The organism is Streptomyces sp. NPDC091972 (assembly GCF_044756385.1).
In the GTDB taxonomy this organism is placed as follows: domain Bacteria; phylum Actinomycetota; class Actinomycetes; order Streptomycetales; family Streptomycetaceae; genus Streptomyces.
On sequence record NZ_JBIVSV010000001.1, the window covers coordinates 283417 to 339457 of the forward strand.

50 protein-coding genes and 1 tRNA gene (2 of these 51 running past the window's edge) are annotated in these 56041 nt (G+C 72.5%); 35 read left to right on the top strand and 16 right to left on the bottom strand.

Annotated features, from left to right (window positions below):
- Positions 1 to 558, top strand: the 3' end of a protein-coding gene (locus tag ACIQJT_RS01330; RefSeq protein WP_402638865.1) for a glycoside hydrolase family 15 protein. The gene continues 1323 nt to the left of window position 1, outside the view; only the last 558 of its 1881 coding nucleotides appear in the window; the start codon falls outside the window, past its left edge; the stop codon is at positions 556 to 558.
- A gap of 19 nt (positions 559 to 577) precedes the next feature.
- Here ACIQJT_RS01330 and galE read toward each other — a convergent pair whose 3' ends face one another.
- The 4 genes from galE to ACIQJT_RS01350 form a co-directional block, all read right to left on the bottom strand.
- Complete coding sequence (gene galE / locus ACIQJT_RS01335; RefSeq protein ID WP_402638868.1) at positions 578 to 1645, bottom strand: UDP-glucose 4-epimerase GalE; 1068 nt, start codon at positions 1643 to 1645, stop codon at positions 578 to 580.
- Between the two features lie 96 nt (positions 1646 to 1741).
- On the bottom strand, positions 1742 to 2527 hold the full coding sequence (locus ACIQJT_RS01340) for a GntR family transcriptional regulator (RefSeq protein WP_402638870.1): 786 nt from the start codon (positions 2525 to 2527) through the stop codon (positions 1742 to 1744).
- A gap of 28 nt (positions 2528 to 2555) precedes the next feature.
- Positions 2556 to 4430, bottom strand: a complete 1875-nt coding sequence (gene iolD / locus ACIQJT_RS01345) for a 3D-(3,5/4)-trihydroxycyclohexane-1,2-dione acylhydrolase (decyclizing) (protein WP_402638872.1) — start codon at positions 4428 to 4430, stop codon at positions 2556 to 2558.
- A 76-nt stretch (positions 4431 to 4506) separates the two neighbouring features.
- The gene (locus tag ACIQJT_RS01350) at positions 4507 to 5427 is read right to left on the bottom strand and encodes a PfkB family carbohydrate kinase (RefSeq protein WP_402638875.1); all 921 of its coding nucleotides are present in this window, start codon (positions 5425 to 5427) and stop codon (positions 4507 to 4509) included.
- A 256-nt stretch (positions 5428 to 5683) separates the two neighbouring features.
- Here ACIQJT_RS01350 and ACIQJT_RS01355 point away from each other — a divergent pair, with 256 nt between their 5' ends.
- From ACIQJT_RS01355 to ACIQJT_RS01380, 6 genes are all read left to right on the top strand, one after another.
- The gene (locus tag ACIQJT_RS01355) at positions 5684 to 6703 is read left to right on the top strand and encodes a sugar ABC transporter substrate-binding protein (protein WP_365454497.1); all 1020 of its coding nucleotides are present in this window, start codon (positions 5684 to 5686) and stop codon (positions 6701 to 6703) included.
- Positions 6703 to 7782, top strand: coding sequence for an ABC transporter permease (locus ACIQJT_RS01360; RefSeq protein ID WP_365454500.1), 1080 nt, complete (start codon positions 6703 to 6705; stop codon positions 7780 to 7782). Before ACIQJT_RS01355 ends, ACIQJT_RS01360 begins: the two co-directional genes overlap by 1 nt.
- 7 nt (positions 7783 to 7789) lie before the next feature.
- Complete coding sequence (locus tag ACIQJT_RS01365) at positions 7790 to 8707, top strand: ATP-binding cassette domain-containing protein (RefSeq protein ID WP_365454503.1); 918 nt, start codon at positions 7790 to 7792, stop codon at positions 8705 to 8707.
- Between the two features lies 1 nt (position 8708).
- Entirely contained in the window at positions 8709 to 9611 is a 903-nt protein-coding gene (locus ACIQJT_RS01370; protein WP_402638879.1) for a sugar phosphate isomerase/epimerase family protein, read from the top strand.
- A 10-nt stretch (positions 9612 to 9621) separates the two neighbouring features.
- Complete coding sequence (locus tag ACIQJT_RS01375) at positions 9622 to 10641, top strand: Gfo/Idh/MocA family protein (RefSeq protein ID WP_402638882.1); 1020 nt, start codon at positions 9622 to 9624, stop codon at positions 10639 to 10641.
- A gap of 132 nt (positions 10642 to 10773) precedes the next feature.
- A complete protein-coding gene (locus ACIQJT_RS01380) occupies positions 10774 to 11730 on the top strand; it encodes a hypothetical protein (RefSeq protein WP_402638885.1) in 957 nt (318 codons plus the stop codon).
- Here ACIQJT_RS01380 and ACIQJT_RS01385 read toward each other — a convergent pair.
- The 5 genes from ACIQJT_RS01385 to ACIQJT_RS01405 all read right to left on the bottom strand — a co-directional run bounded on the left by ACIQJT_RS01385 (position 11727) and on the right by ACIQJT_RS01405 (position 17237).
- Positions 11727 to 12728: a Gfo/Idh/MocA family oxidoreductase gene (locus tag ACIQJT_RS01385; protein ID WP_365454515.1), complete on the bottom strand. Its 1002-nt coding sequence runs from the start codon at positions 12726 to 12728 to the stop codon at positions 11727 to 11729. The two genes, ACIQJT_RS01380 and ACIQJT_RS01385, sit on opposite strands and share 4 nt — an antisense overlap.
- Positions 12725 to 14047 (bottom strand): protoporphyrinogen/coproporphyrinogen oxidase, encoded by a 1323-nt coding sequence (locus ACIQJT_RS01390; protein ID WP_402638888.1) that lies wholly within the window; start codon positions 14045 to 14047, stop codon positions 12725 to 12727. Before ACIQJT_RS01390 ends, ACIQJT_RS01385 begins: the two co-directional genes overlap by 4 nt.
- A gap of 137 nt (positions 14048 to 14184) precedes the next feature.
- A complete protein-coding gene (locus tag ACIQJT_RS01395) occupies positions 14185 to 15189 on the bottom strand; it encodes a Gfo/Idh/MocA family oxidoreductase (RefSeq protein WP_365454521.1) in 1005 nt (334 codons plus the stop codon).
- Between the two features lie 74 nt (positions 15190 to 15263).
- Entirely contained in the window at positions 15264 to 16040 is a 777-nt protein-coding gene (locus tag ACIQJT_RS01400; protein ID WP_402638891.1) for an SDR family oxidoreductase, read from the bottom strand.
- A 30-nt stretch (positions 16041 to 16070) separates the two neighbouring features.
- Positions 16071 to 17237 carry a phytanoyl-CoA dioxygenase family protein gene (locus ACIQJT_RS01405; RefSeq protein WP_365454527.1) on the bottom strand — a complete coding sequence of 389 codons (1167 nt, stop codon included), beginning with the start codon at positions 17235 to 17237 and terminating at the stop codon, positions 16071 to 16073.
- Between the two features lie 107 nt (positions 17238 to 17344).
- On the opposite strand from ACIQJT_RS01405, the gene ACIQJT_RS01410 reads away from it, so the two are divergent.
- Positions 17345 to 18364, top strand: a complete 1020-nt coding sequence (locus tag ACIQJT_RS01410; protein WP_365454530.1) for a LacI family DNA-binding transcriptional regulator — start codon at positions 17345 to 17347, stop codon at positions 18362 to 18364.
- Between the two features lie 227 nt (positions 18365 to 18591).
- On the opposite strand, the gene ACIQJT_RS01415 is transcribed toward ACIQJT_RS01410, so the two are convergent.
- Complete coding sequence (locus tag ACIQJT_RS01415; protein ID WP_402638894.1) at positions 18592 to 19746, bottom strand: Gfo/Idh/MocA family protein; 1155 nt, start codon at positions 19744 to 19746, stop codon at positions 18592 to 18594.
- A 112-nt stretch (positions 19747 to 19858) separates the two neighbouring features.
- Between ACIQJT_RS01415 and ACIQJT_RS01420 the strand changes: the two genes are divergently transcribed.
- Complete coding sequence (locus ACIQJT_RS01420; protein ID WP_402640041.1) at positions 19859 to 20866, top strand: LacI family DNA-binding transcriptional regulator; 1008 nt, start codon at positions 19859 to 19861, stop codon at positions 20864 to 20866.
- Positions 20867 to 20877: 11 nt separating this feature from the next.
- Here ACIQJT_RS01420 and ACIQJT_RS01425 read toward each other — a convergent pair whose 3' ends face one another.
- Positions 20878 to 21222, bottom strand: coding sequence for a cupin domain-containing protein (locus tag ACIQJT_RS01425; RefSeq protein ID WP_053850838.1), 345 nt, complete (start codon positions 21220 to 21222; stop codon positions 20878 to 20880).
- A gap of 183 nt (positions 21223 to 21405) precedes the next feature.
- On the opposite strand from ACIQJT_RS01425, the gene ACIQJT_RS01430 reads away from it, so the two are divergent.
- The 6 genes from ACIQJT_RS01430 to ACIQJT_RS01455 all read left to right on the top strand — a co-directional run bounded on the left by ACIQJT_RS01430 (position 21406) and on the right by ACIQJT_RS01455 (position 27027).
- A complete protein-coding gene (locus ACIQJT_RS01430) occupies positions 21406 to 22056 on the top strand; it encodes a GntR family transcriptional regulator (RefSeq protein ID WP_053850837.1) in 651 nt (216 codons plus the stop codon).
- 48 nt (positions 22057 to 22104) lie between these two features.
- Positions 22105 to 22854 carry a PIG-L deacetylase family protein gene (locus tag ACIQJT_RS01435; protein ID WP_365454539.1) on the top strand — a complete coding sequence of 250 codons (750 nt, stop codon included), beginning with the start codon at positions 22105 to 22107 and terminating at the stop codon, positions 22852 to 22854.
- Entirely contained in the window at positions 22851 to 23555 is a 705-nt protein-coding gene (locus tag ACIQJT_RS01440) for a 4-carboxy-4-hydroxy-2-oxoadipate aldolase/oxaloacetate decarboxylase (protein WP_365454542.1), read from the top strand. The genes ACIQJT_RS01435 and ACIQJT_RS01440 overlap by 4 nt, the downstream gene beginning before the upstream one ends.
- 26 nt (positions 23556 to 23581) lie before the next feature.
- Positions 23582 to 24646 (top strand): 4-oxalomesaconate tautomerase, encoded by a 1065-nt coding sequence (locus ACIQJT_RS01445; protein ID WP_402640043.1) that lies wholly within the window; start codon positions 23582 to 23584, stop codon positions 24644 to 24646.
- Positions 24643 to 25593 carry a catechol 2,3-dioxygenase gene (locus ACIQJT_RS01450; protein ID WP_365454545.1) on the top strand — a complete coding sequence of 317 codons (951 nt, stop codon included), beginning with the start codon at positions 24643 to 24645 and terminating at the stop codon, positions 25591 to 25593. Before ACIQJT_RS01445 ends, ACIQJT_RS01450 begins: the two co-directional genes overlap by 4 nt.
- A 114-nt stretch (positions 25594 to 25707) precedes the next feature.
- Positions 25708 to 27027 (top strand): MFS transporter, encoded by a 1320-nt coding sequence (locus ACIQJT_RS01455; RefSeq protein WP_402638898.1) that lies wholly within the window; start codon positions 25708 to 25710, stop codon positions 27025 to 27027.
- Positions 27028 to 27139: 112 nt separating this feature from the next.
- On the opposite strand, the gene ACIQJT_RS01460 is transcribed toward ACIQJT_RS01455, so the two are convergent.
- Complete coding sequence (locus ACIQJT_RS01460; protein ID WP_402638900.1) at positions 27140 to 27718, bottom strand: TetR/AcrR family transcriptional regulator; 579 nt, start codon at positions 27716 to 27718, stop codon at positions 27140 to 27142.
- 176 nt (positions 27719 to 27894) lie between these two features.
- Between ACIQJT_RS01460 and ACIQJT_RS01465 the strand changes: the two genes are divergently transcribed.
- The 7 genes from ACIQJT_RS01465 (at position 27895) to ACIQJT_RS01495 (ending at position 36834) form a co-directional block, all read left to right on the top strand.
- Positions 27895 to 29322 (top strand): MFS transporter, encoded by a 1428-nt coding sequence (locus ACIQJT_RS01465; protein ID WP_365454554.1) that lies wholly within the window; start codon positions 27895 to 27897, stop codon positions 29320 to 29322.
- An 82-nt stretch (positions 29323 to 29404) separates the two neighbouring features.
- Positions 29405 to 29478: transfer RNA gene (locus tag ACIQJT_RS01470), tRNA-Pro, on the top strand.
- A 164-nt stretch (positions 29479 to 29642) separates the two neighbouring features.
- Complete coding sequence (locus ACIQJT_RS01475; protein ID WP_365454557.1) at positions 29643 to 31463, top strand: glycoside hydrolase family 15 protein; 1821 nt, start codon at positions 29643 to 29645, stop codon at positions 31461 to 31463.
- Between the two features lie 87 nt (positions 31464 to 31550).
- Positions 31551 to 34229 (top strand): LuxR C-terminal-related transcriptional regulator, encoded by a 2679-nt coding sequence (locus ACIQJT_RS01480; RefSeq protein WP_402638904.1) that lies wholly within the window; start codon positions 31551 to 31553, stop codon positions 34227 to 34229.
- Between the two features lie 113 nt (positions 34230 to 34342).
- Positions 34343 to 35974: an MFS transporter gene (locus ACIQJT_RS01485; protein WP_402638907.1), complete on the top strand. Its 1632-nt coding sequence runs from the start codon at positions 34343 to 34345 to the stop codon at positions 35972 to 35974.
- A 16-nt stretch (positions 35975 to 35990) separates the two neighbouring features.
- Positions 35991 to 36509, top strand: coding sequence for a hypothetical protein (locus ACIQJT_RS01490; protein WP_402638909.1), 519 nt, complete (start codon positions 35991 to 35993; stop codon positions 36507 to 36509).
- Positions 36510 to 36636: 127 nt separating this feature from the next.
- Positions 36637 to 36834 (top strand): hypothetical protein, encoded by a 198-nt coding sequence (locus ACIQJT_RS01495; protein WP_365454569.1) that lies wholly within the window; start codon positions 36637 to 36639, stop codon positions 36832 to 36834.
- A gap of 37 nt (positions 36835 to 36871) precedes the next feature.
- Here the strand turns inward: ACIQJT_RS01495 and ACIQJT_RS01500 are convergent, their stop codons facing one another.
- Positions 36872 to 38281 (bottom strand): DUF2252 domain-containing protein, encoded by a 1410-nt coding sequence (locus ACIQJT_RS01500; protein WP_402640045.1) that lies wholly within the window; start codon positions 38279 to 38281, stop codon positions 36872 to 36874.
- A gap of 246 nt (positions 38282 to 38527) precedes the next feature.
- Here ACIQJT_RS01500 and ACIQJT_RS01505 point away from each other — a divergent pair, with 246 nt between their 5' ends.
- The 7 genes from ACIQJT_RS01505 (at position 38528) to ACIQJT_RS01535 (ending at position 46145) form a co-directional block, all read left to right on the top strand.
- Positions 38528 to 39175 (top strand): DUF308 domain-containing protein, encoded by a 648-nt coding sequence (locus ACIQJT_RS01505; protein ID WP_365454572.1) that lies wholly within the window; start codon positions 38528 to 38530, stop codon positions 39173 to 39175.
- 46 nt (positions 39176 to 39221) lie between these two features.
- A complete protein-coding gene (locus tag ACIQJT_RS01510) occupies positions 39222 to 40574 on the top strand; it encodes a hypothetical protein (RefSeq protein WP_402638912.1) in 1353 nt (450 codons plus the stop codon).
- A gap of 20 nt (positions 40575 to 40594) precedes the next feature.
- Positions 40595 to 41566, top strand: coding sequence for a YhjD/YihY/BrkB family envelope integrity protein (locus tag ACIQJT_RS01515; RefSeq protein WP_402638914.1), 972 nt, complete (start codon positions 40595 to 40597; stop codon positions 41564 to 41566).
- Positions 41563 to 42024 (top strand): SHOCT domain-containing protein, encoded by a 462-nt coding sequence (locus tag ACIQJT_RS01520; protein ID WP_365454581.1) that lies wholly within the window; start codon positions 41563 to 41565, stop codon positions 42022 to 42024. Before ACIQJT_RS01515 ends, ACIQJT_RS01520 begins: the two co-directional genes overlap by 4 nt.
- 31 nt (positions 42025 to 42055) lie before the next feature.
- Complete coding sequence (locus ACIQJT_RS01525; RefSeq protein WP_365454584.1) at positions 42056 to 42505, top strand: hypothetical protein; 450 nt, start codon at positions 42056 to 42058, stop codon at positions 42503 to 42505.
- A gap of 57 nt (positions 42506 to 42562) precedes the next feature.
- Positions 42563 to 43921 carry a diacylglycerol/lipid kinase family protein gene (locus tag ACIQJT_RS01530; RefSeq protein ID WP_402638917.1) on the top strand — a complete coding sequence of 453 codons (1359 nt, stop codon included), beginning with the start codon at positions 42563 to 42565 and terminating at the stop codon, positions 43919 to 43921.
- A gap of 406 nt (positions 43922 to 44327) precedes the next feature.
- Positions 44328 to 46145, top strand: coding sequence for an ABC transporter ATP-binding protein (locus ACIQJT_RS01535; protein WP_402638919.1), 1818 nt, complete (start codon positions 44328 to 44330; stop codon positions 46143 to 46145).
- A 27-nt stretch (positions 46146 to 46172) separates the two neighbouring features.
- Here the strand turns inward: ACIQJT_RS01535 and ACIQJT_RS01540 are convergent, their stop codons facing one another.
- The 3 genes from ACIQJT_RS01540 to ACIQJT_RS01550 form a co-directional block, all read right to left on the bottom strand.
- The gene (locus tag ACIQJT_RS01540) at positions 46173 to 47225 is read right to left on the bottom strand and encodes a TolB-like translocation protein (protein WP_402638921.1); all 1053 of its coding nucleotides are present in this window, start codon (positions 47223 to 47225) and stop codon (positions 46173 to 46175) included.
- Between the two features lie 225 nt (positions 47226 to 47450).
- Positions 47451 to 48755: an MFS transporter gene (locus ACIQJT_RS01545; protein ID WP_402638923.1), complete on the bottom strand. Its 1305-nt coding sequence runs from the start codon at positions 48753 to 48755 to the stop codon at positions 47451 to 47453.
- A gap of 27 nt (positions 48756 to 48782) precedes the next feature.
- Complete coding sequence (locus ACIQJT_RS01550; protein ID WP_402638926.1) at positions 48783 to 49634, bottom strand: glycosyltransferase; 852 nt, start codon at positions 49632 to 49634, stop codon at positions 48783 to 48785.
- A gap of 247 nt (positions 49635 to 49881) precedes the next feature.
- On the opposite strand from ACIQJT_RS01550, the gene ACIQJT_RS01555 reads away from it, so the two are divergent.
- The 6 genes from ACIQJT_RS01555 to ACIQJT_RS01580 form a co-directional block, all read left to right on the top strand.
- A complete protein-coding gene (locus ACIQJT_RS01555) occupies positions 49882 to 51321 on the top strand; it encodes a sugar transferase (RefSeq protein WP_402638928.1) in 1440 nt (479 codons plus the stop codon).
- A 23-nt stretch (positions 51322 to 51344) separates the two neighbouring features.
- Entirely contained in the window at positions 51345 to 52400 is a 1056-nt protein-coding gene (locus tag ACIQJT_RS01560) for a Gfo/Idh/MocA family oxidoreductase (protein ID WP_365454599.1), read from the top strand.
- Positions 52401 to 52465: 65 nt separating this feature from the next.
- Positions 52466 to 53452: an SDR family NAD(P)-dependent oxidoreductase gene (locus tag ACIQJT_RS01565; RefSeq protein WP_365454602.1), complete on the top strand. Its 987-nt coding sequence runs from the start codon at positions 52466 to 52468 to the stop codon at positions 53450 to 53452.
- Positions 53449 to 54588, top strand: a complete 1140-nt coding sequence (locus ACIQJT_RS01570; protein ID WP_402638930.1) for a DegT/DnrJ/EryC1/StrS family aminotransferase — start codon at positions 53449 to 53451, stop codon at positions 54586 to 54588. Before ACIQJT_RS01565 ends, ACIQJT_RS01570 begins: the two co-directional genes overlap by 4 nt.
- Positions 54585 to 55274, top strand: coding sequence for an acetyltransferase (locus ACIQJT_RS01575; RefSeq protein ID WP_365454608.1), 690 nt, complete (start codon positions 54585 to 54587; stop codon positions 55272 to 55274). Before ACIQJT_RS01570 ends, ACIQJT_RS01575 begins: the two co-directional genes overlap by 4 nt.
- Positions 55271 to 56041, top strand: the 5' portion of a protein-coding gene (locus ACIQJT_RS01580; protein ID WP_402638932.1) for a DegT/DnrJ/EryC1/StrS family aminotransferase. 348 nt of this gene lie beyond the right edge of the window; the window shows 771 of its 1119 coding nt (coding positions 1–771); the start codon lies at positions 55271 to 55273; its stop codon lies off the right edge, out of view. The genes ACIQJT_RS01575 and ACIQJT_RS01580 overlap by 4 nt, the downstream gene beginning before the upstream one ends.

Consider the following 56041-nt stretch of genomic DNA (forward strand, 5'->3'; position numbering starts at 1 on the left):
GCCGACCGGGCGCTGCGCATGGGGGAGATGCTGGGCAGAAGAGCCGCCTCGACCCGGTGGCGGGCGATGCGCGACGAGGTGCACCGAGAGGTCTGCCGGCAAGGATGGGATCCACGGCAGCGATCCTTCGTGCAGTCCTACGGATCGTCGGCGCTCGACGCGTCGGCCCTGCTGATCCCACGGCTCGGCTTCCTGCCCGCCACGGACGGCCGGGTGCGGGACACCGTGCGGGCGATGAGGCGACTGGAGCACGGGGGATTCCTGCGGCGGTACGGCTACGGCCGGCCCGGAGAAGGCGGGCAGGACCTGGACGGCCTGGGCGGAACCGAGGGCACCTTCGTCGCGTGCTCCCTCTGGTACGCGGACGCCCTCGCCGCCACCGGGGAGCCGGAACGTGCCCGGGAGTTGTTCGAGCGCGTTCTCGCCGTGCGCAACGACGTCGGCCTGCTCGCCGAGCAGTGGGACCCGGAGGCGGGGCGCCAACTGGGGAACGCTCCGCAGGCGTCGAGCCACATCGCCCTGGTCGAGACGGCCTTCGCGCTGACACCCGCACCCTGATCCGGGGCCGGCGGTGTCGTCAGTCGTGCGAATCCGGCCGGCGGGCGGACTCCGCGTAGCCGTGCGGGTTGAGCTGCCTGAAGTGCCAGGCGTCCCGGCACATGTCGACGAGGGTCCTGGTGGCGCGCCAGCCCCAGTCGCGGGCCACTGCGCTCGGGTCCGCGACGAGTTCGGGCACTTCGTGCGGACGGCGTGGCGCGAAGTCGTAGGGCAGGGGGCTGCCACAGGTCCGTGAGAACACGGCGATCGTCTCCAGGGTCGAACTCCCCCTGCCCGTACCGAGGTTGTACACCCTCATGCCGGGCCGGCCGGTGAGGTGGTCGAGCGCGATGCGGTGTGCCTCGGCCGTGTCCATGACGTGGAGGTAGTCGCGCACCGATGTTCCGTCCGGGGTGGGGTGGTCGGCACCGAAGACCCGCAACCGGTCCGGCCGGCCCCCCGCCGCCTTGGCCAGCGCCTGCACGAGGCTGTCGGGAGCGGCGTCCGGGTCCTCGCCCAGCAGCCCGCTGGGGTGGGCCCCGGCCGGAGTGGCGTGGCGCAGGCACAGGACCGTGAAGTCGTCCCGGTACCGGCAGACGTCGGCGAGGATCTGCTCACAGAGCCACTTGGACCTCGCGTACAGGCTGACCGGGCGGGCCGGGGTGGCCTCGTCCAGCGGCCGGGGGCCGGCATCGCCGTAGACCGCGTAGGTGGAGGCGTAGACGAGGCGGCGCACGTCGTGTTCCTGCATGGTGTGCAGCAGCGCGGTCGTGCCGCCCACGTTGACGTCGTAGTACGGGACGGGCATCCGGGCCGACGCGCCCCCGGCGTTGTGCGCGGCGAAGTGCACGACGGCGTCCACGGAGTGTCGGTCGAAGACCGCCGAGAGGGCGTGCCGGTCGCGGATGTCCAGTTCGTACACGGCGCCGACGAAACGGCCGGCGATGCGTTCCACGCGGGTGAGGACCTGCGGGGTGCTGCGGGAGTAGTCGTCGACCACGACGACCTCGTAGCCGTGGTCGAGGAACTCCACACAGGCGTGGCTGCCGAGGAATCCCGCCCCGCCGGTGACGAGGACGGTGGCCGGAACAGACTCGCTGCGTGCCATGTCACCAGAACGCTCTCACGCGGACGTCTACGCCATATGTTTACGGCGTATATGTACGACTTTGCGCCCTTGTGTCCCCCGCGTCAAGCCGGCCCGTCAAGGCCGCACCAACAACCGGAAGTCGAACGCGTACCGCGAGGCCCGGTAGATGTGGCTGCCGAACTCGACCGGGCGGCCGGTGTCGTCGTAGGCCGTGCGCTGCATGGTCAGGACCGCCGCGCCCTGCTGCTCGTCGAGGCGGGCCGCCTCCTCGGCGGTGGCGGAGCGGGCGCCGATGGTCTGGCGGGCGCTGTGCAGGGTGATCCCGGCCGTGCGCAGCATGCGGTAGAGGCCGGTGGACTCCAGGCGGGCGCTGTCGAGGTCGAGGAGGTCGGTGGGCAGGTGGTTGCAGAGGAGGGCCACCGGCTGGCCGTGGGCCAGGCGCAGCCGTTCCAGGACCGTGACCGTGCTGCCCTCCGGGACGGACAGCGCGGCCGCCACGTCGGCGGACGCCGGCACGGTCTCGTTGCGCACGACCCGGGTCGCCGGGCCCTGCCCGGCCGCCTCCAGGTCGTCGTAGAGGCTGCTGAGCTCCAGGGGGCGCTTGACCTGGCTGTGCACCACCTGCGTCCCCACCCCGCGCCGGCGGACCAGCAGGCCCTTCTCCACCAGCGTCTGGATGGCCTGGCGGACGGTCGGGCGGGACAGGCCGAGGCGGATCGAGAGGTCGATCTCGTTGCCCAGGAGGTTGCCCGGCGCGAGCGCGCCGTGCTCGATCGCCTCCTCCAGCTGCCGGGCGAGCTGGTAGTACAGCGGCACCGGACTGCCCCGGTCCAGGGCGAAGTCCAGGGAGTCGAGCGCGGGGGTGGTCGCGGCACGTGACGTGCCGCCGGGCGTCGCCATGGGATACCTCCCTCGAAGGGCCGGGTGATCAGAGGTGGGTGCGTCGGGCGGCCGCCTGGCGGTCGTACTCCGTCCGCGCCTCCACCGCGGCCGTGCGGGACGCCGTCTCCGCCACCGGCACGTCCCACCAGGCCTCGGCCGGGGGAGCGGCCTCGGTGGCCGGGTCCGTCTCGACGTAGACGCAGGTCGGACGGTCCGAGGCGCGGGCCGCGGCCAGGGCCTCCCGCAGCTCCCGTACGGTCTTGGCGCGCAGCACGTCCATGCCGAGGCTCGCCGCGTTGGCCGCCAGGTCGACCGGGAGCGGGGCCCCGCTGAAGGTGCCGTCGGCGGCCCGGTAGCGGTACGCCGTGCCGAACCGTTCGCCGCCCACCGACTCCGACAGGCCGCCGATCGAGGCGTAGCCGTGGTTCTGGACGAGCACCAGGTTGATCGGCAGGCCCTCCTGGACCGCGGTGACCAGCTCCGTCGGCATCATCAGGTACGTGCCGTCGCCGACCAGCGCCCACACCGGGGTGTCCGGGGCCGCCTGCTGGACACCGATCGCGGCCGGGATCTCGTAGCCCATGCACGAGTAGCCGTACTCCAGGTGGTACTGGCGCGGGCCGCGGGCCCGCCACAGCTTGTGCAGGTCACCGGGGAGCGAGCCGGCCGCGTTGATCACCACGTCCTCGTCCCCGACGACCGCGTCCAGCGCCCCCAGCAACTGGGTCTGGGTCGGTACGGCGTTCTCGTCGGCGGCCTCGTAGGCACGCGTCACGACCTGCTCCCAGCGCTCCTTGCCGGTGCCGTACTCGGCCTCGTAGGCGGCGCTCACGCGGTGGCCCGCCAGTGCCGACGCGAGCGCCTCAAGACCCGCCCGCGCATCGCACACCACCGTCCGCGCGGCCAGCTTGTGGGCGTCGAAGGCGGTGATGTTGAGGTTGAGGAAGCGCACGTCCGGGTTCTGGAAGAGGGTGCCGGAGGCGGTGGTGAAGTCGGAGTAGCGCGTGCCCACGCCGATGACCAGGTCCGCGGTGCGCGCGAGGTCGTCGGCGACCGCCGTGCCGGTGTGACCGATGCCGCCCACGTCGGCGGGGTGGTCGTGGCGCAGGGAGCCCTTGCCCGCCTGGGTGGCGGCGACCGGGATGCCGGTGGCGTCCACGAGCGCCCGCAGCGCCTGCTCCGCCTCGCTGTGGTGGACCCCGCCGCCCGCCACGATCAGGGGGCGGCGGGCGGACCGGATCGCCTCGACCGCCGCTGCCAGCTCCGCCGGGTCCGGAGCGGGCCGCCGCACCCGCCACACCCGCTCCGCGAAGAACTCCTCCGGCCAGTCGTACGCCTCCGCCTGCACGTCCTGGGGGAGGGCGAGGGTGACCGCGCCGGTCTCGGCCGGGTCCGACAGGACGCGCATGGCCTGGAGGGCGGACGGGACGAGGGCCTCGGGGCGGTGGATGCGGTCGAAGTACCGGGAGACCGGGCGCAGGGTGTCGTTCACCGAGACGTCCGCCTCGGTGGGGTGCTCCAGCTGCTGGAGGAGCGGCTCGGCGGCGCGGGTGGCGAAGTAGTCGCCGGGCAGGAGCAGGACCGGGAGGCGGTTGATCGTCGCCAGGGCGGCGCCGGTCACCAGGTTCGTGGCGCCCGGGCCGATCGACGTGGTGACCGCCTGGGCCGACAGGCGGTTGAGCTGGCGGGCGTGGCCGACGGCGGCGTGGACCATCGCCTGCTCGTTGCGGCCCTGGTGGAAGGGCATCGCGTCCTCGCCCGCCTCCAGGAGGGCCTGTCCGACGCCCGCCACGTTGCCGTGGCCGAAGATGCCCCAGGTCCCGGCGATCAGCCGGTGCCGTACGCCGTCCCGCTCCGCGTACTGCACGGACAGGAACCGCACCAGCGCTTGGGCGACGGTCAGGCGGGTGGTGGTGCTCATCAGGGCTTCTCCGGTGGGGTGTGGAGGGAGATGGGGGCGAGGGAGGGCGTGACGACGGGGCGGCGTCGGCGGTCGGTCACGGTGAGACGCCGTTCAGGAGACCGCCGGCCGCCGCCTGTGCCGGCAGCGCGGGGGAACGGGCCGGGCGGGCGGCCTGCGGTGCGCCGCCCGCGTGGGCGTACCGGACCGTCCGCTCCGGTTCCCAGCCGGACAGCAGCCCGTGGCACAGCGAGCCGCCGAACGCGTCGCCCGCGCCGGGGCCGTCGGCCATGTCCTGCGGGACCGGCGGGACCTCGACCGTGGTGCCGTCGCGGTGCACGGCGAGGACGCCCGTCGGGCCCTGCCGCACCACGGCCAGTTCCACGCCCGCCGCCAGCAGGGCCTCGGCGCAGGCCCGGGGTCCCCGCGCTCCGGTGACGGTCTCGCACTCGTCGAGGTCGCCGACCGCCACGGTCGCGTGGCGCAGGGCCTCCGCGCGGTACGGCCGGGCTTCCTCCGGGTCGCCCCAGGCCGTGCCGGTCCACCGCGCGGGGCGCCGGTCCAGTTCGAGGACCGTGGTGCCCGTCCTGTCACGGCACTTCAGGGCGGCGAGCGTGGCGGAGCGGCTCGGCTCCGCGCCGAGGCCGGTGCCGGTGATCCAGAAGAGCCGGGCCGCTCGGATGGCGAAGCAGTCGAGCTCGTCGGTGTGTATCTCCAGGCCGGGTGGTTCGGCGCCGGGAGCGGGGCAGGCCGCCGGCGTCACCCAGCGGTCGTCGACCCCGCACTCCGTGAGGGTCTGATGGAGATACGCGCCGAGCCGGTCGGCTCCGGTACGGGCTATGACCGCGCTGGAGCGGCCGAGCCGGGCGGCGGTCACCGCGACATGGGCGGCCGAGCCCCGCAGGACCGGCCCGAGGGGCCGGTCCTGGGCCGTCGGGGCCCCCGGCCGGTGCGGGTAGAGATCAATTCCGATCCGGCCCATACTGATCACGTCGAACTGCTGCACTGGCTCGACCATGCGCGACGCTCCTCGGTCCGGACTGGGGATGCGAGGCCCTCGGGCCCGTTGCATCCCAGGTGTAGGACCCGAAGGGCGACGCTGTCAATAGTTTGTACTTACATTCGGACCTGATCGTGAAATGATGTCTTAACAAAGTATTGACAGCGGCAGCGCCTGGGAGTTGGATCGCGTCCCAACGCAAGTTGGCGCGTTTTCGTAGATCCCACTCCCTTTCCCGACGTTCTCCCCGTCGCACAGTGAGGTGCAAGGAAAGATGGACCGCTCTTCTCTCTCCCGTTCGCGGAGATTCGCTCCCGCCGTGGCCCTTGCCGCGGCCGCGGCCCTGACGCTCGCCGGTTGCTCCAGCAGCTCGGGCGGCAAGAAGTCCGAGGAGAGCGCGGACGGCGCCTCCGCGGGCAAGGCCTCCACCCCCCGGATGACCATCGCGCTGGTCACCCACCAGTCGCCCGGCGACACCTTCTGGGACATCGTCCGCAAGGGCGCCCAGGCCGCCGCCGCCAAGGACAACGTCAAGCTGGTCTACTCGGCCGACCCGAGCGCGGCCAACCAGGCCAACCTGGTCCAGAACGCCATCGACCAGAAGGTCGACGGCATCGCGATCACCCTCGCCAAGCCGGACGCCCTCAAGGACGTCGTCGCCAAGGCGAAGAAGGCCGGGATACCCGTCGTCGGCCTCAACTCCGGCGTCAGCGAGTGGCAGAAGCTCGGCCTGATGGAGTTCTTCGGCCAGGACGAGACCGTGGCCGGCGAGGCGCTCGGCAAGCGGCTGAACGAGGAGGGCGCCAAGAGCGCCGTCTGTGTCATCCAGGAGCAGGGCAACATCGGCCTCACCCAGCGCTGCGACGGCGTGAAGAAGACCTTCACCGGCAAGCTCCAGACGCTGAACGTCAACGGCACCGACATGCCGTCCGTGAAGTCGACGATCACCGCCAAGCTCTCCCAGGACAAGTCCATCGACTACGTCGTCGCCCTCGGCGCGCCCTTCGCGCTGACCGCGACCCAGTCGGTGTCCGACGCGGGCAGCAAGGCCAAGGTGGCCACGTTCGACCTCAACAAGGACCTGACGGGCGCCATCAGCAAGGGCACCATCCAGTTCGCCGTCGACCAGCAGCCCTACCTCCAGGGCTACCTGGCGATCGACTCGCTGTGGCTCTACAAGAACAACGGCAACTACATGGGCGGCGGCGAGCAGCCGGTGCTCACCGGCCCGGCCTTCGTCGACAAGTCCAACGTCGAGACCGTGGCCCAGTACGCCGCGAAGGGCACCAGGTGATGGGGATGACCCAGCACGCCGAGCCGGCGGTGACCGCACCGCCGGCCCCCGGCCCCAGCAAGGCCAAGGACGGCCGGACCGCCGAACGACCGCTCGCCCTGCGCCTGTTGGCGCGTCCTGACGTGGGTGTGTTCCTGGGCGCGGTGGCGGTGTGGGTGTTCTTCCTGATCGCCGCCCCGCCGGTGCGCGAGGGCAGTGCGATGGCGAACATCCTCTACCAGTCGTCGACGATCGGGATCATGGCGCTGCCGGTCGCGCTGCTGATGATCGGCGGGGAGTTCGACCTGTCGGCGGGTGTCGCGGTGATCACCTCGGCGCTGACCGCGAGCATGTTCGCCTTCCAGCTCACGCTGAACGTGTGGGCGGGCGTCTTCGTCGCCCTGCTGGTGTCGCTGGCGATCGGGTTCCTCAACGGCTGGCTGGTCGTCAAGACCGGTCTGCCCAGCTTCCTGATCACCCTGGGCACGTTCCTGATCCTCCAGGGCGTGAACCTGGCGGTGACCAAGCTGGTCACCGGCAACGTGGCCACCGACGACATCAGTGACATGGACGGCTTCGACCAGGCCAAGAAGGTCTTCGCGAACTCCTTCGAAGTGGCCGGCGTCCAGATCAAGATCACGATCGTGTACTGGCTGGTGTTCGCCGCGCTGGCGACCTGGGTGCTGCTGCGCACCAGGTACGGCAACTGGACCTTCGCGGTCGGCGGCAACAAGGACTCCGCCCGCGCGGTCGGCGTCCCGGTCAACTTCACGAAGATCAGCCTGTTCATGCTGGTCGGGTTCGCGGCCTGGTTCGTCGGCATGCACAACCTGTTCTCCTTCAACACCGTGCAGTCCGGCGAGGGCGTGGGCCAGGAGCTCATCTACATCTCGGCCGCGGTGATCGGCGGGTGCCTGCTGACCGGCGGGGCCGGCTCGGCCATCGGCCCGGTGTTCGGGGCGTTCATGTTCGGCATGGTCCAGCAGGGCATCGTCTACGCCAACTGGAACCCGGACTGGTTCAAGGCCTTCCTCGGCGTGATGCTGCTGGGCGCCGTCCTGATCAATCTGTGGGTCAGCCGCACCGCGACCCGGAGGTAACCCTGCAATGACCGACACCCACGAAACCCCCGGCACGCACGGCGCGATCCTCGCCGACGAACCGCAGAGCGACGACGGGGTGATCGTCGAGCTGCGCAACGCCGGCAAGTCCTACGGCAACATCCGCGCCCTGCACGGAGTGAGCCTCCAGGTCCGCCCGAGCCAGGTCACCTGCGTGCTCGGCGACAACGGCGCCGGCAAGTCCACCCTGATCAAGATCATCTCCGGTCTGCACCAGCACACCGAGGGCGAGTTCCTCGTCGACGGGCAGCCGGTGCGCTTCACCACCCCGCGCGAGGCGCTGGACAAGGGCATCGCGACCGTCTACCAGGACCTGGCCGTGGTCCCCCTGATGCCGGTGTGGCGCAACTTCTTCCTCGGTTCCGAGATGACCAAGGGCCCCTGGCCCCTGCGCCGTCTGGACATCGAGAGGATGAAGCGGACCGCCGACCACGAGCTGCGCGAGATGGGCATCGTCCTGGACGACCTCGAACAGCCCATCGGCACCCTGTCCGGCGGCCAGCGCCAGTGCGTGGCCATCGCCCGCGCCGTCTACTTCGGCGCCCGCGTCCTGATCCTCGACGAGCCCACCGCCGCCCTGGGCGTCAAGCAGTCCGGCGTGGTCCTCAAGTACGTGGCCGCCGCCCGCGACCGGGGGCTCGGGGTCATCTTCATCACCCACAACCCGCACCACGCCTACATGGTCGGCGACCACTTCAGCGTGCTGCGCCTGGGCACCATGGAGCTGTCCGCGTCCCGGGACCGGATCACCCTGGAAGAACTCACCAACCACATGGCCGGCGGTGCCGAACTCGCCGCGCTCAAGCACGAGTTGTCCCAGGTCCGCGGCGTCGACACCGAAGCACTCCCCGAGGAGCAGGACCTGACCGCGCCCGTGGCCGCCACCGGCGAGGGGAAGGCCTGAGATGGCGGCCCCGCTCGACCGTGTCCGCGTCGGCTCGGCCCCGGACTCGTGGGGCGTCTGGTTCCCCGACGACCCGGCCCAGGTGCCGTGGGAACGCTTCCTGGACGAGGTCGCCGAGGCGGGCTACTCCTGGATCGAGCTGGGGCCGTACGGCTACCTCCCGACCGATCCGGCCCGCCTGACCGACGAGGTCGCCCGGCGCGGCCTCAAGGTATCGGCGGGCACGGTCTTCACCGGCCTGCACCGCGGCCCCTCCGTCTGGGAGCCGACCTGGGCGCACGTCAGCCAGGTCGCCGCGCTCACCCAGGCCATGGGCGCCCGGCACCTCGTGGTCATCCCGTCCTTCTGGCGTGACGACAGAACCGCCGAGATGCTGGAGCCCCCCGAGCTGACCCACGAGCAGTGGGCCCACCTCACCAAGGGCATGGAGCGGCTCGGCCACGAGGTGAAGGAGGCGTACGGGCTCGACATCGTCGTCCACCCGCACGCCGACACCCACCTCGACACCGAGGACCACGTCGAGCACTTCCTGGACTCGACGGACTCCGAACTCGTCAACCTCTGCCTGGACACCGGGCACTACGCCTACTGCGGCGGCGACAGCGTCAAGCTCATCGAGACGTACGGCGAACGCATCGGCTATCTCCACCTCAAGCAGGTCGACCCGCAGGTCCTCGCGGAGGTCGTGCGCGACGGGGTCCCGTTCGGGTCGGCCGTGCAGCGCGGGGTGATGTGCGAACCGCCCTCCGGTGTACCGGAGCTGGAGCCGGTGCTGGTGGCCGCGCAGGGACTCGGCGTGGAGCTGTTCGCCATCGTCGAGCAGGACATGTACCCCTGCGAGCCGGACGAGCCGCTGCCGATCGCGATGCGTACCCGAAAGTTCCTGAGGTCCTGCGGCGCCTGAAGGGGGCACCATGACCGAGCGAGGCACCCTCGGTGTCGCCGTCATCGGCACCGGCAAGATGGGCGCCGACCACGTCCGCCGAATCCACGAGGTCGTCAGCGGCGCCCGGGTGAGCGCCGTGGTGGACCTCGACGCGGAACGCGCCAAGCAGATCGCCGCCCGCGTCGAGGGCTGCACCGCCTACACCGATCCGGCCTCCGCGATGGCGGCGGCCGACGTCGACGCCGTCCTGATCGCCTCGCCGGGCCCCGCCCACGAGGCGGCCCTGCTCCAGGCGTTCGAGCACGACCTGCCGGTGCTGTGCGAGAAGCCGCTCACCCCCGACGCGGCCTCCGCGCTGCGGGTCGTGGAGGCCGAGCAGCGACTGGGGCACCGGCGTGCCCAGGTGGGGTTCATGCGGCGCTACGACGCCGAGTACATGAAACTCAAGTCGCTTCTGGAGACGGGCCAGTTGGGGCGGCCGTTGCTGCTGCACAACCGGCACCGCAACGCCGCGAGCCCGCCCTTCTTCACCAGCTCCATGCTGATCAGCGACTCCGTGGCCCATGAGGCCGACGTGACGCGCTGGCTGCTCGGACACGAGATCACCGCGGTCACCGTGTGGCGGCCCACCCCGTCGGCGAACGCACCGGACGACCTCCAGGACCCCCAGTTCGTCGTCCTCGAGACGGACGGCGGCGCCCTCTCCGACGTGGAGATCTTCGTCAACTGCGGCTTCGGCTACCAGGTCCAGGCCGAGGCGGTCTGCGAACGCGGCACCGCGCGCATCGGCGACGGCCACGCCATGGTCACCAGCATGGCGGGACGCTGGGGCGGCACCATCGCCCAGGACTTCGTCGAACGCTTCGCCGACGCCTACGACCGCGAGGTGCAGGCCTGGGTCGACGCCACCCGCCGCGGCGAGGTCACCGGGCCCAGCGTGTGGGACGGCTACGCGGCGGCCGCGGTCTGCGAGGCGGGCGTGCGGTCGCTGACCGAGGGCGGCCGGGTACCGGTGGAACTCGCCGAGCGGCCCGCCCTGTACGGCTGACTGCGCGTCGTGCGGGGGGAGTTCGGCGAAGTTCCCCCGTGCTCGCTACGTACTCGGTGAATCGCGGCATCGGCGTGACCCCTTGTGCCACCATGGCGCGGCTGTCCTCGGCGGGGCGGCGAGGGGGTGGTCATGGGACTCGTACGGATATTCCTGCCGTTGCCGCGCGCGGCGGCCAAGCTGGCACCGGAGAGGGGCGCACCGCTGCTCGGGGCGGCCCTGTCGTACTGCGTCACGCCCTCCCGGGCGGGGCTGCGGTCGCCGTCGCCCGAGCGGCGGCTGGCCTGGGCCGAGGAGGCGGTCGCCGTCTACCGGGCGACGGCCGACGCGGACGGACTCAGTCGCGCCCTGGCGCTGCGCGCCCACGCGCTGCTGCTGTCCGGCCGGTTCGAGGAGGCGTGCGCGGCCGCGGACGCCGTGCCGGGCGAGGCGTCGGCGGCGCCGGCCGCCTTCGCCGCTGACGTGCGGGCACAGGCCCTCGCGGGCCTCGGCCGGGCCGAGGAGGCCCTGCCGGTGGCCCGGGCGGGCGTGGCGGCCTACCGCGGCCTGCCCGCCCCCGACCGCAGGGACCGGGCGCTCGGCAGCCTGCCCGGCGCGCTGCGGACCTACGGGATGCTGCTCGCCGCGGTCGGCCGCAGCGAGGAGTCCGTGGCCGTCTACGAGGAGTGCGCCGCGCTCCTGGCCGCCATGTCGCTCCGCGAGCTGGCGCACGTCGACCTGGTGCGCCCGCAGGTGCTCGCCGAACTGGTCGGTGTCCTGCGGGCGCTGGGGCGGTACGAGGACGCGCTGGGCGTGGGCCCCGAGGCCCGGGAGGCGCTGCGGGGCCCCCTCGCGTGGACCGCCCCCGAGATCGTGCTGCCCCTGCGGGTACGCCTCCTGATCGACCTGGCCCGCTGCCACACCGCCGTCGGCGACCCCGCCGAGGCCGGCGCCTGTGCCGCGGCGGCGGTGGCCGAGGCCCGCAAGCCGCACGGCGCCGGCGAGTTGGCCCCGGCGCTGGACTGCCTCGCCGACGTGCTCGGTGAACTGGGCCGGACCGACAAGGAGTCGGTGACCCGGCGCGAACTGGCCGAGCTGCGGGACCCCTAGGACATGCGCGGCCGCGGCTCGAAGCCCGCCGCCCGGTAGGCCTCGTCGATCAGCGTCATCGTCGACACCGCGTCGTCCGCGTCCAGCGGCAGCGGGGCACCCCCGCGGACCCGGTCCGCGAACGCCTCCAGCTGGTAGGTGTACGACGACCGGGTGCCGAGCCGCTCGGTGCGCTCGCCGTCCGCCGTGCGCACCACGATCCGGTCGTCCGTGTGCGGCAGCACGAAGTTCGGCGCGAGGACCTCGCCCCGCGAACCGACGACCCGGCAGCTCATCTCCAGCCGGTCGTACGCCATGTGGCAGCGCGCGGAGCCGGTCGCCCCGCCCGGGAAGGCCAGGTCGGCGTCCAGCCACTCGTCGACACCGGGAGCGCCGGCCCGCTCCCCGCCGCGCGCGGACACCAGCCGCGGCGCACCGCCCGCCCAGGGGGCCAGCACGCGCAGCGCGTGCAGGCTGTAGCAGCCGAGGTCCATCACCGCGCCGCCGGCCAGCGGCAGCGACCAGCGCGGGTCGGAGTCCGCCGGGGCCGGGATCGCCACCATGGCCTCGGCGTGCCGCAGCTCGCCGATCTCCCCGCTTTCGAGGATCTCGTGCAGGCGCCGGGTGACCGGGTGGAACAGGTAGTGGAAGGCCTCCATGAAGACCGTCCCGGCCTTCGCGGCGGCCTCCCGCACCTCCGCGGCCTCCTCGGCGTTGCTCGCCGACGGCTTCTCGCTCAGCACGTGCTTTCCGGCGGCGAGTGCCGCCAGGTTCCACGGCCCGTGCAGTCCGTTGGCGAGCGGGTTGTAGACGACCTCGACCTCGGGGTCGGCGATCAGCTCGGCGTACGATCCGGCCACCCGCTCCACACCGTGCTCGGCCGCGTAGGCCTCGGCGCGGGCCCGGTCGCGCGCGGCCACCGCCACGACCCGGTGGCCGGTCGCCCGGGCCGGTCCGATCAGCGAGGACGCGCTGATCCGCGCGGCTCCCAGCACTCCGATGCGCAGCGGTTCGCTCATGTCTGCCGTTCCTCCTCGTTCAGGGCGGGGCCGTGGGCCCGCCGGGTCAGTGTGCCCGGTGCGGGCGGGAAGTGGCGGCGCGCGAGGTCCTGGGCGTGCGCCACCGTGCACTCGACGAGCTCGAAGGCCGGCAGCCCGCCGACGAACCAGGTGCGGTCGCGCCCTTGCAGCGCGTCGAGCCGGTCCAGCGCGCCGTCCGCGAGGTCGGCGCTGCCGAAGTGCGGCATGAACGCCCACTCGCGCCGCACATGCACCTCCTCCAGGTGCCCGCCGAGGGCCGTGACGTCCTTGCGGAGCAGCGCGGTGACGTCGTCGGGGCGGCCGTAGGAGTAGAAGGTCCGCACCTCGCTGCCGGGGTAGCGGTGGTGGTACGAGACGCAGTGGCCGGCCGTCGCACGGCTCGTGGTGTGGGCGGCGAGGAAGTAGAACCCGTCCTCGGGGAGGCCGGACGCGGCGGCGAGGGTGGTGTGGTAGGCGTTGCTGCGGATCCGCGCGGCGAGATCGCGCTCCTCGTCGGTGGCGTCCAGCGCCGGCAGGAACCGGTCCGGCGCGACCGCGAGCACCACGTCGTCCGCCTCGACCGGGCCCGAGTCGGTGTGCACCCGCACTCCGTCGGCGCGGCGCCGCACCGCCGTCACCCGCACCCCGCACCGGACGTCCTTCAGCTCCGCCGCGACCCGCTCCCACAGCGTGGCGAACCCGCCCACCACGGTGAAGTCGCCCGGGTGGCCGAGGAGTTGGGGCCCGGGGTCCAGCAGACCGGTCATCTCCGCGTACTTCACGAAGTACAGGGCGGGTATGTCGTCGTCGAGGTGGCCGTACCCGGCGGCCGTGAACCCGGTGCCGAAGGACTCGGCCATGGAGTGCAGGCCGTGCTCGGCCATCCAGCGGCCGACGGGGGCGGCGAGGGCTCGCGCGGAGTGGGCGAGACCGGGTTCGGCTATGCGGGGGAACTCCCGTGCCCGCAGCGCGCGGTAGCGCTGGAGGGAGCCGTCGTGCAGGAACGCCATCGGCTGGCGGAGGGCACGTCCCGCGGCGTCGAGGACGCGGTAGCGGCTGGTGCGCTCCGTCTCCACGCCCAGTTCGGTGAGCAACCCGGCGATCCGTTCGTACCTGTTGCTGCAGATGTGACCGCCCAGGTCGAAGGCGCGCCCGTCGACCCGCACGCTCTGGCACTTCCCGGCCACCGTGTCCTGTTCCTCCAGCACGGTCACCCGGTGCCCGGCGCGTTCCAGTTCGCGGGCGACGGCCAGGCCGCTCGGGCCCGCGCCCACGACGGCCACGGTTCGGGGTCCTGCGGTGCCGCGTAACTCCTGCATGCTCGTGACTCCTGGGTCGGTCGGACGTGGAAGGCTCTCATGGTCGTACGGAGAGATCACGTGACCGAGAACGGGCGTCGCGGGCGAAACGTTCAGCCCCGGTGTCCCGGGCTCGGGGGCCCGGGACACGGCGGCGGTCAGGCGGCGCGGACCTCGGCGATGGTCACCGGGCGGTGCTCGTGCAGGGACAGCGTGCACGCCTCGGCGATCCAGCCCGCCTCCAGGGCGTCCGCGACGGTGCACGGCGAGGGCCGGGTGCCGGCCACGACCTCGGTGAACGCGGTGAGTTCGGCCCGGTAGGCCGCGGTGAAGCGGTCCATGAAGAAGTCGTGCGGGGTGCCCGCCGGGAAGGTCACCCCGGGCTCGACCGAGCGCAGCGGGAGCTTGTCCTCCAGGCCCACCGCGATGGAGTCCTGGAAGCCGTGGATCTCCATGCGGACGTCGTAACCCCGGGCGTTGTGGCGGGAGTTGGAGACCACCGCGATCGTGCCGTCGTCGAGGGTGAGGATCGCGCCGGTGGTGTCGGCGTCGCCCGCCTCCTTGATGTAGTCGGCGCCCCGGTTGCCGCCGACGGCGTACACCTCGACGACCTCGCGGCCGGTCACCCAGCGGATGATGTCGAAGTCGTGCACCGAGCAGTCCCGGAAGATGCCCCCGGAGGCGGCGATGTACGCGGCGGGCGGCGGGGCCGGGTCCAGGGTGGTCGAGCGCACGGTGTGCAGCTTGCCCAGCTCACCCGACCGGACGGCGGCCCGCGCGTTCACGAAACCGGTGTCGAAGCGGCGGTTGTAGCCGATCTGGATCGGCACCTCACTGCCCTGGACCGCCTTGAGGACCTCGACGCCCTCGCTCATGTGCTTGGCGACGGGCTTCTCGCAGAAGACGGGAATTCCCGCTTCGACCCCCGCCAGGATCAGACCCGGGTGGGCGTCGGTCGCCGCCGCGATCACGATGCCGTCCACCCCGGCGGCCAGCAGGGCCTCGGGCGAGTCCACGACCTCGCCGCCGAAGCGCTCGGCGGCGGACTTGGCGGCCTCGGCGAAGGGGTCGGTGAGGACGAGGGACTCGACCGCGTCGAGTCCGGAGAGGGTCTCGGCGTGGAAGGCGCCGATGCGGCCGAGGCCGAGGATTCCGATACGCATGGGGGTGCAGCTCCTTGAGGGTGTTTCCGGTGAGCGGTGCTTCTCAGGCGGCTTTTCCCGAGGGGGAGGGGAGGTCAGTCGAGGCCGCCCAGGACGTTCTGGTCCCAGTCGATCACCGATCCGGTGACCACGCCCGACCGGTCGGACAGCAGCAGGACCACGAAGTCGGCGATCTCGTCGGGCTGGCCGAGCTTGCCCATCGGGAGCCTGGCCGCGGCCTCCTCGCGCCAGTCGTCGCCGGCGCCGTGGAACGTCTTCTGGGTGGCGTCCTCGCCCTCGGTCGCCGTCCAGCCGATGTTCAGGCCGTTGATCCGCACCCGGTCCCAGCGGTGGGCGTGCGCCGCGTTGCGGGTGAGGCCGATGAGTCCGGCCTTCGCGGCCACGTAGGGCGCGAGGAAGGGCTGTCCGCCGTGCGCCGAGGACGTGATGATGTTGACGACGGTCCCGGGCGCCTTGCGGCCGACCATGTCCGCGACGGCTGCCTGCATGGCGAAGAACGGCGCCTTCAGGTTGATCGCGATGTGCTGGTCGAACAGCTCGGGCGTGGTGTCGAGGAGTGTGCCCCGCGAGGTCAGCCCGGCGGAGTTGACCAGGCAGTCGACCCGGCCGTACGCCTCGACGACCCGGGTGACGGAGGCCTTGGCCTGGTCGGCGTCGGCGAGGTCGGCGCGGACGAACAGCGCCTTGCCGCCGTCCGCCGTCAGCTCCGCCACCAGCGCCTCACCGGGCTCCGGCCTGCGGCCGGTGACGGCCACGACCGCCCCCTCCCGGACGGCGGCCCGGGCGATGGCGGCCCCGACGCCCTGGCTGCCGCCGTTGACGAGGACGACCTTGTCGTCGAGTAGTCCCATGGATGTGCCAGTGCCTTTCGGTTGTCGCGCTCAGCTCGTGCGCCGGTCGGCGCACGCCCGCAGCTCGTCCCGGAGGGTCCGCGGGGTCCAGCCCTCGGCCAGCGCCCGTCGTACGAGGTCCGCCTGCGAGGGCGGGGCCAGTCCGTCGACCGGCGGGTCGCTGTCGAGGTTGGTGGGGAAGGGGTAGCCCTCGGCGCTCGCGGCGATCACGTTGTCCAGCCACTGCGCGTCGGCGCCCTCCGCCTTGCGGCGCAGCAGCGCCGGGTAGACGGCGTTGGACACCGCCTCCCGGTCCACGGTCTCCATGGCCCGCCCGAAGGCCGAGGACACCTGGAGCAGGTTGGCCATGCGCCGCACGTCCGTCGTGCGGTTGGTGCCGGCCGCGTGGAACAGCGCCGGGTTGAAGAAGACGGCGTCGCCCTTGGAGAGCGGGAGCTGGACGTGGTGCTCCTTGAAGTACGCCTGGAACTCCGGCCGCCGCCACGCCAGGTAGCCGGGCTCGAACGTCTGCGAGTACGGCAGGTACAGCGTCGGCCCCGACTCCACGGGCATGTCGCAGTGCGCGACGGCGCCCTGGAGCGTGAGCACGGGGGACAGGCGGTGGACGTGCGCCGGGTAGGCCGCGGCGGCCTCGTCGGAGAGGAAGCCGAGGTGGTAGTCGCGGTGCACGGTCTGGGCGAGGCCGCCCGGGTTGACCACGTTGACCTGCGAGGTGACCTGGTAGCCGGGGCCGAGCCAGGCCTCGGACACCAGGGCGAGCACGGGGTTGGCGTAGTAGTCGGCGAACGCCGCCGGGTCGTACAGGGCGGCCTTCTCCAGCGCGTTCCACACCCGCTCGTTGGCGCCGGGCTTCGCGAAGTGGTCGCCCGCGGTCGTGCCCGCCGCGTACTGCTCGCGGATCAGGGAGTCGAAGACCTCGGTGAACCGGTCCACGACCGCGTGATCGGGGAACGCGCCCCGGAGGACCACGACCCCGGGCCCGTCGGTCAGGGCCCGGACCAGCTCCTCCTGCACGTGCCGGCGGTCCCCGGCCCCGAGGACGCGCTCGGCGTCGTACAGCAGGACGTTCCGCTCCACGGCGGTGGCGTGCGGATGGTCGGCGGGGTCGGTCGTGCGCTCGACGAGCGCACGGAACGAGTCGAGGTCGCAGTCCTGCTCGGACAGCCAGGCACGGCGGTGAACGGCGGTGAAGGACATCGGCGTCCTCTCGGTGACAGGGGCGACTCAGCGCTGTCATTCTTGTCATGACAAAGCCGTCGAACAACCAGCAGGCAGCCATCAAAAACCCCTCAAGGAGCAGACGCGTGGGCCACCCCTACCCGATCCGGGAGATCGCACGTCAGGCGGGGCTGAGCGAGGCCACCGTCGACCGGGTCCTGAACGGCAGGGGCGGGGTCAGGGAGAACACCGCCCGCGAGGTCCACCAGGCGATCACCGACCTGGACCGGCAGCGCACCCAGGTCCGGCTGGTCGGCCGCACCTTCATGATCGACATAGTGATGCAGACCCCGGAGCGCTTCTCGACGGCCGTGCGCGCCGCCCTGGAGGCCGAGCTGCCCGCGCTGCACCCCGCCGTCCTGCGCTCCCGCTTCCACTTCCGCGAGACCGGTCCGGTGGCGGAGCTGACGAAGACCCTCGACCGGATAGCCCGGCGCGGTTCCCAGGGGGTGATCCTCAAGGCGCCGGACGTCCCCGAGGTCACGGCGGCCGTCGGCCGGCTCGCGGAGGCGGGCATCCCCGTGGTCACCCTCGTCACCGACCTGCCCGCCACGGCCCGCCTCGCCTACGTCGGCATCGACAACCGCGCCGCGGGAGCGACCGCCGCCTACCTCATGGGCCAGTGGCTCGGCGACCGTCCCGGCAACGTCCTCACCAGCCTCAGCAGCGGGTTCTTCCGCAACGAGGAGGAGCGCGAGATGGGGTTCCGCAGCGCCATGCGCACCCGGCACCCGGAGCGGGCGGTGGTGGAGATCGCCGAGGGGCAGGGCCTGGACGCCACCCAGTACGACCTCGTCCGGGCCGCGCTGGAGCGGGACCCGGGGATCCGGGCGGTCTACTCGATCGGCGGCGGCAACATCGCCACCCTGCGCGCCTTCGAGGACCTCGGCAGGGAGTGCGCGGTGTTCGTGGCCCACGACCTCGACCACGACAACGACAGGCTGCTGCGGGAACACCGGCTGTCCGCCGTGCTCCACCACGATCTGCGCCAGGACATGCGGGAGGCGTGTCACATCGTGATGCGGGCGCACGGGGCGTTGCCGCCGGCGGGGCCGACGACGCCTTCGGCGATACAGGTGGTGACGCCGTACAACATGCCGTGGTGAGGGGGCGCGTCACTCACCCGGGAGGACGAGGGCGGCCGGCGTGTCACCGGACGGCGAGGCGTGCACGACGGTCTGCCGCCCCTCCGGTGACCGGCGCCGCACCCACCTGTCACCCGGGACCGCCGCAGCGGCCCGCACCGGGCGCGGCCCTCAGGGCGACGCCCGCCGGCCGCACAGCACCGGCTTTCCGGCGCGCACGCCGGACGCGGCGGCTCACGTCCCCGCGGTCACACCGTCACCTCGGTCCATGAACCGTTCGCCGCGGACCGGGACATGGCGTCCAGTACGGCGGCGCTGCGCACGGCGTCCTCCAGGGTGGCCCCGTACGAGGTGCCCTCGGCGACCGAACGCAGGAAGCGGTAGGCCTCCACGACCTTCAGGTCGTCGTAGCCCATGGCGTTGGCCGCGCCCGGCTGGAACGCCCCGAACTCGCCGTCGCCCGGGCCCACGTACACCGTGCTGACCGGCTGGTCCTGGTAGCGGGTGCCGCGGCTGACGCCCAGCTCGCCCATCCGGCGGAAGTCCCAGAACACCGCGCCCTCGGTGCCGTGCACCTCGAAGCCGTAGTTGTTCTGCTCGCCTACCGAGACCCGGCTGGCCTCCAGGACACCCCGGGCGCCCGAGGCGAAACGCAGCAGGCAGTTGACGTAGTCCTCGTTCTCGACCGGTCCGAGCTCGCCGGTGGCGAGGGTGTGCCCGGCCGTGGCGCCGGTGGGACGGGCGCGCTGCGGCACGAAGATCGCGGTGTCGGCCGTGAGGGAGACGATGTCGCCGAGCAGGAAGCGGGCGAGGTCGGCGCCGTGCGAGGCGAGGTCGCCGAGCACCCCGCTGCCGCCCCGCGCGCGTTCGAAGCGCCAGGTCAGGGCACCTTGCGGGTGGGCCGCGTAGTCGCTGAACAGCCGGATGCGGACATGGGTGACCGCGCCGATCTCCCCGGCGGCGATCAGCTCGCGGGCGGCCTCGACGGCGGGTGCGTTGCGGTAGTTGAAGCCGACGGTGCTGCGCACACCGGCCCGGGCGACCGCGTCGGCCACCGCCCGGGCGTCCTCGGCGGTGAGGCCGACCGGTTTCTCGATCCAGATGTGCTTGCCGGCCTCGGCCATCGCCACACCGATCTCGCGGTGCAGGAAGTTGGGCGCGGTGATGCTGACGGCCTGGACGCGCGGGTCGGCGGCGATCTCGCGCCAGTCGCGGGTCGTCGAGGCGAACCCGAACTGCGCGGCGGCCTCCTCGGCCCGCCCCGGCACGTCCTCGGCGACGGACACGAGCTCCGGACGCAGACCGAGCCGTGGGTAGTGGTGCGGGACACGGGCGTACGCCTGGGTGTGCACCCGGCCCATCCAGCCGAATCCGACGACGGCGACACCGAGCGTATCGACCATGGGAGCCCCTCTTTGGACCGTTCCATTCTCTGTCCAGGTCACCTTGGGTGCGGTATTCACTCGCTGTCAAGCCTTTGACAAGCGGCCCCGCTGCATGGAACGGTCCATGTCCATGAGAGCGCCGACGATCCGTGATGTGGCCGAGCGGGCCGGTGTCTCGAAGTCGTTGGTCTCGCTCGTGCTGCGGGGCTCCGACCAGGTCCGCCCGGAGCGACGGGAGGCGGTGCTGCGGGCCGTGCGCGAGCTCGGCTACCGCCCCAACGCCGCCGCCCGCAGCCTCAGCGAGCAGCGCACCCGCACGGTCGGCGTCCTCCTGAACGACCTGCGCAACCCCTGGTTCGTCGACCTGCTCGACGGCCTCAACTCACTGCTCCACGACAACGGCCTGCGCATGCTCCTGGCCGACGCCCGCCTCAACCGCCGCACCGGGCAGGACCCGGCGGGCCCTTTTCTGGACCTCGGGGTGGACGGCCTGGTCGTGGTCGGCACACTGCCCGAACCCGCCGCGCTCCGGGCGGTGGCCGAACGCCTCCCGGTCGTCGTGGCCGGCGCGCGCGAGCCCCGGCTGCCGGGGGTGGACGTGGTCGCCAACGACGACGAGTGCGGCGCCCGCCTGGTCACCGAGCACCTGATCGGCCTCGGCCACCGCCGGATCGCGCACATCGCCGGGTACGGGGCGGTCGGCGAACTGCGGCAGGCCGGCTACCAGGCGGCGATGCGGGCGCACGGCCTCGCCGAGGAGGCGGTCGTCGAGCCCAGCGACACGACCGAGGAGGGCGGATACCGCACCACCGTGCGGCTGCTGAGCCGCCCCGCCCGGCCGACGGCCGTCTTCGCCTTCAACGACATCGCCGCGATCGGCGTGGTGTCGGCCGCCGAGGAACTGGGCCTGGACGTCCCGCGCGACCTGTCCGTCGTCGGCTACGACAACACGAGCCTCGCCCGGCTGCGCCACGTCTGGCTCACCACCGTCGACAACGCCAGCCACGAGGTCGGGCGCCGTGCGGCACGCTGTCTGCTCGACCGGTTCGAGGGGCGCGGGGGAGAGGGCCGTACGGATCTGGCCTCGCCGGCGCTGGAGATCCGCGGCACGACAGCGGCTCCGCCGGACCTCGACTGACCTGCCCTTCCTCAGAGGTTGATCGCGTACGCCTTCCGCAGTGTCTCGTGCACCGTCCACGTCGTACGGTCGCCCTCGCGCAGTACGGCCATGTCGCCCGGCCCCACGTTCAGCGTCGGCCCGCCCTCGACCTCGATGGTCGCCGAGCCGCTGACGACGACGAACAGCTCGTCGGCCTCCGTGTCGGTGACGACGCCGGGGGTGATCTGCCAGATGCCCCGGATCTGCCGCCCGTCCTCCGACTCCCAGACCACCTTCCCGGTCACCTCGGGCGTCCCGGAGACGATCTGCTCCCGCGCGAGGGGCTCGGAGGTGAGCTCGGCGTCGGGGACGTGCAGTACGAAGCTGTGATCCATGGGGCGACCCTAGCGAGATCGTTCCCGGCCCGTCCGCCGACATGGTGTGGAGTGCCGGCGCCTGTGGACGGACACTTCGTCGGCCGCGGCGGCCGGTGGACGCAGGATACGGCGGACAAAATTGTTGACAATCTTGTCTGGCTAGATTTAGGTTCGACAGGCACTCACTCAGGGAGGGCAACGATGCCGAAGGAAGCCCGTCCGAGCACCGGGGAGCAGGCCAAGCAGCATGCGTTCGCGCAGTTGCGGCAGGCGATCCTGCACGGCGAGATGGCACCGGCGCAGCGGCTGGTGGAGAACGAGCTCGCCGAGCAGTTCGGTGTGACACGGGCCAGCATCCGGGCCGCGCTCATCGATCTGGAGGCCCAGGGCCTCGTCGAGCGGATCCGCAACCGGGGTTCCCGGGTGCGGGTGGTGACCGTCGAGGAGGCGGTCGCCATCACCGAGTGCCGCATGGTCCTCGAGGGACTGTGCGCGGCCAAGGCGGCGACCCTGGCCAGCGACGAGCAGCTCGCCGAGCTGACCGAACTGGGCACGGCGATGACCAAGGCCGTGGCCGACGGCGAGCCGGTGACCTACTCCGAGCTCAACCAGGAGCTGCACGCCAAGGTGCGGGAGTTCTCCGGCCAGCGGACCGCCGTGGACCTGCTGGAGCGGCTCAACGCCCAACTGGTGCGGCACCGCTTCCAGTTGGCGCTGCGTCCGGGGCGTCCGCAGCACTCCCTGAACGAGCACCTGGCGATGATCGAGACGATCAGGGCCAGGGACCCGCAGGCGGCCGAGAAGGCCGTCCGCGCCCACCTCACCAGCGTGATCGAGGCGCTGCGCGGCTGAGCCGCACGGGGCGGGCGCGACCCTGTCCACTCCAAGGAGATTTCAGCAATGACGCAGTCAGGCGCGCCCGCCCCTCCACGTTCGACACTGGTGATCACCGCCCATGCCGGGGACTTCGTGTGGCGGGCGGGCGGAGCCATCGCCCTGGCCGCCTCCCGGGGCGAGAAGGTCACCATCGCCTGTCTGACCTTCGGTGAGCGCGGGGAGTCCGCGAAAGCCTGGCGCGAGGGCAGGAAGCTCGACGAGATCAAGGCGATGCGCCGGGACGAGGCCGAGCGCGCCGCCGGCACCCTCGGCGCCGAGGTCCGCTTCTTCGACGCCGGCGACTACCCGCTGGTCGCCACCGCCGAGCTGACCGACCGGCTCGTCGAGGTCTACCGGGCCACCCAGCCCGACGTGGTGCTCACCCACCCGGTGGAGGACCCCTACAACGGCGACCACCCGGCCGCCAACCGCATGGCCCTGGAGGCCCGGGTCCTCGCGCAGGCCATCGGCTACCCGGGCGAGGGCGAGATCATCGGCGCCCCGCCGGTCTTCTACTTCGAACCCCACCAGCCCGAGATGAGCGGCTTCAAGCCCGAGGTCCTCCTCGACATCACCGAGGTCTGGGAGACCAAGCGCAAGGCCATGGAGTGCCTCGGCGCCCAGCAGCACCTGTGGGACTACTACACCGACCTCGCCGTGCGCCGGGGTGTCCAGCTCAAGCGCAACGCCGGCCCGAACCTGGGCCTGGCGCACCGGACCATGGCCGAGGCGTACATGCGCCCGTACCCGCAGATCGCGAAGGAGCTGGCATGAGCGGCGTGATCGTCACCGACCCGCCGAAGGCGGACCTGAAGGACGTCGACGCGCTCGCGCGGTACGGCGTGGCCACCGTCAGCGAGGCGATGGGCCGAACGGGCCTGCTGGGCCCGGCGATCCGCCCCGTCCAGCAGGGCGTACGGGTCGCGGGCACCGCGGTCACCGTGCTGAGCTGGCCCGGCGACAACCTCATGATCCACGCGGCCGTCGAGCAGTGCGGCGAGGGCGACATCCTGGTCGTCACCACCACCTCCCCGTGCACGGACGGCCTGTTCGGCGAGCTCTTCGCGACCGCCCTCAAGCAGCGCGGGGTGCGCGGGGTCGTCATGAACACCGGCATCCGCGACACCCAGGAGCTGCGGGACATGGGCTTCGCCGCCTGGTCCCGCGCGGTCTCCTCGCAGGGCACGGTCAAGGCCACCGGCGGCTCGGTCAACGTGCCGATCGCCATCGACGGCCAGGTGATCCACCCGGGCGACGTGATCCTCGCCGACGACGACGGTGTCGTGGTCGTCCCCCGCGAGCGGGTGGCCGCGACGGTGGAGAGGTCGCAGGCCCGCGAGGCGAAGGAGGCCGCCACCCGTGCCGCCTTCCTCGACGGCCAACTGGGCCTGGACCGCTACGGGTTGCGGGAGACGCTCAAGAACCTCGGTGTCGAGTACCGGTCCTACGAGGAGTACACGGGGGAGCGGTCGTGACCCCGCTGCCCGACGAGGTGCCCTGCATGCTGATGCGGGGCGGCACCTCCAAGGGCGCCTACTTCCTCGCCGGTGACCTGCCCGCCGAACCCGCCCTGCGGGACGACCTGTTGCTGCGGATCATGGGCAGCCCGGACGACCGGCAGATCGACGGCCTGGGCGGCGCGCACCCGCTCACCAGCAAGGTCGCCGTGATCTCGCCGTCCGCCGACCCGCAGGCCGACGTCGACTACCTCTTCCTCCAAGTCGCGGTCGAACGGCCGGAGGTGAGCGACCGTCAGAACTGCGGGAACATCCTCGCCGGCGTCGGCCCCTTCGCCGTCGAGCGCGGACTCGTCCCGGCGGGGGAGCAGGAGACCTCCGTCAGGATCCGCATGGTCAACACCGGTGACCACGCCACCGCGACCTTCCCGACCCCCGGTGGCCGCGTCGACTACACCGGGGACGCCGAGATCTCGGGCGTGCCGGGAACCGCAGCGGCCGTGGTGATCGAGTTCCCGCCGGGCGTGGGGGAGCTGCTTCCGACCGGCAACGCGGTCGACGTCATCGACGACGTCGAGGTCACCTGCGTGAACAACGGGATGCCCACCGTCCTCATCGCGGCGACCTCCCTCAAGGTCACCGGCTACGAGCCGCCCCGGGACCTGGAGGAGGACGTGGCCCTGGCCGACCGGCTGCGCACGATCCGCCTGGCCGCGGGCCGCCTGATGGGCCTCGGTGACGTCTCCGACACCACCGTCCCCAAGCTGACGCTGCTCGCCCCGCCCCGCGACGGCGGTGCGGTCACCACGCGCACCTTCATCCCCGTGCGCTGCCACACCTCCATCGGTGTCCTGGGCGCGGCCAGCGTGGCCGCGGGCCTGCGGATCGACGGGAGCGTGGGCGCCCGGCTCGCGGAGATCGATCCCGGGAGCGAGCGTGTACGCATAGAGCACCCCACGGGGTTCCTGGACATCGAGAGCAGCGTGGCCGCCGTCCCGGGCGGCCCGCCCTCGGCCCGCCGTACCGCCGTGGTCCGCACGGCCCGCAAGATCTTCGACGGCACCGTCTTCCCCCGGGCCGCCGACCGACCCACAGGAGGTCACCGATGACTCCGCCGCTCGGCGACATCGCCCACATCGGCCACACTCAGCTCTTCACGCCGGACCTGGACGCCAGCGTCGCCTTCTTCACCGACTTCCTCGGCCTCACGGTCAACGGACAGCACGGCGACACGGTCTACCTGCGGACCTTCGACGACTACGAGCACCACAGCCTGGTCCTCACCGCCCGCGAGCAGCCCGGCCTCGGCCGGCTGGCCCTGCGCACCTCCAGCGAGGAGGCGCTCGACCGCCGGGTGAAGGCGGTCGAGGACTCCGGCGGCACCGGCACCTGGGTCGAGGACGAGCCCGGTCTCGGCAAGCTCTACGTCACCACCGACCCGGACGGCCACGAGCATGCCCTGTACTGGGAGAGCGAGCACTACCGGGCCCCCGAGGAGCTCAGGCCCGCGCTGAAGAACCAGCCGCAGGCCAAGCCCAACAGGGGAGTCGGGGTACGGCGGTTGGACCACATCAACTTCCTCGCCGCCGACGTGCTCGCCAACGCCGAGTTCCAGCAAGATGTCCTCGGCGCCCGGCCCACCGAGCAGATCCGGCTGGACAGCGGGAAGATCGCGGCGCGCTGGCTGACGTACACGAACAAGTCGTACGACGTCGTCTACACCTCGGACTGGACCGGCAGCGAGGGGCGGCTGCACCACATCGCCTTCGCGACCGACACCCGGGAGGACGTCCTGCGCGCGGCCGATCTCGCCATCGACACCGGGGTGTTCATCGAGACGGGCCCGCACAAGCACGCCATCCAGCAGACGTTCTTCCTCTACGTCTACGAGCCGGGCGGCAACCGCATCGAGCTGTGCAACCCGCTCACCCGGCTGGTGCTCGCGCCCGACTGGCCGCTGGTGACCTGGACCGAACAGGAGCGGAAGAAGGGCCAGGCCTGGGGTCTGAAGACCATCGAGTCGTTCCACACCCACGGGACGCCACCGGTCGCCTGAGCTGCGCTTCTCCGAGCCACCCCCAAGTTGTCGATGAGATTGTTGACAAAAGCGTTGACACCTTGGGGGTGGCTCCTTAGCGTCTAGCGCACCAAGTACGAGAGGTAACCAACGATGTCTTCCTCCCCCTCCACGGCCGCTCGCGGCAGCAGACTTGCCCTCCTGGTCGTCGGTCTGTGCTGGCTGGCCGTGCTGTTCGACGGTCTCGACATGTTCATCTACGGCTCGGTGCTGCCGCACCTGCTGGAGACCAGGACCTTCGGCCTCACCCCCGACCAGGCCGGAGACCTCGGCAGCTACGCCACCTTCGGCATGCTGGTCGGCGCGCTCGTCGCCGGCACGATCGCCGACCGCGTCGGCCGCAAGAAGCTGATGGTCGCCTGCGTGACCCTCTTCTCGCTGGCCTCCGGCCTGTGCGCGGTCTCGGAGAGCGTCGCCGTCTTCGGCCTCGGCCGGACCCTGGCGGGCGTCGGCCTCGGCGGTCTGCTGCCGACCGCGATCAGCATGGTCTCCGACTACGCCCCGCGCGGCCGCGGAGCCATCGTCATCGGCCTGCTGATGACCGCCCACCACGCGGGCGGCATCCTCTCCGCCTACGTCGCCAAGTGGCTCATCGACCCGGTCGGCTGGCGTGCCGCGTTCTGGGTCTGCGTGCTCCCGCTGCTCTTCGCCCCGGTGCTGGCGAAGTTCCTGCCCGAGTCACTGAGCTTCCTGGTGGCCAAGGGCCGCGCGGAGGAGGCCGGGGTGCTGGCCGAGCGCTACGACGTCGAGGTGCCCGCCGCGAGGACCGGTGGCGCCGGGGACCGCTGGACCAACCTCGCGAACCTCTTCCGCGGCAAGGAGTGGATCCAGACCCTGCTCTACTGGGTGGCCTCCTTCGGCGGTCTGCTCCTCGTCTACGGCGTCGCCACCTGGCTGCCCACCCTGATGCGGGCCGAGGGCTACGAACTGGGCTCCGCCCTGTCCTTCGTGGTCGTCTTCAACCTGGGCGGCATCGTGGGCATGCTGGTCGCGGGCCGGGCCGCCGACCGCTTCGGCGCCCCGCGCATCTCCGCGCTCTGGTTCGCGCTCACCGCCGCGGGCGTCTTCCTGCTCAGCGTCCACATGCCGATGACCGTCACGATGCTCGTCGTCTTCCTCACCGGCGTCTTCCTCAACAGCGCCCAGACGATGATCTACGCCACCGTCTCCATCCGCTCCGACGCCGACAGCCGCGCCACCGCCGTCGGCTGGACCTCGGGCATGGGCCGCTTCGGCGCCGTCTTCGGGCCGTGGCTCGGCGGCCAGCTCCTCGCCTCGGGCCACGGCGACTGGGGCTTCACCGCCTTCGCCGTCGCGGGTCTGTCGTCCATGGTCTTCATCGGCATCGCCGCCCTGCGCAGCTCCCGGCGGGAACCCGCCGGCAGCGAGCGGGAACTGGTCGCCGCGCACTGAGCGGTACGCGAAACGCCGGCCACCGCGCGAGTGCGGGGCCGGCGTTCGGCGTTCCCGGGGGTGGCCCGGTCGCGGTACCGCGGCCGTACCGGGCTCCCGGGCGCCTGCCGGCTCAGCGCGACGCCCGCACCCCGTCCAGGGCGATCGACAGCACCCGGGCGCGCTGGGCGTCGTCGTCGAAGGCCGTGGCGGTGATCCCGGCGACCATGCGCAGCAGCTCCACGAAGTGCATGTCCGGCCGGGCCTGGCCCGCCTTCTGGGCCCGCTCGAACAGCGGCCCGCCCGCCGCGTACATCGACTCCCGGCAGGCGGCGAAGATCTCCGACTCGTCGTTGAGGGCCTCGCGCACCGCCCGCTTGGTCACCATGTAGCCCGCGAACCGGTCGAGCCAGGCGGTGAGCGCCTCCCAGGGCTCTCGGTCGGCGACCTCCTGGGCCGCCAGCACGAGCTGGTTCACCTCGTCCGCGTAGACGCTCTCGAAGAGGTGGCGGCGGGTGGGGAAGTTCCGGTACAGCGTGCCGATGCCCACGCCCGCGCGTCGCGCGATGTCCTCCAGCGAGGCGTCCGCGCCGTGCTCCGCGAACGCCTCGCGAGCGGCGGCCAGCAGGGCGTCGTAGTTGCGGGCGGCGTCCTTCCGGTGCGGCCGGCGGGATGCCACGATCTCGGTGACGGGGAACGACGGGGCGGTCACGGCTGCCTCCCGAGGCTTAAACGGAGGTGCACCTCCGGTACGGGTTGAAGCGGAGGGGTGCCTCCGCTAGAGTGGAGGCGTACCTCCACTTTAGCAGTCGAGGTGCGTCCACCGTCCTTTCCCGCGACCGCTTCCCACGAGGCTCCGGCCGCACTTCGTGTTCGGAGAGGCTCTCCATGCCCCGCACGTCCACCCGTCTCACCTTCGCCGTCCTCGCGGCCGGCGCCGGCGTGTTCTCCATGCTCCAGTCGCTGATCGCCCCGGCCCTGCCGACCGTCCAGCACGCGCTGCACACCTCGCAGTCCACCGTGACCTGGGTGATGACCGCCTATCTGCTGTCCGCCTCGATCTTCACGCCGATCCTCGGCCGGGTCGGCGACCTGGTCGGCAAGAAGCGCACGCTCGTCGCCGTGCTGGTGACCGTGACCGTCGGCTGTCTGCTCGCCGCGCTCGCGCCGACCATCGGCGTCCTGATCGTCGCCCGGGTCGTCCAGGGGGTCGGCGGCGCCCTGTTCCCGCTCTCCTTCGGCATCATCCGCGACGAGTTCGAGGCGTCCCGGGTCAGCGGCTCCATCAGCAACCTGTCCGCGGTGATCGCCGCAGGCGGCGGCGTCGGCATCGTCGCCGCCGGCCCCATCGTGAGCGCGCTCGACTACCGCTGGCTGTTCTGGATCCCGGTCGCCATCGTGATCGCCGCGACCCTGATCGCCGTACGGTACGTGCCCGAGTCGCCCACCAGGGCGCAGGGGAACGTCAATTGGTCCGGTGCCGTCCTGCTGTCCGCGTGGCTGGTCGCGCTGCTGCTGCCGCTCAGCCAGGCGGGCCGGTGGGGCTGGGGCTCGGGCCGGGTGCTCGGCCTGTTCGGCGCGGCCGTCGCGCTGTTCGCGCTGTGGCTGTACTCCGAGGCCCGTTCCCGCACCCCGCTGATCGACCTGAGGGTCATGCGCCTGCCCGCCGTGTGGACCACCAACACCGCCGCACTGCTCTTCGGCGCCGGGATGTACTCGATCTGGTCCTTCCTGCCGGGCTTCGTGCAGACACCGTCGTCGGCCGGGTACGGCTTCGGCGCGAGCGTCACCGCGGCCGGCCTGCTCATGCTGCCGATGCTGGTGGCGATGTTCCTCGCCGGCGTCCTGGGCGGCCGCCTGGAGCCGGTCCTCGGCGCCAAGACCCTGCTCACCACGGGTGCCGCGCTGGGCGCGGTGTCCTGCGGCTTCCTCGCCCTCTGGCACGACGAGCAGTGGCAGATCGCCGTGGTCGCGGGCCTGTTCGGTCTCGGTATCGGGCTCGCCTTCGCCTCCATGGCCAACCTGATCGTGGGCAGCGTCCCGGCCGACCAGACCGGCGCGGCGACCGGCATGAACGCCAACATCCGCACCATCGGCGGCTCCATCGGTGCCGCGGTCACCAGCGTCCTGGTCACCGGTCACCTCCAGTCCTCGGGGCTGCCCCGCGAGTCCGGCTACACGCACGGTTTCACGCTGCTGGCCGTGCTGTGCCTGGCGGCGGCGCTGGCCGCACTGCTGGTCCCGGTGGGGCGGGCCGTGCGCCGGGTCGTCCCCGGACCCACGGAGGTGCGGGAGACCGTCGCCACCCGGGGCTGACGTCCCGCCAGTCGGGCCGGCCGCGTGCCGTGCGGTAGGGTTTACCTGCGCGATCACACGGAACACCCGTGGACATCGCGGCCGGGACGTGGCGCAGCTTGGTAGCGCACTTGACTGGGGGTCAAGGGGTCGCAGGTTCAAATCCTGTCGTCCCGACGGCAGACGAAGGGCCTTCGCGGGCAACAGCCCGCGGGGCCCTTTTCCGCGTGCCCTCACCCGTGACGGGGGATGCCGCCCTCCTCCGGCGTTGACATGCTGGCGCGGTACGGGCCCGGGACATCCAGCGGTCCGGGAGTGCGCGGCCGGAAGGAGAGCTGCTCATGCGACGCTACGCTCCGATCGAGGACCACGGTCTGGTCGGCGATCTCCAGACGGCGGCACTGGTCTCCGCGGAGGGAACGGTCGACTGGTTCTGCGCGCCGAGGTTCGACTCCCCCAGCCTGTTCGCCTCCCTCCTCGACCACGGGAAGGGCGGGCACTTCGCCGTGTCCGTCGACACCCGACGGCCCCCGGTCCAGCTCTACCTCCAGGACACCGCGGTGCTCGTGACCCGCTTCCTCGCGGAGTCGGGGGTGGGGGAGGTCGTCGACTTCATGCCCGTGGAGCGCCCCGAGCACCCGGCGGACCACCACCGCCTGGTCAGGATCCTGCGCGTGACACGAGGACAGGTGCGCTTCGCGCTGGAGTGCCGGCCCCGCTTCGACTACGGACGCTCCGCGCACCAGGTGGTCACGCGCGAGGACACGGTCCGCTTCCACGGCGTCGGCGGGCAGGCCGCACTGCAAGCCGTCGGCCCCCTGCACTGGGACCGCGACGGCGACGACGTGCGCAGTGAACTGACCCTGGCACAGGGTGAGTTCGCCGCCGTCGTGCTGACCACCGGGGACCCGGACGACGCGCCCCCGGCACCGGTGACCCAGGCGGACGTCATGGCCCTGTTCGAGCGGACCCGCGACTTCTGGCACGCCTGGGTCCGCCGCAGCCGGTACCGCGGCCGCTGGCAGGACATGGTGAACCGGGCCGCCATCACCCTCAAACTTCTCACCTACGCGCCCACCGGTGCCCCGGTCGCCGCGGCCACCATGGGACTGCCCGAGCAGATCGGCGGCGGACGAAACTGGGACTACCGCTACACCTGGGTGCGCGACGGCTCCCTGTCGGTCGGTGCCCTGCTGGGCCTCGGGCACGTCGAGGAGGCCCAGGCGTTCCGCCGGTGGCTGGGCGACCGGCTGCGGGCGGGCCGTACGGTGAGCGGTGACCCCCTCCAGATCATGTACCGCGTGGACGGCGACCCGGACCTGACGGAGCAGGTGCTCGACCACTTCGAGGGCTACCGCGGGTCGGCACCGGTACGCGTCGGCAACGGAGCCGCCGACCAGCTCCAGCTCGACATCTACGGAGAGGCGTCGTTTGCCCTGGCGCAGGCGGCCGACCAGCTCGGGGACATCCCGCCCTACGACGGCTGGCAGGCCCTGTCCGGGGTGCTCGACTGGCTGGTGAAGGCGTGGGACCAGCCCGACGAGGGGATCTGGGAGACGCGCGGCGGCCGCAAGGACTTCACCTACAGCCGGCTGATGTGCTGGGCGGCCTTCGACCGGGGAGTCCGGATGGCCCAGGAGTTCGCCCGGCCCGCCGACCTGGCACAGTGGACCACGGCCCGGGACGACATCCTGCGCCAGGTGATGGAACGCGGCTGGAGCACGAGCCGCCGCGCCTTCGTCCAGCAGTACGACGACACCACCCTGGACGCCTCCCTGCTGCTCATGCCCACCGTCGGCTTCCTCTCGCCGACGGACCCGCGCTGGCTGTCCACCCTGGACGCCATGGAGGACGAGCTCGTGTCGGACAGCCTCGTCCACCGCTACGACCCGGCGGCCTCACCGGACGGCCTGCGCGGCAGCGAGGGCACGTTCTCCCTGTGCAGCTTCCTGTACGTCGAGGCGCTCGCCCGCTCGGGGCGGCTCGGACCGGCGCGGTACGCCTTCGACAAGATGCTGACGTACGCGAACCACGCGGGTCTCTTCGCGGAGGAGATCGGCCCGACCGGTGAACAGCTCGGCAACTTCCCGCAGGCCTTCACCCACCTCGCCCTGATCACCGCCGCGCTCTCCCTCGACCACGAGATGGACGCGGTCGCCTGAACCGTGGTGCGCCCTCTTCGTCGGGTGAATGTCCGGGCGGCGTGTAAAGCTGAGCGGAGGGCACCGCTGCCCAAGACCTGACGAGACATGGTGGTGAGCACCGTGGTCACCGGCGACAGGAACACCGCGGTCCCGGCCGCAGCCCGTGTCGATCCGCTCGGGGACCCGTTCTTGCGGATGCGCTTCGCCCCGCCGTCGCGCCCCGCCACCTTCCTCTCCCGGCCACGCCTGACCAGGCACCTGGCACAGGGCCTCGGGACACCGCTGACCATGGTCAACGGCTCGGCCGGGGCCGGGAAGACCCTGTTGGCCGCCGACTGGACCGCGCGCCTCGACCGCCCCGTCGGCTGGCTCACCGTCGAGACGGAGGAACAGCACCCCGGCATGTTCTGGGCGTACTTCCTCCATGCGCTCGGCACCGCCGGCACCCCGCTGTCCGACCGGATCCGCTGCCCTGCGGACCCCGTCCGGGTGGGCCGCAAGCTGCTGTCGGAGATCGCCGAGGACCTCGCCGGACGCGACCCGGCCCCGGTCGTCGTGATCGACGAGTTCGACCGGGTGAGCGCGTCCGAGGTGGCCGAGCAGCTGGAGTTCGTGCTCCAGCACGCCGGTTCCGGGCTGCGTCTCGTTCTCGTCACCCGCAACGAACCGCCGTTCTCCCTGCACCGCTACCGAGCGGCCGGAACCCTGACGGAGATCCGGGACGCCGAGCTCGCGCTGACCCCCGGGGAGGCCGCGGCCCTCCTGGAACTGCACGGGCTCAGCCTGCCCTCCGACGCCGTACGCGCCCTCGTGGAGCGCACCCGCGGCTGGGCCGCAGGACTGCGGCTGTGCGCCCTGGCCGCGCAGGAGAGCCCGGACCCGGAGAGGTACCTCAAGGAGTTCGAGGCCGACCACAGCGCCGTCGCCGACTTCCTGCTGGCGGAGGTGCTCACCCGTCAGCCGGCGGCGACGCAGGACCTGCTGCTGCGCGTGAGCGTCCTGGACCGCTTCTGCCCCGACCTGGTGAACCGGCTGACCCACCGGACCGACGCCGGACTCATCCTGGCCGAGCTGCACCGCGACAACGCCTTCGTCGAACACCTGGGACAGGGGTGGTACCGCCTGCACCCGTTGTTCGGGGAGATGCTCCAGACCCATCTGAGGGTTCGCCACCCGGGGCTGGAACCCGACCTGCACCGGGCGGCGGCCCAGTGGATGCGCAGCCGGGGCGCCCTCCCGGAGGCACTCGCCCACGGGGCCGCCGCAGCCGACTGGGACTTCACGGCCGCGGCCGTCGTCGACGACCTCGCGATCGGAGAGTTCTTCACCCGGCTGCGCTCCGACGACCTCAACGAGCTGTTCTCCCGGATGGGGCCCGGGTCCACGGGCCCCGCGACCGAACTCGTCCAGGCGGCCCGCGACCTCGCCCAGAGCGACCTCGACCGGGGCGTGGCCCATCTGCACCACGCCGAGGCACGGCTGGCGGCCGAGGACGGGGACCCGGCGGCCGCCCATCTGAGCTGGGCCTTCCTGGAGGCGGTGGCCGCCAGGCTGACCGGTTCTCCCGCACGGGCCGAACAGGCCGCCGAGACCGCCGACGGGATACGGCCGGAGATCCCCCCGCACCTCCTGGACAAGCACCCCGAACTGTCCGCCCTCCTGCTGACGCACCTGGGGTCCGCGCGTCTGTGGGCCGGACACTACGAGGACGCGCGGGCCGCCCTGTCCGAGGCGGTCGACAGTCCCGGCGGGATCCTCACGGTTCTGCCCCGGGAGGAGTCGATGGGCCATCTGGCACTGCTCGACTACCTGGACGGATGGCCCGGCGAGGCCGAGCACAAGGCCCTCGCGGCGATGACCGAGACGGAGCGGTTCAGTCTTCCGCAGCCCTCCGGGTCCGGCATCGAACGGCTCGTGCTGGCCGCCGTGGCGGTCGACCGCCACGAACTGGGCCGGGCCCAGGCCCTCCTCGACGAGGCAGACCGACTCGACCTCGACACCCAGGACCCGGTGACGGCCGCCGGGCGGGCGATCGCCACCGCCCGGCTCCACCTGGCCCGGGGCAACGCGCGAGCGGCCGTGGCGGCGGCGACCCCGGCCCTGTCCACCGCCGTCGCCTCACCGTGGGCGGACAGCCTGCAACGGCTGGTCACCTCCACCGTCCATCTGGCCGAAGGGCGGCCCGAGGCGGCCGCCGAAGTGCTCCGGCACCTTCCCGACGACCGGCCGACGTGGACGGTGGAAGCCGCCCGCCTGCACCTGGCCTCGGGCCGGCCGGACGCCGCGATCGACCTCCTCGACAGCGTGCCCGCCGAGAGCCGGCCGGGGCCCGCGGTGACCGTGCGGGCGGCGCTGGTGAGAGCGCAGGCCGCACAGGCGGCGGGGGACAGCGAAGCAGCCCGCCGGTTCGTCGCGCAGGCCCTCCTCCTCGCTCGGAACGAACGGCTGCGCCGCCCCTTCCTCGACGCCGGGCGCTGGATCAGGTCGTTCCTGGCCGCGGCCCCGCTGCGGTCGCTGGCCGCCGAATGGCTCGTGCCCGACCCCGCCCCCGGCCCTGCGGCGGCCGGACCGCGCCCCGGGCCGCTCGTCGTGCAGGAGCTGAGCGAGCGCGAGCACGACGTCCTGCAACGGCTGGCGCAGATGATGTCGACGGAGGAGATCGCCGCGGACCTGTACCTCTCCGTGAACACCGTGAAGACCCACCTCAAGAGCCTGTACCGCAAGCTGGCGGTGAACCGCCGCAGCGAGGCGGTGCACCGCGCACGGGACATGGGCCTGCTGTGAGGACCCGCCGGGTCGCCCGCGGCGGGTGATGCGCCGGGCCCCCCGCCGCGCTCACATGGGAGGAGCGGCCGCCTCCACCGCCGCTCCGAACCGACCCGGCGAGGTGGTTCACCGTGAGACGCTGGCGCGCCCTGATCGTCCTGGGAACAGCCCAGTTCCTGATGGTCCTGGACACCTCGGTCATGAACGTCTCGATCAGCCAGCTCGTCGAGGACTTCGACACCGAGGTCACCACCGTCCAGGCCGTCATCACCCTGTACGCGCTGGTCATGGCCGCCTTCATGATCATCGGAGGCAGGCTCGGCGACATCCTCGGGCGTCGCCGTCTCTTCTTCCTCGGACTGATCGTCTACGGCACCGGCTCGGCCCTGACCGCGCTGGCCCCCACCGTATGGGTCCTCGCCCTGGGCTGGTCGGTCGTCGAGGGAATCGGCGCCGCGATGGTGCTGCCGGCCATGGCGGCCCTCGTCGCGGAGTCCTACCGCGGGCCGGACCGGGCGGTCGCCTACGGCGTCATCGGCGGCCTCGCCGGCGCGGGCATCGCGGTGGGACCGCTCCTCGGCGGCTGGGTGACCACCTACCTCACCTGGCGGCTGGTGTTCGCCGGCGAGGTGGTGGTCGTCGCGGCCGTGCTGTGCTGCCGTCGGCTGATCACCGACTCCCCCCGCAGCGGGCATCGTCCCCGTCTCGACGGCGTCGGCGCGGTGCTGTCGGCCGCCGGGCTCGGACTGGGCGTGCTCGGCGTCCTCCAGAGCAGCACCTGGGGCTGGGTCGCGCCCCGCAACCCGCCCTTCACCGTCCTGGGGTTCGCCCCGACGCTCTTCGTCGTCGGTGCCGGAGTGGCCGTCCTGTCCCTCTTCGTCCACTGGGAGCGGCGGCGCGACGCCCGCGGCGCGGACCCACTCGTCCATCTGCCCCTCCTCGGCCGGCCGGCGCTGCGCTCCGGTCTGCTGACCCTGCTGAGCCAGAACCTCATCCTGCTGGGCCTGTTCTTCGTCATCCCGCTGTACCTGCAGGTCGTGCAGGGCTTCGACGCCTTCCAGACCGGACTGCGACTGCTGCCCGTCTCGGTCGCCATGCTCGCGGCCTCCCTGCTCGCCTCCTCGCTGGGGCGGGCCGTCGGACCGCGCCGGATGGTCCGGCTGGCCCTCGCCACCCTGGCGGTCGCCGTCGTGTGGCTGCTGGCGACCATCGACCCCGTCATCGACGACGCGCAGTTCGCCGGAGCCATGGCGCTGGTGGGCGTGGGCACCGGCCTGCTCGCCTCGCAGCTGGGCAACGTCGTCCAGTCCAGCGCCGGCGAGGAGGAGCGCAGCGAGGTGGGAGGACTTCAGTTCACGGCGCAGAACCTCGGCTCCGCGCTGGGCACGGCACTGATCGGGTCGATCCTCCTCGGTGCGCTGGCGCACGCCTTCACCACCCAGGTCGACGACGACCCCCGGCTCTCCGAGGCGGCCCGCACACAGACCGGCGTCGCCCTCGAATCCGGGATCTCCTTCGTCACCACCGACCAGGTGCGCGCGGCGGCGGCGGACGCCGGACTGCCGCCCCCGGAGGTCGACGCCGTCGCCGACTCCTACGCCTCCGCCCAGCTCGACGGTCTGAAGGCGGCGATCCTCGCCACCGGCGGCGTCACGCTGGCCAGTCTCCTCGTCACACCGAACCTCCCGGCCGGCCGGAGGAGCGGAACCGGGGCCCGCGGGACGACCTCGGCACCGGCCCCGTCCCCCGGACCGACACGCTGATCCACAGGGAGCCCCGATGTCCACGACCGACGACACGACGCGCCAGGGGACCGGCTCCGAGCACCGGTCCCGCGCCGACTACACCGGCGGCGTCTACGGGTCCATGCTCGCGGCCTCCGTGGTGATCGGCGCCGGCGCCCTGGGCTCGTTCCCCCGCCTGGAACTGGTGGTGCTGTTGCTGCTCACCGGTGTGGTCTTCTGGCTCGCCCATGTGCACGCCCAGCTGTTCGGGGCGCGTCTGGCGCGGGAACCGCTCGACCGGCGTGTCGTCCTCCACGCCTGTCGTGAGGAATGGCCGATCGTCAAGGCGGCCGTGCCACCGGCCGCGGCGGTGGCCGTCAGCCCGCTGCTGGGCCTGGACGTGCAGGGCTCCTTCTGGCTGGCGCTGTCCGTCGCGGTGGCCGGGCAGGTGGGGTGGTCGGCGGCCGCGGCCCGTCGTGCCCGCGCCACCTGGCCCCTGGTCGCGGCCACCGCCTCGGTCAACCTGCTGCTCGGCCTCCTGATCATCTCCTTCAAGTTCTTCCTGAAGCACTGACCCGAGCGGTCCGGGCCACCGGACCGCCAATCACCTGCTCAGGGTGAGGCCGCCGGGCACCGCCCGGGCGGACCATGGCGGAACAGGGCCCAGACAGCCTTCCCGGCAGCCCGCGGGAGTACAGCCCATGCGCTACGAGATCCGAGTCGACGGACACATGTCGGACACACTGGCCGAAGCCTTTCCCGAGCTGGACCGCGTGATCATGTCCGGGCAGACCGTCCTGTTCGGCTCCGTCATCGACGAGGCGCAGTTGTTCGGCCTGCTGGCCCGCTGCCAGTCGCTGGGCCTGCACGTGGTGGAGATGCGGCGGATGCCGGAGTGACGGGGCCGTCCGTGCTCGACGGTCCCCCCGGTGACGCTCAGAGGCTCCGCGCGGCGACCCGGCCGGAGCGCACGGCCGCGGCCAGGAGCCCGAAGTCCCGCTCGTTCCGGTCGGCGTAGGACTGGGCGAACGCGGTGAGGGCGTGGTCGAAGCGGCCACCGGCGCCCAGGTAGGCGGCGATGGCGATCGGATCGCCGGAACGGGCGTGGGCCCGGGCCAGCGAGGCACCGCACAGCCGGGCGAACAGCCCGAGCAGGCCGGGGTCCATGGTCTCCGGCCGGGCGATGCCCTTCCAGTCCCGCAACTGCCGTACGTAGAAGTCGCGTTCCCGCCCGTCGATGCCCACCACGCGGGTCCAGCCGAGGAAGATGTCGCTGGTCGTCTGGATCAGGCGCTGCCCGGTCACCACCCGGCGGCCCTGGTTGTCGAAGGGGTGGCTTCCGGTCGGGGCCGCCAGCACCGACTCCTGGGCCTCCTTGGCCTGGAGCAGCAGCGGGTCGTCGTCGTTCCTGCCGAGCAGGAGCAGGATCCAGCAGCGGGTGCCGACACTGCCGACGCCCACCACCTTGCGGGCCATGTCCACCAGCCGGAAGTGGTGCAGCAGGTGCCGGCGTTCGGACGGCAGGGTGAGCGCGTACTCCTCCACAACGGTCCGGAGCTCCTTCTCCTGCCGGTTGTCCGCCGCGTCGGCCAGCAGATCCCCGAGCGGGGTGACGAGCGGCGGGTCGGGCGCGATCCGGCGGCCCTCCGGGGTGGCGCGGGTGAGTTTCGCGAAGGCCTGCAGATGGGTGCGGGTACGGGCCTGCTCCGTGGCCCGGGCGGTGCGGCGCCTGGCCTTCTTGTCCATCGAGGACGCGAGCAGCGCGCGCAGACGGTCGGCGTCGTCCTGGGCGTACCAGATGTCCAGGGTGCGCATGCCCGCGAACTCACGCATCCGTTCCCGGTAGGCCCGGACGCACGTCCGCACGACGGCGTTCTGCTCCTGCGTCGAGAAGCCGTTCGCCCGACCCGCTATGGCGAAGCTGGTGGCCAGGCGCTTGACGTCCCATTCGAAGGGTCCGGGCAGTGTCTCGTCGAAGTCGTTGATGTCGAAGACCAGATGACGCTCCGGCGAGGCGAGCAGCCGGAAGTTCAGCAGGTGGGCGTCTCCGCACAGTTGCACCCGGAGTCCGGTGTCCGGGACGGCTCCCAGGTCCGCTGCCATGATCGCCGCCGCGCCGCGGTAGAAGCGGAAGGGCGACTCGAGCATCCGGCCGTAGCGGATGGGCACCAACTCCGTTACACGGGTGGCCGACTGACCCTCGAGCACCTCGACCGGGTCGAAGCGCCCCCGGCCGTTCTCGAAGCCGCCGTGGCCGGAACGGGGCGCACGGGCGCGGGCGTTCGTGCCGACCGCCGCCCGTTCGGCGGGCGACAGCAGAACGGTGGAGGAGTTCGGTACGGCCATGGCGGAACCTCCCGGATCGGTGACGAGGACCGGCATCACGACCTGCCGGCGCACCCGCGCGGCGCGCACGACGGCCCCTGGCCGGCGCCGTCTCGGTTCCCACCCCACCGGTACGGGCTTCCCCGCGGATCACCCGTGACGGGTGACCCGGCCGGGGACGATGCGCGGGACGCTGGCCGCGAGAGGACCCCCGTACCCGCCCCGGCCGGCACGGGGACGACCTGTCCGACGGGGCGAGGAGGAGTCATGACCGTGCCGCGTGGTCCGGCAGCGCCCAGCGCAGCCGAGCACAGCCCCGACGGTGCCGCCCCCGGCGGCACGGCCGACGGCGCGGAGATCCTGGGGCGGCTCGGCCGTTCCTGGACCTGGATCCTCGGGTCCGCGATCGCCACCCTCGTGCCGGGCGTCCTCGTCCTGGTCTGGCCGGACGAGACCCTGCACGTCCTCGCCGTCCTCATCGGCCTGTACCTGCTGGTGACCGGCGCTTTCCGGTTCGTCGCCGTCTTCGCCCGGGCCGGCGAACGGCTGCCCGGTCTGCTCATCGCCGTGCTGTACGTCCTCGCCGGGGTGCTGTGCCTGCGCGATCCGCTCCAGACCGTCTCCGTGCTCTCCCTGATCGTCGGAGCAGTCTGGCTCGTCTCCGGGATCCTCACCCTCTACACGGCGATCACCGCCGAGGACCTGCCGCACCGGGCCTTCGTGGTGGGCGCGGCGGTGATCGGCATCGTCGCCGGGATCGTGGTGCTGGCCCTGCCGGCCGAGTCGGCCCGCGCACTGACCCGGCTGCTCGGTCTGTGGCTCGTCCTGCTCGGCCTGTGCGAACTCGCCCTGGCCCTCGCCTGGCGGGCCGCGCTGCGCGGAGCGGGCATCACGGACCGCCGGGAGCCCCGCTGAACGTCTGAGACGCAGCCCGCCCCGTCGGACCAACGAGGGAGACACCATGAACCCCGCCTCGAGCTCCCGGGCGTCGGGCGCCGGCGCTCCCACCGTCGGCGGGCACGCCGTGACCGCCGAGGAGCACGCGGAGTACCAGCGGCTGCGCCGCGCCGCGACCGTGCGTCACCGGCGGGCGCGGCACGCGGGAGCCACCGTCCTGCTGGTGCTGACGCTGCTGCTCGCACCCCTCGCCCTCGTCGCGACCTGGGTGCACGACCAGGTCTCCGACACCGACCGGTACGTGCAGACCGTCGCGCCGCTCGCCTCGGACCCGGACGTGCAGAACGTCGTGATCGACCGGTTGACCGCCCGTGCGGTGGCCCAGGTGGACGTGGAGGCGATCACGGCGGCGCTCACCAAGACCCTGGCGGACAACGGGGCGCCGCCCCGGGTGGTCGAGGGGGCCGGGTCCCTCACCGGCCCGCTGCGCTCCGCGGTGCAGAGCGTCGTGCACCGCACCGTGAGCCGCGTGATCACCAGCGAGGCCTTCGCCCAGGCGTGGGAGGGCGCCAACCGGCGGGCCCACGCCACCGTGGTGAACATGCTCACCGGCGACCGCGACGGCGCGGTGCAGGCCGAAGGCGACACCGTTCGACTCGACATCGGCGCCGTGGTCGACCAGGTACGGCAGCGCCTCGTCGACGCCGGCTTCGACAAGGCCGCCGCCATCCCGGACACCGACCGCACCGTCTCGCTGTTCCGTACCGAACAACTGGGCAAGGCCCAGGACGGCATGCGGCTGCTGGACATCATCGGCACCTGGCTGCCCGTCCTCGTCCTCGTCCTCGCCGCCCTGGCCGTGTGGGTCGCCCCCGGACACCGGGTGATGGTGATGATCACCGCGCTCGGCGTCGGCCTCATGGCGGTGGTGCTGCTCGTCGCGCTGGTCGTCCTGCGGCGCGTCTACCTCGACTCCGTGCCCTCGGCGGCACTGCCTCCCGACGCCGCCGCGGCGGTCTTCGACACCTTCGTGCGCTTCCTGCGCGCAGCCGCCCGCACCCTGCTCGTCGTCAGCCTGCTCACCGCCCTGACCGCCTACCTGTACGGCCCGGGCAGGATCGCCCGCGGTGTACGCGCCGGGGCCCTGCGCTCGGCCTCGGCGGCCGGGCGCGCCCTGCGCCGGGCGGGCTTCACCACCGGTCTCACCGGACAGTGGCTGTCCGCCCACCGGCAGTGGACCACCGGCGTCACCATCGGCGCGGGCGCCCTCGCCCTCCTCCTGTGGAACCATCCCACCGCAGGCGCGGTGGCGCTGGTCCTGCTGCTGGTCCTGGTGGTGCTGGCGATCACGGCGGTGCTCGCCGCCGCACGCCCGGCACAGGACGCCACCGACCGACCGGAGCACGCGGCCGCGTGAGCCGGGACGACGCGTGAGCCATGACCAGGAACTCCGATCCGGCACGCCGGGCCCGGGCGGCGAGGGTCGTGGAGAGCGTGCGGTCCAACGCGCTCGTCCGGTTCCTTCCCCGGCTGTCGGCGCTCAACGTGGTGGAAGGCGCCATGAGGCTGGCCGCGCAGGCCTTCCTCGCCGCGCTCCCGCTGCTCATGACGGTGGCCGCGTTCGCGCCTCCCGCCGTCCAGGACCTGCTGGCCGACTCCCTGCGCACGGTGCTGGGAATGCGCGGCGACACGCTGGAGGAGGTGCGCAGGACCTTCTCCGCCACCGGCCCCACGCGCGACACCGTCGGCGTCCTGGGGGTGCTGGTGGCCCTGGCGTCCGCGACGGCGTTCAGCCGGGCCCTGCAAGCCGTGTGCGAACGCTGCTGGCGCCTGCCCCGGGCGCCGCTGCGGGCCGCGATCTGGCGCTGGCCCCTGTGGCTGGTGGTGTGGCTGGTGTTCCTCCTGGCCCAGGCGCCGCTGCGCGCGGGCTTCGGCGCCGGCCCGGCCGTGGGCCTGACGATGTCCCTGCTCTCGACGACGCTGCTGTGGTGGTGGACCCAGTACCTGCTGCTGAGCGGTCGCGTCGGCTGGGAGAGCCTGCTGCCGGGAGCCGTCCTCGCGGGGACCGGGACGGTCGCTCTGAGCGGGGCGGCCCGGCTGGTCCTGCCCGCCGCGATGGAGCGCAGCCTGGACGAGTTCGGCCCGCTGGGACCGGTCTTCACGTTCCTGTCCTGGCTGATCGGCGTCTTTCTCGTCGCCGTGTCGGGCCTGGCCGCGGGGGAGGGCGTCGCGTCCAGCGCCTGGTACCGCTCGGCCCGCCTCCTGCGGCGCCGCGCCCCCGTCGCCGGCCCGGCCGGGGCGCCCGCTCACCCGCGCCGGGTGAAGCCGCCCGCTCCTTGCCGCGGGCACGCTGAGGACGGCACAGACAGGCGGCCGGGCGAAGGCCCGGGACGGAGGAGAGTGACATGAGTGCGTCCACGTACCTCGCGTACGACTATCCGCTGCTGAGCGTCTTCTGGTCCATGTTGTGGTTCTTCCTGTGGATCATGTGGTTCGTCCTGCTCTTCCGGATCGTCGTCGACATCTTCCGTGACGACGCCCTGAGCGGCTGGGCCAAGGCCGGCTGGCTGGTGTTCACGATCGTGCTGCCCTTCCTGGGCGTCTTCGTCTACGTCATCGCCCGCGGCAGGAACATGGGCCGTCGTGAGGCCGCCCAGGCGCGGGCACAGCAACAGGCCTTCGACTCGTACATCCGTCAGACCGCCAAGGGCGGCGGCACCAACAGCGTCGACGAACTCGCCAGGCTCTCGGAGATCCGGGCCAAGGGCGACATCACGGACGCGGAGTTCGCCCGGGCGAAGGAACTGGTCCTCAGCGGCCACGGCTCGGGGACCTCCGACGGCGTCGCCGCCACCACCCGGCGCTGAGCCCGCCGGCCGATCGAAACGAGGGGTCAGGATGACCGCTACACACCACACCGCACACCGGTCCACGGCCAAGCAGGACTGGGCCGCCGGCACGATGGTCTTCGCCGCCGTCATGCTGATGCTCGCCGGACTGCTCGACATCTTCCGGGGCATCATGGCCATCGCCGAGGACGACGTGTTCGTCACGACGCGCAACTACGTCTTCGAGTTCGACCTGACGAGCTGGGGCTGGATCCACCTCTGCCTGGGCGTGGTCGGCGTGCTCGTGAGCCTCGGGCTCTTCCGCGCGGCCACCTGGGCACGGGTGTCCGGGGTGGCCATCGCCGGACTGATCATCATCGCCAACTTCCTCTCCCTGCCGTACTACCCGGTCTGGTCGCTCGTGATGATCGCGTTCTCGGCACTCGTCATCTGGGCACTGTGCGTGGTCCGGCGTGACGACTCCTTCGAGCCGTTCGAGCGTCCCGGGCGCGACATGTGACGACCGGTCACCGCGAGGTCCGCGGCAGGCGACGGCACCGGGAGGGAGGGCGAGGACATGGGGCGGCACCCGAGCGGCGCCGAGCGGTCCGGCAGCGTCCCTCGGGCCCGGCTCGCCCTCCTGGCCCTCCTGGGCAGCGTCCTGGTGCCCCTCCTCGCGGCCGGACTGCGCAGCGTGCTGTGGGCCCTCGTCGGCATCGCCGGCCTGGCGCTCGCCGCCGTCGGCGTGTGGTGGACGCTGGCCCGCACCGGCACGTCGCGTGTCCTCGGGCTGGTGCTGTCGGTGACCGCCCCGCTCACCGTGCTCTGCCTGTACGGCGCGTCGGGGATGCTGGGGCCGGCCGTGCTGTCCCTGGCCCTGTGGGTGCTGGCCGTCGCCTCGGCACGCCTTGCCCTGGCACGCCCGGGTGCCGCGGCCGAGCGTGTCGCGGCACCGCGCGCTGCCTGGATCGTGATGAACCCGCGTTCCGGCGGCGGCAAGGTGGCACGCTTCGGGCTGGTGGAGAAGGCCCGGGCCGCGGGCGCCCGCGTCGTGCTGCTGGACGGCCGTCAGAACGTGGCGGCCCTCGCCCGGCAGGCCGTGGCCGAGGGCGCCGACCTGCTGGCGGTGGCCGGCGGCGACGGTACCCAGGCCCTGGTGGCCGAGGTGGCGGCGCGGCACGACGTGCCCTTCGCCGTGATCCCCGCGGGCACCCGCAACCACTTCGCCCTCGATCTCGGCCTCGACCGTGACGACCCCGCCACGGCACTCCAGGTCCTCACCGACGGCGTGGAACTCCGCGTGGACCTCGGATTCGCCGCCGACCGCGTGTTCGTCAACAACGCCTCCTTCGGGACGTACGCGTCCGTGGTGGCCGATCCCGCCTACCGCGACGCCAAGCTGCACACGACCCTGCGGGCCCTGCCCGGTCTGCTCACCGGCGAGGCCGCACCGGTGCTGCGGATCCGGGCCGGGCCCACCCGGGTCGGCGCGCTCCAGGCGCTGCTCGTCAGCAACAACCCCTATCTGCGGGCGGTCGACTCGGCCCACCCGGGGCGTCGCGAACGGCTGGACTCGGGGCAGCTCGGCGTGCTGGGCGTGCGGGTGGCGAACGCGGCCCAGGCGGCTCGCCTGGTGCGCGGGGACCGCTCCGGGTCCGTCACGCGGCTGCGGGCCGACGAGGTCGTCGTGGACGCGGACAGCGCCGACATCCCCGTCGGGATCGACGGGGAACACGTGGTGCTGCCGACTCCCGTGGTGTGCCGGACCGCTCCCGGAGCGTTGCGGGTCCATGTGCCCCGCCATCGCCCCGGCCGGCCGTTGACCGGGGCGTCGGCCGACTGGCGCCGGGTGACACGGCTGGCCATGGGCGGGCTGTCCCGGCCCCGGCGCGGGGCGACGGTTGCCGACGGACCGGCTGGTGACAGGTCCGGCTGACTCCGGCGGCTGACGGCATCGGGCAGGATGCAGCGCGCCGCCCCGATGCCGTCACCGCCGTCCGGAAACCGCTCGCGTCGGTCAGGCCCCCTCGCGGACCAGCCCGTCGTAAGCGGCGCCGAGTCGTTTCAGCACCGGATCGTCCGCGGAGTGCGCGGCCGGTGCCGCGGTCACTCCTGCCGCCAGTGCCATGGCGGCCGCCGCGGCGAGCCAGGCCCCCGAGTCTTCGCTGCATACCCATTCGGGGGACCGTGGGCGGCAAGCGCTTTCTACGTCAATCCCCTTGCGTCACTTGAGATTTGACGGCCCTCGCCGGGCGTGACCTGCCGAAAAACGCGTGGACCCGGGCGTCCCCGTCGCGGGACACTGCCGAACTCGGACCGCAACCCTTCACACACACAGGGTTATGATGCAGACGCCTGAGGCACACAAGACCGCACCGCCCAAAGGCGCGGTGATCCTCGCACTTCGTTACTACGCACGGGAGTTGGCCCGTCTGCGGTGGCTGACGCTGCCCGCCATGCTGCTGTCGGCGCTCGGCAGCATCGGAATCAACTACATCGCGCCCCTGATCGTCGCCAAGCTCGCCGGCACCATCGCCGACGGCGGGGGCACGACCGCCGGCTCGGCGCTGCCGTACGTCCTGGGCTTCGCCGGGGTCCTGCTGCTCGCGGAAGCGCTGTGGCGGGTCGCCCTGCACTGCCTGAACCGTCTCGACGCCCTCGGCATCGAGCACCTGTACGTGATCGGGATGGACGAACTCTTCGCCAAGGACGCCTCGTTCTTCCACGACAACTTCGCCGGATCGCTCACCAAGCGCGTCCTGAGCTTCGCCACCCGTTTCGAGCCGTTCGTCGATACTCTCGCGTTCCAGATCGTGGGCAGCTTCGTCCCGCTGCTGTTCGGCTCCGTGGTGCTGTGGCACTACGAACCGCTGCTCGTCGTCGGCCTGTTGACGATGATCGCGGTGACGGCGCTGTGCGCGGCACCCCTCATCCGGCGCCGCCAGGCACTGGTCGCCGAGCGCGAGGCGGCCGTCGCCCGGGTGTCCGGGCACGTGGCCGACAGCCTGATGAACATGGACACCGTCCGGGCGTTCGGCGCCGAGGCCCGCGAGGCCGCCGAGCACCGCTCCCGGGTCGCGGTCTCACGCCGGCTCATGCTCCGGTCCTGGGACTACGGCAACCTGCGCATCGACACCTTCGTCGCACCGATGTCCGTGCTGACCAACGCGCTGGGGCTGCTGCTCGCGGTCGCCCTCGGCGGCAGCGGGCACAACGTCGAGGCGGTCGTGGTCGCCTTCACCTACTACTCCAACGCGACCCGGATCATGTTCGAGTTCAACCAGATCTACCGCCGGCTGGAGGGCTCGATGACGGAGGCCGCGCAGTTCACCGAACTGCTGCTGACCCCGCCCACCGTGCTCGACCCGCCGTCGCCCGAACCGCTGGTGCCCGGGGCCGCCGACGTCCGCTTCGAGCGGGTGCACTTCGCCCACGCGGGCGCCGAGCGGCTCTTCGAGGGGCTCGACCTGGTCGTGCCCGGCGGGACGAAGGTGGGCCTCGTGGGCCGGTCCGGCGGCGGCAAGACCACCCTCACCCGGCTGCTGCTGCGCATGCAGGACATCGACGGCGGCCGGATCCTGGTCGGCGGACAGGACATCAGCCGGCTGCGCCAGACTGACCTGCGCAGTCTGATGGCCTACGTCCCGCAGGACCCGGCGATGTTCCACCGGACCCTGCGCGACAACATCGCCTTCGCCCGGCCGGACGCCACCGACGCCGAGATCCGCCGAGCCGCCGAGGCGGCCCACGTCACGGAGTTCGCCGACGCGCTGCCGCAGGGGTTCGACACCCTCGTGGGGGAGCGCGGCGTCAAGCTGTCCGGCGGACAGCGCCAGCGTGTCGCCCTCGCCCGGGCGATCCTGCGCGACGCGCCGATCCTGCTGCTCGACGAGGCGACCAGCGCGCTGGACTCCGAGAGCGAGATCCTGGTCCAGGAGGCGCTGTGGCGGCTCATGGAGGGACGGACGGCGCTCGTGGTGGCCCACCGGCTGAGCACGGTCGCGGGCATGGACCAGCTCGTCGTCCTCGACCGCGGCCGGATCGTGGAGCAGGGCAGCCACCAGCAACTGCTCGCGCTGGACGGCCCCTACGCCAAGCTGTGGCGCCACCAGTCGGGCGGCTTCCTCGAAGAGGACCCCCTGGAGGCGGAGGTGCGCTGAACCGGGACGACCGCCCGGCTCCCGCTGCTACAGGGGGGCCGGGGAGGACGCGCCCGCGAGCAGCAGACGCGGCTTGCCCGAGCCGTTCGCCGGGACGCTCCACAGGTCGCTGGTGCCGACCTTGCCGTCGGCGGGCAGGGCGTAGGCGACCGTGCCGTTGTCGAGCCAGGTGGCCTGGTCGTCGACGCTGTGGCGTTCGGCGAGCGGGGTCTCCTTGAGGGTGCGCAGGTCGAGGACGTACTCGTGCCAGAGATCGGTGCGGGACAGCACCCGCTTCTTGAAGGCGACTCGGGTGCCGTCGGGGGAGAGCGAGGGGCACTCCACGTTCTCGGCCAGCGTGGTGACCTCGCGGCCGGAGAGCGAACCCCGCACCAGGTACGTCTTGTTGGCGGTGTTGAGGGTGGCGTAGAAGGTGTCGTCGTCCGAAGCGAAGGTGACACCCCAGAAGTTGACGTCCGCGGCCCGGTAGGACCTGCCGTCCAACGTGATGGAGAAGCTCTCCAGACTCGGCGTCAGTTTCATGGTGCGGGTGTCCAGGACCGAGGTGCGGGTGGAGAAGAAGGCCGAGGCGTACGACTCCCCGGAGACGAACACCGTCCAGGCGACGAAGCGTCCGCTGGGCGAGACCCGGGCCCGGCTGGGGGTGCCCGCGAGCGCGTAGGTGTGCCGGGTGCGCAGGTCGGCGTCCAGGAGCAGGGCGCGGTTGCTCTGCTTGAGGACGCCCGGGTTGGCCTGGAGGCAGATGCCGGTGCCGGCCGCCGCGTAGAAGCGCGCGCACTTGAGGTCCGAGGCGGTCCGGCCGGCCTTCGGGTCGGCGGCGGGGACGGAGGCGACCGCGGTGCGGTGCGGGCCCGGGGCGGCGTTGATGAACGCCAGGCGGTTCTTCTGGCCGAGCGTCATCCTGCCCGCGCTGACGGCGGGGCCGCCAGCCTGGGGCTTGTTCGCCCGGTCCGCCCGGTCGGCGGCGTGCAGCACCATGCCCGTCCCCACCCCCGCGAGCAGCAGAACCGCCGTGAGCAGGACGAGCAGGCGGCGGCGCAGCGGTGTCATGTGGTTCCTCGGTGTCGCGGTGGTCGTCATCGGGGCTCCGGGGCCCTGGTGGGTGCGGCGGTCATCGGGGGCCCCGGACGGTCGGGTCCGTGGTGGTCGTCGGGGGTGCGGTCGGCAAGGCGGTCCCCGGGCGTGCCCTCAGGATCGTGCCGGGCAGGCGGCCCGCGGGCCCCGGGAGCCGCGGCGGTCGACCGGGGCCCGGGGGCGGCCGACGTGACGGGCGTCCGGGAACGCGATGGGTCGGAGCGGCCGTGGTCACGCGTCGCTGCCCCTCGGGCGCAGCACCCTCGTCGCGACCGCCGCGCAGCACAGCAGGCCGAGTGCGGAGGCGGCCAGTGCCGGGCCGTCTCCCCAGACCGTCCAGGCCGCGCCGAAGGCCAGGGAGCAGCAGAAGCGGGCCAGCGCCTGGCTGGTGCCCACGATGGCGAGGCCGCTGGCGCGCAGCTGCTCGGGCACGACGTCCGCGAGGGCGGCCGGGAGCACGCCGTCGGTGGCCGCGTAGAACACGCCGTGCAGGGCGAGCACGAGGAACGGCAGGGCCGGGGTGTCCGGCGCCCACAGCAGGAGGGCGTAACCGGTCAGCAGCGCCGCATGTCCGGCGAGGAACACGGTGTGCCGCCCGACCCGGTCGGCCAGCGCGCCCACGGGCACGGCCAGCAGCAGGAACACCACCGCGGTGCCCAGCGGGAGCAGCGTGAACCACTGCTCGCCGATGCCCGCGCGGCGTTGCAGGAGCAGGTAGACGAAGGCGTCGCTGACGGTGGTCAGGCCGAGGAGCGCGGCGCAGCCGGCGAGGGCGCGCAGCCGGGGCAGCCGCAGGAGAGCGAGGGCTTCGCGGACGCGGACCGGGGGCCTGCCGGCGGCATCGGCTGCGGCGGTCCCGGCGGCCTGCCGTTCGCCCGGGGCCGGGCGGTCCGTGCCGCCCTGCCGCCGGCCCGGCACGAACAGCACCAGTACGACCACCCCGAGCACCGCCACGCACGCGCTCACGCCGAACACCGCGTCGTAGCCGTCCGCCGCCGCGCTCAGGATGAGGAACGCGGCGAGCGGTCCGAGCATCGCGCCGGTGGTGTCCATGGCCCGGTGCACGCCGAAGGCCCGGCCCTGCTTACCGGACGGGGTGGACAGGGAGATCATCGCGTCCCGCGGGGCGGTGCGCAGGCCCTTGCCGGTGCGGTCCAGGGCGAGGACCGTGCCGAGCGCGCCGATGCTGCTCACCAGCAGGAGCAGCGGCTTGCACAGCGCGGACAGGCCGTAGCCGAGACCGGCGAGGAGTTTGTGGTTGCGGATGCGGTCGGCGAGGTGGCCGCCGGTCAACTGCACCAGCGCGCTGACGCCGTTGTAGACGCCGTCGAGGGTGCCGAAGGCCAGCGGGCTGAACCCGAGCGTGCTGACGAGGTAGAGCGGCAGGACGGCGGTGACCATCTCCGAGGAGATGTCGGTGATCAGGCTGACCGTGCCCAGCACGAGCACGACCGGGGCAACTCCGGGCCGCAGACCGCGTCTTCGGGGCTGGTCGGTGCTCGCCCCCGCGGGCGCGGAGCGGTCGGTGAGGTACATCTTCGGGAGCTCCCGATCTGGTGCGCTTCAGTTCTGTCTGCTGCTCTCGTCCCGCAGCCAGGTGCCGAAGTCCTGGGCGCGGATGGCCTTCGCGGCCCCACGCCGGGCGACGACCGCCGCCGCGACGAAGACTACGACACCCATGACGAGCCTCGGTTCGGCGCGGACCAGGGCGATCAGATCCGCCTTGCTCGTGCGCGCCGAGGCCTCCTGCGGGCTCCGGTGGTGCTGTTCGACCTGTGCCGTGGACACCGCCGCCCGGACGCGGCGTTTGATCAGATCCGGCCATGTTCGCGGCGGCTGGACCACGACCGTGGCCGTGTCGACCACGAGCCGCTCCTCCGGCCCGAAGGCCAGCGAGGCGGCCAGGTCGTCGGCCATCAGCGGCGGCAGCGCGGCGATCCGGGCGTGCCCGACCTTGGAGACCGCGATGACGCCCCGGCCGAACAGCCCCTCGCGCACCGCGGGCAGCCGCTGCCACACGCGGTAGTAGGCACGCACCCGCCAGGCGCTGCCGGACAGCGGAATCCGCCGTTGCGGCGCGGTGGCGAGGACGCCCGAGCCGGGGTCCTCGAGGGGCTCGGCCAGGGCCCGTACGTCGGCGCTCCCGAGCACGACGTCGGCGTCCACGTAGAGCCGCGGGAAGCCGCGCGCGTGGTCGTCGCCCGCCCGCAGAGCGGCGTGTTTGGACGGTACGGGGATCTCGACCACGCGCACGCGTGGACCGCGGGCGGCCGCTGTGCGCGCGGTGTCGTCCGTGCAGCCATTGCACACGACCACGATGTCTGTCTCGTCCTCCACGGAATCGGCCAGAAGTGAATCGAGGAGCCGGCCGATGACTTGCGCCTCGTTGTGGGCCGGGATCACGATGCTCGTCACCTGGGCAGTATGCAGTCGATGTCACTATTGCGATGTGTGTTTCGTCCAACTGTTCCCGTGACTGCGTTCGGTGGTCTAGATTGAGGGCCGCCGAACCGATTTGGGTGGGGAACTTGAGGCGCTGGCCCTCATGTATGGGGACATGAGGCGGTTGGGGAACCGCTGAGGCTTCTTGGTTTTCAACTGCCGCTGTGTTGGGGGCACATCGGTGTTCGGTCAGGGGTAACCGTGCACGTGTGGGGGGCGCATGACCATTGAGGTCACGCATGAGCAACAGCTTGTGGAACACAGGACTCCACAAGGTCGCCGAAGACCTTGGGAGCAGAGGTACCGGATAGTCCTGCTGGTCGCGGACAGCCTCGCGGCTGTTGCCGCGGCCTTCGTGATCCACGCGGCGTACGGCCGCTGGGCGGTGGCCCTGGTGCTGCCCCCGACGTGGATCGTGGCGATGGTCGCCCATCGCTCCTACGACCGCAGCGCCTTGGGGCTGGGGACCGAGGAGTACCGACGGGTGCTCCGCGGCGCCGTCGCACTGCCGGCGCTCGCCGCGGTCGCGCACTGGTCGTTCACCCACGACTCGGACCTCCTGCATGACATGATCATGGCTGCGCTGCCGGCGGCCGCCATCGCCCTGCTGGTGCGGTACGCGCTCCGGCGCCGGCTGCACCGCAGGTGGGCGAGGGACCGGGGCCGCAGCGCCACGCTCCTGGTCGGTCCCGCGCACGGCATCGCCGAGCTGGTCGCGGTGCTGCGGCGCGGTGGCGGGCAGGAACTCCGTGCCGCCGGCGTGTGCCTGAGCGACCCCGGGAACGCCGCGGAGGTCCGCAAGCTGGGCATCCCCGTCCTCGGCGGCGTGGACACGATGGACGACGTCATCCGGACCATGGGCATCAGCACCATGGTGGTGCTGCCCGCGCCCGAGTTCGACGCCTCCGTCCTGCGCCGGATGTCGTGGACCGCGGCCGCGCGGGGCGTCGACTTCCTGCTGGCCCCCGTCCTCGCCGACGTGGCCGCCGCACGGCTCGCGGTACGGCCCACCAACGGGGTGCCGCTGGTGCGCGTCCAGGCGCCGAACCTCTCCCGGGCCTCCCGGCTGCCGAAGGAACTGCTGGATCGTTCCTTCGCGGCGGCGCTGCTGCTTCTGCTGGCCCTGCCCATGCTGCTGATCGCCCTGGTCGTCCGTCTGGACAGCTCCGGACCGGCACTGTTCAGGCAGCAGCGGGTGGGCCGGTACGGCGACCACTTCACCATGTTCAAGTTCCGCACCATGCGCCCCGATTCGGAGGCCCTGCGCGCGGAGCTGGAGCACCTCAACCAGAACAGCGACGGCCTGCTGTTCAAGGTGAAGGAGGACCCGCGGATCACCCGCGTCGGGTCCTTCCTGCGCCGCAGCTCCCTCGACGAACTGCCGCAACTGATCAACGTGGTCAGAGGCGACATGTCGCTCGTCGGACCGCGCCCGCCGCTGCCCGAGGAGGTCGACGAGTACCCGGCGGAGGTCAGACGCCGACTGCTCGTGAAGCCCGGCCTCACCGGACTGTGGCAGGTCAGCGGCCGCTCGGACCTGCCCTGGGAGGAAGCGGTCCGGCTCGATCTCGCATATGTGGACAACTGGTCGACCAGCCTCGACCTGTCCATCCTGGCGCGCACCACGACAGCGGTGGTGCGCGGAACGGGGGCCTACTGATGGACCGAAGGAAGAGGGACCAAGTGACGCAGACCAGCGAGCCGTTGGGGGTGGCGGTCGTCGGGGCCGGCTACTGGGGACCCAACCTCGTCCGCAACTTCCAGGCCAGCGAGCGGTTCCGGCTGCGCTCGCTCGTCGACCTCGACGTGGACCGGGCCCGGCGGGTCCTCGGCGGCTACTCGACCGTCGAGGCCACCTCCGACTACGCGGCCGTCCTCGCCGACCCCGACGTGGCCGCCGTCGCCGTGGCCACGCCCGCCGGAACCCACCTCGACATCGCCCTGGCCGCCCTGCGCGCCGGCAAGCACGTCCTCGTGGAGAAGCCGCTCGCGGCGACCTACGCCGACGGCATGCGCCTGGTCGCCGAGGCCGAGGAGCGCGGGCTCACCCTGATGTGCGACCACACCTACTGCTACACGCCCGCCGTGGGCCGGATCAGGGAACTGGTCCACTCCGGAGAGCTCGGTGAGATCCACTTCGTCGACTCGGTCCGCATCAACCTCGGCCTGGTCCAGAAGGACATCGACGTCCTGTGGGACCTCGCCCCGCACGACCTGTCGATCCTGGACTTCATCCTCCCGGCGGGCGTCGAACCGGTCGCCGTCGCCGCCCACGGGGCCGACCCGATCGGTGCCGGACAGGCCTGCGTCGCCTATCTGACGCTGACGCTCAGCACCGGCGCCATCGCCCACGTGCACGTCAACTGGCTCTCCCCGACGAAGGTGCGCACCACCATGGTCGGCGGCTCCAAGCGCACCCTGCTGTGGGACGACCTCAACCCCCTCCAGCGGGTGTCGGTCTACGACCGGGGCGTGGACATGGCCGCGCCGCAGGAGATCGGCGTGGACGAGCGCCGGGACATGCTCGTCTCGTACCGCTCCGGCGACATGGTCGCGCCCGCGATCGGCGAGAAGGAAGCGCTGCGGAGCATGGTCGACGAGTTCGCCGACGCGATCGGCACGGGCCGGGCGCCGCTGACCGACGGCCGGGCGGGCCTGAGGGTGCTGGACATCCTGGAGGCGGCCTCCCGGAGCCTGCAGTTCAAGGGCGCGGTCGTCGGCCTGCGCGCCGAGCGCTGAGTGCTGAGCGCCGAGCGCTGAGCGACATCCACCAAGCCATGCGATTCCCTGAGAGGGCACAGCAGTTGAGCAGCGTACGTGGCAAGAAGATCCTGGTCACCGGGGGAGCGGGCACCATCGGCTCCAACCTGGTCGACCTGCTGGCCGAGGGCGGCGCCCGCGAGATCGTCGTACTCGACAACTTCGTGCGCGGGCGCCGGGCCAACCTCGCGCAGGCCCTGCCCAGCGGCGTGGTCGAGGTCGTCGAGGGCGACGTCCGGGACGTCGACACCGTGAAGAAGGTGACCGAGGGCGCCGACCTGGTGTTCCACCTCGCCGCCATCCGCATCACCCAGTGCGCGGAGGAGCCGAGGCTCGCCAACGAGGTCCTCGTCGACGGCACCTTCAACGTGCTGGAGGCGGCGGCCGCGGCCGGCGTCGGCAAGGTGGTCGCCTCCTCGTCGGCGTCCGTCTACGGCATGGCCGAGGTCTTCCCGACGACCGAGCGCCACCACCCGTACAACAACGACACCTTCTACGGCGCGGCCAAGGCCTTCAACGAAGGCATGCTGCGCAGCTTCCACGCCATGTACGGGCTCGACTACGTGGCCCTGCGCTACTTCAACGTGTACGGCCCCCGGATGGACATCCACGGCCTGTACACCGAGGTGCTCATCCGCTGGATGGAGCGCATCGAGGCGGGCGAGCCGCCGCTGATCCTCGGCGACGGCACCCAGACCATGGACTTCGTCGACGTCCGTGACATCGCCAGGGCCAACGTGCTGGCCGCCGAGTCCGACGTCACCGACGAGGTGTTCAACATCGCGAGCGGCACCGAGACCTCGCTGCGCGAACTCGCCGACGGGCTGCTGGAGGCGATGGGCGCCGAGGGCCTGGAGCCGGTGCACGGACCCGCCCGTTCGGTGAACTCGGTGGTGCGCCGGCTCGCCGACACCACCCAGGCCGCCGAACGGCTCGGCTTCACCGCGGAGATCGACCTGCGCACGGGCCTGAAGGACCTGGTCCAGTGGTGGCGCGCCGAGCGTTCCGCCGCCGAGGAGGCCGCCCGGTGAGTACCGACCGCATCCCCGTCATGATCCCCTGGCTCGGCGAGGAGGAGGCCGAGGCCGCCTCCGATGCCGTGCTGTCCGGCTGGGTCGCCCAGGGCCCACGGGTCGCCGCCTTCGAGCGGGCCTTCGCCGAACGGGTGGGCGCCGAGCACGCCGTCGCGGTCAGCTCCTGCACCACCGCCCTGCACCTGTCGCTGGTCGCCCTCGGCATCGGGCCCGGCGACGAGGTCGTGGTGCCCTCGCTGTCGTTCATCGCCACCGCCAACGCCGTGCGGTACGTCGGCGCCGAGCCGGTGTTCGCCGACGTCGACCCGGTCACCGGCAACCTGACCCCGGCCACCGTGGAGCAGGTCCGCACCGCGCGCACCGAGGCCGTCCTCGCCGTCCACCAGGGCGGCGTACCGGCCGACGTGCACGCCCTGCGGGCCGCCTGCGCCGACTGGGACCTGCCGCTCGTCGAGGACGCGGCCTGCGCCATCGGCTCGACCGTCGGCGGCAAGCCCGTGGGCCACGGCGCGCTGCTCGCCGCCTGGTCCTTCCACCCCCGCAAGCTCGTCACCACCGGCGAGGGCGGCATGGTCACCACCGACGACGCCGAGTGGGCCACCCGGCTGCGCCGGCTGCGCGAACACGGCATGAACGCCTCGGCGGCCGAGCGCCACGCGAGCAACAAGCCGGTGCTGGAGAGCTATCTGGAGGTCGGCTTCAACTACCGGATGACCGACGTGCAGGCCGCGATCGGCCTGGTCCAGCTCGGCAAGCTCGACGCGATGATCGCCCGCCGCCGCGAACTGGCCGCGCGCTACGACGAGTTGCTGAGCGACCTGCCCGGCCTCACCCCGGTCCGCGACCCCGCGCACGGGCAGAGCAACTTCCAGTCGTACTGGGTGCTCCTCGCCGAGGACTTCCCCGTCGGCCGGGACGACCTGCTCGCCGCGCTCGCCGACGCCGGTGTCTCCGCCCGGCGCGGGATCATGGCGGCGCACCTCGAACCCGCCTACGCCGACCACCCGAGCGTGCCGCTGCCGGTCACCGAGCGGATCAGCCGGGACTCGCTGATCCTGCCGCTGTTCCACACGATGACCGAGGCCCAGCAGGACCGGGTCGTCGCCGCACTGCGCGAACAGGCCCGCGGATGACCGGACTCGTCATCGTCGGCGCGGGCGGCTTCGCCCGGGAGACCGCCCAGGCCGTGGCCGGCTCGGGTGAGTTCGAGCTGCTCGGACACGTCGACGACAACGCGGACCTGCACGGCACCGAGGTCGACGGCGTGCCGGTCCTCGGCGGCTGCGACCTGGTCCGGGAACTGCCCGACGTGCGGGTGGTGATCTGCGTGGGCAACCCGCGCGACTACGCGGTCCGCGCCCGGCTGGTCCGGCGGCTCGGCCTGCCCGAGGACCGCTACGCCACCGTCGTCCACCCGACCGCGGCGGTCTCGGCGACCTCGCGGATCGGCCCCGGCTCGGTCCTGCTCGCGCACTGCGTCCTGACCGCCGCCGTCCGGGTGGGCGCCCATGTGGCGGTGATGCCGCACGTCGTGCTCACCCACGACGACACGGTCGGGGACTTCGCGACGCTCACCTCCGGGGTCCGGCTGGGCGGGGCAGTACGGCTGGAGCGCGGCGCCTACGTGGGCTCCGGCGCCCTGGTCAGGGAGGGCACGACCGTGGGGGCGTGGTCGCAGATCGGCATGGGGAGTGCCGTGCTCGACGACGTTCCGCCGGGTGAGGTCTGGGTGGGGAGCCCGGCCCGCCGGCTGCGCGCGGCGGGGGCGCCCGCGCTGGAAGAACTCGCGACACCGACAGTGGGGGGACCGCTGACATGAACCAGATTCCGCTTGTCGACCTCAAGGCGGCCCATGAGGAGGTCGCCGACGAGGTCAGGGCCGGTTTCGACCGGGTGCTGGCGAACACCGCGTTCGTCGGCGGCGACGAGGTCCGGCGCTTCGAGCGCGAGTACGCCGAGTTCGGCGGGGTCGCCCACTGCGTGGGCGTCGCCAACGGCACCGACGCCGTCGAACTCGCCCTGCGCGCGAGCGGGGTGGGCCCAGGCGACGAGGTCGTGATCCCCGCCAACACCTTCATCGCCACCGCCGGCGCCGTCGCCCGCATCGGCGCCCGGCCGGTCCTCGCGGACTGCCTGCCCGACAGCCATCTCCTCGACCCCGGAGCCGCGCTGGACGCGGTCGGCCCGGCCACCCGCGCGGTCGTGCCGGTCCACCTGTACGGGCAGATGGCCGAGGTGACCGAGCTGGCCGCCCAACTCCCGGACCGGGTACGGGTCGTGGAGGACGCGGCCCAGTGCCAGGGCGCCACCCGCGACGGCCGCGCGCCGGGCAGCGGCGGCATCGCGGCCACCAGCTTCTACCCGGGCAAGAACCTCGGCGCCTACGGGGACGCGGGCGCGGTGCTCACCGACGACGAGGAACTCACCGGCCTGGTACGGGCGATCGCCAACCACGGCGGCATCGCCAAGTACCGGCACGACGTCCCCGGCTTCAACAGCCGCCTCGACGGACTCCAGGCCGTCGTCCTGCGGGCCAAGCTCAAGCGGCTGGCCGACGGCAACGCGGCCCGCCGGGCGGCCGCCGCC

What these genes read in the sequence shown, in the direction of transcription:
- ACIQJT_RS01375 (WP_402638882.1), top strand. Translation starts at nt 9,622, where the DNA reads ATGACCGAGCGAGGCACCCTCGGTGTCGCCGTCATCGGCACCGGCAAG.
- ACIQJT_RS01425 (WP_053850838.1), bottom strand. Translation starts at nt 21,222, where the DNA reads ATGGATCACAGCTTCGTACTGCACGTCCCCGACGCCGAGCTCACCTCC.
- ACIQJT_RS01520 (WP_365454581.1), top strand. Translation starts at nt 41,563, where the DNA reads ATGAGTGCGTCCACGTACCTCGCGTACGACTATCCGCTGCTGAGCGTC.
- ACIQJT_RS01505 (WP_365454572.1), top strand. Translation starts at nt 38,528, where the DNA reads ATGACCGTGCCGCGTGGTCCGGCAGCGCCCAGCGCAGCCGAGCACAGC.
- ACIQJT_RS01380 (WP_402638885.1), top strand. Translation starts at nt 10,774, where the DNA reads ATGGGACTCGTACGGATATTCCTGCCGTTGCCGCGCGCGGCGGCCAAG.
- ACIQJT_RS01500 (WP_402640045.1), bottom strand. Translation starts at nt 38,281, where the DNA reads ATGGCCGTACCGAACTCCTCCACCGTTCTGCTGTCGCCCGCCGAACGG.
- ACIQJT_RS01480 (WP_402638904.1), top strand. Translation starts at nt 31,551, where the DNA reads ATGGTGGTGAGCACCGTGGTCACCGGCGACAGGAACACCGCGGTCCCG.
- ACIQJT_RS01515 (WP_402638914.1), top strand. Translation starts at nt 40,595, where the DNA reads ATGACCAGGAACTCCGATCCGGCACGCCGGGCCCGGGCGGCGAGGGTC.
- ACIQJT_RS01475 (WP_365454557.1), top strand. Translation starts at nt 29,643, where the DNA reads ATGCGACGCTACGCTCCGATCGAGGACCACGGTCTGGTCGGCGATCTC.
- ACIQJT_RS01415 (WP_402638894.1), bottom strand. Translation starts at nt 19,746, where the DNA reads ATGGTCGATACGCTCGGTGTCGCCGTCGTCGGATTCGGCTGGATGGGC.
- ACIQJT_RS01530 (WP_402638917.1), top strand. Translation starts at nt 42,563, where the DNA reads ATGGGGCGGCACCCGAGCGGCGCCGAGCGGTCCGGCAGCGTCCCTCGG.
- ACIQJT_RS01340 (WP_402638870.1), bottom strand. Translation starts at nt 2,527, where the DNA reads ATGGCGACGCCCGGCGGCACGTCACGTGCCGCGACCACCCCCGCGCTC.
- ACIQJT_RS01350 (WP_402638875.1), bottom strand. Translation starts at nt 5,427, where the DNA reads ATGGTCGAGCCAGTGCAGCAGTTCGACGTGATCAGTATGGGCCGGATC.
- galE (WP_402638868.1), bottom strand. Translation starts at nt 1,645, where the DNA reads ATGGCACGCAGCGAGTCTGTTCCGGCCACCGTCCTCGTCACCGGCGGG.
- ACIQJT_RS01445 (WP_402640043.1), top strand. Translation starts at nt 23,582, where the DNA reads ATGCTGATGCGGGGCGGCACCTCCAAGGGCGCCTACTTCCTCGCCGGT.
- ACIQJT_RS01465 (WP_365454554.1), top strand. Translation starts at nt 27,895, where the DNA reads ATGCCCCGCACGTCCACCCGTCTCACCTTCGCCGTCCTCGCGGCCGGC.
- iolD (WP_402638872.1), bottom strand. Translation starts at nt 4,430, where the DNA reads ATGAGCACCACCACCCGCCTGACCGTCGCCCAAGCGCTGGTGCGGTTC.
- ACIQJT_RS01360 (WP_365454500.1), top strand. Translation starts at nt 6,703, where the DNA reads ATGGGGATGACCCAGCACGCCGAGCCGGCGGTGACCGCACCGCCGGCC.
- ACIQJT_RS01545 (WP_402638923.1), bottom strand. Translation starts at nt 48,755, where the DNA reads ATGTACCTCACCGACCGCTCCGCGCCCGCGGGGGCGAGCACCGACCAG.
- ACIQJT_RS01495 (WP_365454569.1), top strand. Translation starts at nt 36,637, where the DNA reads ATGCGCTACGAGATCCGAGTCGACGGACACATGTCGGACACACTGGCC.
- ACIQJT_RS01535 (WP_402638919.1), top strand. Translation starts at nt 44,328, where the DNA reads ATGATGCAGACGCCTGAGGCACACAAGACCGCACCGCCCAAAGGCGCG.
- ACIQJT_RS01435 (WP_365454539.1), top strand. Translation starts at nt 22,105, where the DNA reads ATGACGCAGTCAGGCGCGCCCGCCCCTCCACGTTCGACACTGGTGATC.
- ACIQJT_RS01455 (WP_402638898.1), top strand. Translation starts at nt 25,708, where the DNA reads ATGTCTTCCTCCCCCTCCACGGCCGCTCGCGGCAGCAGACTTGCCCTC.
- ACIQJT_RS01440 (WP_365454542.1), top strand. Translation starts at nt 22,851, where the DNA reads ATGAGCGGCGTGATCGTCACCGACCCGCCGAAGGCGGACCTGAAGGAC.
- ACIQJT_RS01555 (WP_402638928.1), top strand. Translation starts at nt 49,882, where the DNA reads ATGACCATTGAGGTCACGCATGAGCAACAGCTTGTGGAACACAGGACT.
- ACIQJT_RS01355 (WP_365454497.1), top strand. Translation starts at nt 5,684, where the DNA reads ATGGACCGCTCTTCTCTCTCCCGTTCGCGGAGATTCGCTCCCGCCGTG.
- ACIQJT_RS01400 (WP_402638891.1), bottom strand. Translation starts at nt 16,040, where the DNA reads ATGGGACTACTCGACGACAAGGTCGTCCTCGTCAACGGCGGCAGCCAG.
- ACIQJT_RS01450 (WP_365454545.1), top strand. Translation starts at nt 24,643, where the DNA reads ATGACTCCGCCGCTCGGCGACATCGCCCACATCGGCCACACTCAGCTC.
- ACIQJT_RS01385 (WP_365454515.1), bottom strand. Translation starts at nt 12,728, where the DNA reads ATGAGCGAACCGCTGCGCATCGGAGTGCTGGGAGCCGCGCGGATCAGC.
- ACIQJT_RS01420 (WP_402640041.1), top strand. Translation starts at nt 19,859, where the DNA reads ATGAGAGCGCCGACGATCCGTGATGTGGCCGAGCGGGCCGGTGTCTCG.
- ACIQJT_RS01490 (WP_402638909.1), top strand. Translation starts at nt 35,991, where the DNA reads ATGTCCACGACCGACGACACGACGCGCCAGGGGACCGGCTCCGAGCAC.
- ACIQJT_RS01575 (WP_365454608.1), top strand. Translation starts at nt 54,585, where the DNA reads ATGACCGGACTCGTCATCGTCGGCGCGGGCGGCTTCGCCCGGGAGACC.
- ACIQJT_RS01395 (WP_365454521.1), bottom strand. Translation starts at nt 15,189, where the DNA reads ATGCGTATCGGAATCCTCGGCCTCGGCCGCATCGGCGCCTTCCACGCC.
- ACIQJT_RS01540 (WP_402638921.1), bottom strand. Translation starts at nt 47,225, where the DNA reads ATGACGACCACCGCGACACCGAGGAACCACATGACACCGCTGCGCCGC.
- ACIQJT_RS01430 (WP_053850837.1), top strand. Translation starts at nt 21,406, where the DNA reads ATGCCGAAGGAAGCCCGTCCGAGCACCGGGGAGCAGGCCAAGCAGCAT.
- ACIQJT_RS01390 (WP_402638888.1), bottom strand. Translation starts at nt 14,047, where the DNA reads ATGCAGGAGTTACGCGGCACCGCAGGACCCCGAACCGTGGCCGTCGTG.
- ACIQJT_RS01525 (WP_365454584.1), top strand. Translation starts at nt 42,056, where the DNA reads ATGACCGCTACACACCACACCGCACACCGGTCCACGGCCAAGCAGGAC.
- ACIQJT_RS01510 (WP_402638912.1), top strand. Translation starts at nt 39,222, where the DNA reads ATGAACCCCGCCTCGAGCTCCCGGGCGTCGGGCGCCGGCGCTCCCACC.
- ACIQJT_RS01405 (WP_365454527.1), bottom strand. Translation starts at nt 17,237, where the DNA reads ATGTCCTTCACCGCCGTTCACCGCCGTGCCTGGCTGTCCGAGCAGGAC.
- ACIQJT_RS01365 (WP_365454503.1), top strand. Translation starts at nt 7,790, where the DNA reads ATGACCGACACCCACGAAACCCCCGGCACGCACGGCGCGATCCTCGCC.
- ACIQJT_RS01370 (WP_402638879.1), top strand. Translation starts at nt 8,709, where the DNA reads ATGGCGGCCCCGCTCGACCGTGTCCGCGTCGGCTCGGCCCCGGACTCG.